The sequence below is a fragment of the Staphylococcus devriesei genome (assembly GCF_002902625.1).
GTDB classification, from domain to species: domain Bacteria; phylum Bacillota; class Bacilli; order Staphylococcales; family Staphylococcaceae; genus Staphylococcus; species Staphylococcus devriesei.
The window spans coordinates 1-57671 of the sequence record NZ_PPRG01000050.1 but is presented as its reverse complement, the minus strand read 5'-3'; the positions used below and the strand labels follow the sequence as shown (position 1 = coordinate 57671).

Genomic DNA, 57671 nt, shown 5'->3' with positions numbered 1-57671 from the left:
TGATAGTGTTGGTTATTTTAGGGGGCGTATATTCAGGCGCAAAGTTAAAACTTGAATTATTACCAGATGTAGAGAATCCTGTAATTTCTGTTCAAACTACAATGCCCGGGGCTACGCCTCAAACGACCCAAGATGAAATTAGTTCGAAAATTGATAATCAAGTCCGTTCTTTAGCCTATGTAGAGAGCGTTAAGACACAATCAATACAAAATGCATCCATCGTCACTGTTGAATATAATAATGATACAGACATGGATAAAGCAGAAGAAGTACTTAAAAAAGAAATTGATAAGTTAGACTTTAAAGATGGAGTAAGTGAACCAGAATTAACGCGTAATTCTATGGATGCTTTTCCAATAGCTGCATATTCATTTACTAATAAAAATGATAATTTAAAAACAACAACGAAGGAAATTAATAGCCAATTAATTCCTAAATTACAAACTATTGATGGCGTCCAAAACGCCCAACTTAACGGACAAACAACACGTCAAGTAACATTGAAATTTAAACAAAGTAAGTTAGATGAAGCGGGATTAACGGCGGACGATGTTGAAAATTACATAAAAACAGCCACTCGTGAAACACCGCTTGGACTATTCCAATTTGGAGAAAATGAAAAATCAATCGTAGTCGATGGGCAATTTAAATCAGTAGACGCACTAAAAGATTTAGAAATCCCTCTAAATATTAGTGGACAAGGTCAATCTGGTGGAGACGATAGTGGTACTGAAAGCATGAGCAGTACTGGTGATGAAGCTTCAACATCTAGTAGCAGTCAGTCTCAAAGAAAGCCAGCTACTCAAACTTCAAGTGGTGAGATACCAAGCGTTCCTTTAAGTGATTTAGCTAAAGTTAGCGTTGGCGACGAACGTGAATCTATTTCTAAAACGAACGGCAAAGATGCGGTAAACGTTCAAATTATGAAAGCGCAAGATGCAAATACAGTACAAGTTGCACGCGACGTTCAAAAGAAAATAGATGAATTTGTTAAAAATAATAGTGATATTAAAGCTACTAAGACAATGGATACAGCGAAACCAATTGAAGACTCACTTTATACAATGGTTGAAAAAGCTGCCTTAGGTACTATTGTAGCTATCATCGTTATACTATTATTCCTAAGAAATATTAGAACGACAGCTATATCAGTGGTTTCAATTCCACTTTCTATATTAATCGCACTTATTGCATTAAAATTAAGCGATGTTTCGTTAAATATTTTAACGTTAGGTGCATTAACCATTGCGATTGGACGTGTGATTGATGACTCGATTGTAGTAGTAGAAAATATATATCGTCGTTTATCTGATCCGCATGAACAACTGAAAGGCGATCCCTTAGTTATAAGTGCTACGAGAGAAGTATTTAAACCTATTTTATCTTCAACTATTGTGACTATTATTGTATTCCTACCACTCGCCTTTGTTTCAGGTTCGGTAGGCGAAATGTTTAGACCATTTGCGTTAGCGATTACCTTTAGTTTATTAGCATCGCTTCTCGTATCTATTACCGTCGTGCCAGCTTTAGCTTCTACCTTTTTTAAAAAAGGAATTAAAACGAAGCAACATGCTAATGACAAGCATGAAAACCACACTGGTAAAGTAAGTAGTGGATATCGTAAAGTATTAGGATGGTCGCTTAACCATAAATGGATTGTGTTAATTATAAGTTTAGTCATATTAATTGGAAGTATTGGATTAGGTGCTACCAAATTAGGTACAAGCTTTATTTCAACAGGTGATGACAAATTCTTAGCACTCACTTATACGCCTAAGCCGGGCGAAACTGAAAAAGCAGTGCTCGATCATGCAGAAAAAGCACAACAATATCTTCAAAGTAAAGGGAAAGTTAAAACAGTCCAATACTCTGTAGGTGGACCATCACCAGCGGACCCAACAGGCAGTACTAATAGCATGGCGATTATGGTGGAATATGATAAAAACACGCCTAACTTTGATGAAGAACCAGATAAAGTTATTTCTCATTTATCTAAGATGAAAGATCCAGGTGAATGGAAGAATCAAAACATGGGCACAGGCATGGGAAATGACTCTATTGAAGTAACGGTTAAAGGACCTTCAACTAAAGATATTAAAGGTACTGTAGCTAAAATAGAAGATAAGATGAAGTCTATTGACGGATTAGCAAATGTGAAATCTGATTTATCACAAACATATGATCAATATGAAATTAAAGTTGATCAAAATAAAGCGACAGATAAAGGTATTTCTGCTAGTCAATTAGCTTTAAATCTTAATGAAAACTTACCTGAAAAAACGATTACCACAGTTAAAGAAAATGGTAATAAAATAGATGTGAAAGTAAAACAAAATAAACAGACTGATTGGTCTCAAGATAAATTAAATAATATTGAATTAAAATCTCCTTCTGGTGAAACAGTGAAATTAAAAGATATAGCGAAACTTGAACGTACTACCACACCAAGTAAGTTAGTTCAAGAAGATGGTGACCACGCTACAACGATTTCAGGCAAGGTCACTGCTTCTGATGTAGGTGGCACGTCAAGAAAGGTAATGAACGAAATAGATAAAATCGATAAGCCTAATAATGTAAAAGTTAAAGTTGGAGGCGCTACAGATGATATTAATCAAGCGATGAATCAATTAGCGTTTGCGATGTTAGTGGCTATCGTGATTGTTTATCTAGTATTAGTCATTACATTTAGAGGTGGCCTAGCGCCATTCACTATTCTATTCTCACTACCATTTACAGTTATTGGGGTAGTCTTTGCATTACTTATTACGGGTGAAACCATTTCTGTTCCTAGCTTAATAGGTATGCTTATGCTGATTGGTCTGGTAGTAACCAATGCCATCGTACTCATCGATAGGGTAATTACAAATGAGCAACAAGGAATGACTATGAAAGAAGCATTGTTAGAAGCGGGTGGTACACGTATTAGACCAATTCTAATGACTGCTATTGCCACGATAGGTGCTTTACTACCATTACTATTTGGACAAGACAGCTCAATCTTAATTTCGAAAGGTATGGCTGCTACTGTAATTGGAGGATTAATATCTTCAACTATTCTTACTCTAATAGTGGTACCAGTGATTTATGAAATATTATTCACGTTAAAAAATAAAATAATGCGTAAGTAATCTTATGTAAATTGAGATATGACTGTGTTTAATTAGCGTAAAGCGGTCATATCTACACTGTTGTGTTAGAAATGAAATTTAATTATGATATAGAAAAGCACCGATTAGAGGGACTTCATCCTTCCAATCGGTGCTTTTATGTTATGAGAATTATTTCTCAATATAATTCGAACTAACTATATAGATAGTTAATACATTACGAAAGTTAAAATAATATAGATAATAAATAATATAATCGATAAGATGTTTAAAATTGAAACACCTTTATAATCATTTTTTAATGATTTAAACGCAGTAACCTCAACGTTACCTACTAAAAGTAATAAAACGATGAAGACCCACCAATTTTCAGCTGGAAATTGTAATGTCGTGATTGCTACTACAAATAGCAGTAAAACTCCCATAATAATTCGTAATATACGAGTGAAAATTGAGTTCATTTTAAAAATACTTATGTAGCTAACAAAAAGATATAATACGGGTAATAATATTAGGTAAAGTTTCACCAGATGACATCCTTTCTACTATGACTAATAATAGCATGTTGTTAGTTTGATGACTAGACAAAGTAACATGCTAGTTCTGACGTAATTTTGAACGAACCTCTGAGGTTTCTTTCTCTATGTTCTCTAGTTGTTGTAATAAAGGATCAATATCTTGATTTAATGATTCACGTTTTTCGAGGTCATTTTGTAGACGTGTATAATCATATTTCAGTTCGGCTAATTGAGATTCTAAGTCCATAGTTAGTCTAACTCCTTTATCTTATATATTAATCACTAGAATTATAGCATGAAACAAGACACTTCTAAAATTTGTAGAAGTTGTGTTACAGTATTTAACTGTAATAATAAAGTAAACGTAAGAAAGAAGGGATATTTGTGACAGAGCAATTCGTAATGATTATCCTCTTAATTGTATTAGGGTACTTCTTAAAACGAATTAACTTTCTAAAAGCAACAGACAGTCAAGTATTATCAACGCTTGTTTTAAATGTCACGTTACCTTCTTTAGTTATCGTTAATTTAAATAGTGCAGAATTAGACTTTTCTTTTTCAATCTTACCTGTAATGATGATTATTTACGGGATCTTTTCAAAGATAATTGTTGTGTGGCTATTTAGAAAATATGATAACCATATTAAAGGTTCAGTAGGAATGATGACAGCGGCACTTAACATTGGCTTGTTTGCTTATCCTTTAGTAGATGCAATTTGGCCGAAAAACGGTATGATATATTTCGGAATGGCTGATATAGGCGGCGCAGTGATTATGTTTGGCGTGACTTATTTTGTAGGAAGTTATTTTAGTGAGGGAGGAGACCAATTTAATTTTAAATTTTTAGGAAAAAAATTAATAACATCTGTTCCTCTAGTTACTTACATTGTGATGTTTATTCTTAACATGTCTAATATTCATCTTCCTAGAGTTTCAATTGATTTCTTCACTATCATTTCTAAGGCTAATATGCCATTGTCCATGATACTTCTTGGTGTCATGTTAAGCTTTAAAATTGAACGTCACTTCTTACCGATTGCAATCAAATATTTAGTTGCCCATTATGGTATAGGACTAATTGCAGGATTGTTAGTTCATTATTTCTTACCAGTTTCGGATGATATGATTAAAACTACATTATTAATTACTTGGTTATTACCTGTAGGGGTAGCTATTATTCCATACTCCATCCAATTTAAATACAAGACATTACCTTTAATAGGTATGGTGACAAATTTATCCATTGTAATTAGTATCGTTATCTTATATGTATATCAAGCAATATTTATCTAATATTAAATGCATATTTATCTTTAGCATGATGACATAATGGAGGACTGAATGATGTAGAAGTTGAGCGTCTATTCATGATAAACATTTATTGCTAAAATAAAGGCTAGAACATTTTCATCTATAAATGTTCTAGCCTATTTTATATATAAATATTGGAATAATTAATGCTTTTTACATAAGATTGAAGCACTAATAACTTATGCTCTAGGAAACCAATATATGATGTCCTAAATCCTCAAACCATTTGTGCCAACCTTTATCCTTTACCACCCATAAATGCCGGATAGTTAGTCATACCACCATCAACATAAATAGTAGTGCCGTGGATATAGCTTGCTAAATCGGAAGCTAAGAATAAAGCTACATTAGAAACATCTTGCGCTTCACCAATTTCTCTAGCAGGGATCATTTCAATTGTCTCATCTCGTGTTTGCGGATCCGAGAATTTTTCTCTTGTGTGTTCAGTAACAATTGCACCTGGTGAGATGTTATTAATGCGAATACCATATTGTGCATATTCCATTGACATAGTTTCCATCATTAATTTTAAGCCACCTTTACTTGCAGCATAATTAACATAGTTTGGCCAAGGAATTTTATCATGCACACTTGAAGTATTAATAATAACGCCTTTTTTATCTTCTTTTAAAAACTGATTCACCGCTTCACGTGAACCGATAAAAGCACCAGTCAAATTAATATCAATGACCTTTTGCCATTCATCTATCGACATTTCATGAGTAGGAATTGGCTTTTCAAAACCAGCATTATTAATCATGATATCTAATGTGCCAAATTCTTTTACAGCAGATTGAACTAAGTTTTTCACATCTGCTTCAACGGCAACATCACCTTGAACAGCAATAGCTTGTCCTCCAGCGTTAGTAATTGTAGTTTTTATTTCATCAATTTCATCTAAATGTTTATCAGAGTGATAGTTTAAAACTACCTTTGACTTAGCTTTTCCAAAGTTTTCGGCAAATGATTTACCTATACCACTACCAGCGCCAGTAATGACGACTACTTTATTTTCTAATTCGGGAAACATTATGACTCCTCCTTAGTGTTATTAGATTATTTTAAATTACCTAAAATAAATGCAGCGACAATAATTAATACAATACCTGACCATATACCAACCATTTGGCGTTTGTCTTTCTTTTCGCCTAATAGGAAGATACCACCAAGTGTTGAGACGATAACAAGTAATTGTGAAAGTGAGAAACTAGTTGCTACACCAACTTTTGGTTGAGAGTAGAACATAAACAAGTTACCAATTGCCCATACCACACCAGGAATCAAGTTTAAAGCAGTAGATTTGATGTTTGTTTCATGTTTCATTGATAGTAAGAAACCACCAATTGCCATGCCGACTGATTGGAAGAATAAAGCGTCTGTACCACTTACACCAAAGATATCCCCGATAACTACATAACCAACATAGCCGACCGTAGAAATAATTAAAATTAACATCGCTTTTTTGAATTCTGGATCATTAGATGTACCTTCATTTTTAGCGCGTAATGAAGTAAGTGCAATACCAGTGACTAAGAGAATCATTGCTATAATACCCATAGTTACTTGCACACCAGTACTCCATTCTCCTAAGAAAATGGCACTAAATAAAGTTGTACCTACTAGTTGCATACCTGTAGAAATAGGCATTGTTTTAGATACACCAATTAAATTAATCGAACGTAACTGGTTACCTTGGCCAAATGCCCATAATGCACCGGAAATTAAACCTACAATAATAACCGTTAAGTTATCAAATTCAGCTCGACCCATTAATAGTAAAACGATACCGACGATAAGTGCCCCTAGTGTCGTACCTCTAATCTGGTTATACGGTCCACCACCTACGAACACATTAATTAAAACAACACTACCCCAAAATAGAGCAGGTAATAACGCTATTAAAATATCTACGAATTGCATTTAATTTCACTCTCCTTATTTAATTACTTAAAGTGCTTTCCTTTCTTCTAACACCCGTGATGTATTTTATCGGAAATAATCATAAGTTAAAACGTAATTGCTCATTACATGTTTATTTTTAATAAAATAAAAGAGTCTAGAGGTTAGGACAACATCTTGCTTTTAGAGCTCTGTTAATTAATCTCTAAAGCATAAATGATGATTGTCTCAAGTCCCTATGACTCTGATTAGCAATATTTAATTAAATTGAGTAAATATTAAAGTCGAGCATGTAGCGCTTCAAACTTATATTTCTTAAATTCCGTTTCGATTTCAAATCCCAGTTCATTGAAGCGTTCCACTAGTGTAGCGTTTTTACTACGAATTTTAAAATAAACCTTATTAAGACTATAATGATTAAATGCAAAATTAATGGCGAAAGATAGCAAATCAAAGGCAATACCCTTTAACCTGTAGTCACTATGAGAACTAAAGTAGCGTATTTCTCCTATTGATTGAGTCGGACTGACTTGTAAATATAAATATCCTTTAAGTAATCCTTCACTTACAAATAGAAATAATCGATTATTATTATCTAACGATTCGACAATTTGACGTGGCGTTAATACATTATGTTTGAAAGTTTGTTCGTGTAGCCTACTAAATGGACGTTGAAAAACAGGTTGATATTCAATAATATTTTGCTCAGATCCTGATTTATTTAAAGTTGAATACGCATTTAAATAATAATCGGTAAAATTATAGTTGGCTCCAAGATGTTTCATAAGCGTTTTAGAATCTTGAGAACATTCGTCGTAAGAGAAGTTAAATATAGTTTCATTAGGTAAGGACTTACGTAAAGCAGTAAATAAATCATCGAAATGCTCTAATTTGAAATTGAAATTTTCACCAACATAGGGTCCAACCACTTTAAATTTGTTGTCGTCATATTTAATAGCGGTCAGTAGACTTTTGATTTCATTATCTTCTAATAGGCAAAATACTCCAGGAAACTTAAGTGTAGAAGTTAATAGAAGCTCAACGTCCTCTTGAGGGATAGATAGTTTATATATATAAGACGCAAATTCATTAGAAGACGTTTGAATAAATGAGACAATTTGATTTAGGTCACTTACTTTAACGATGTTCATAGCGCACCTCCAGTTCAATATCAATCTATTACATTAATTATATTGGTATTTAAATGTAATTGAAAGTTTGGATTATTGTCTATCATGTTACAATTGTTAGTATCGGATGATTGCACGTCTTTAAATATAGTTATTGCGAAAGGAAAGTAGTATGAAAACATTAATTTTAGCTGAAAAAACTTCAGTTGCACGAGACATTGCTGAAGCTTTAAATATAAAAGGTAAACGTAACGGATATATTGAAAATGAGCGTTATATTGTAACTTGGGCGTTAGGTCATTTAGTTACAAACGCTCAACCGGAACATTATGACAAATCATTTAAAGAATGGAAACTTGAAGATTTACCTATTATTCCTAATAAAATGCAAACTATCGTCATTGGAAAAACAAGTAAATAATTCAAAATAGTAAAATCCTTAATTTTAAAAAACGAAGTTAAAGATATCGTAATTGCGACAGATGCAGGTAGGGAAGGGGAACTTGTTGCGCGTCTTATCTTAGACAAAGTTAAGAATAAAAAACCGATTAAGCGATTATGGGTTAGCTCCGTTACTAAGAAAGCAATTCAACAAGGCTTTAAGCAACTAAAAGACGGTCGTGCTTATAATCATTTATATGAAGCCGCATTAGCACGAAGTGAAGCGGATTGGATAGTAGGTATTAATGCTACCCGTGCGCTAACGACAAAATATGATGCACAACTATCATTAGGTAGAGTACAAACACCTACAATACAACTCGTTAATGCTAGACAACAAGAAATTAATCACTTTAAACCTCAAAAATATTATACTTTATCCATAGATATTAAAGGATTAACATTCCAACTCAAAACGGACAAGCGTTATATGACGAAAGATGAAATCGAAAATATCGCTAGTGAAGTTAAAAATGGCAAGGGCATAATTAACTACGTTGATTCTAAGAATAAGAAAAACTATCCAAAGCCTTTATATAATTTAACTGATTTACAACAAGAAGCTTATCAACGTTATAAAATGGGTCCGAAAGAAACGTTGAATACTATTCAAACTTTATACGAACGTCATAAAATTCTAACGTATCCACGAACAGATTCTAATTATTTAACAGATGATATGGTGGATACAATTAAAGAACGATTACAAGCGTTGTTAGCTACCGAATATAAGGAACATGTGCGCCCGTTAATAAGTCAATCATATTCATCTAAGATGCGTATGTTCAATAATAATAAAGTTTCAGATCATCATGCCATTATTCCTACTGAAGTACGTCCAGATATGCAAAATTTAAGTAATAGAGAATTTAAAATCTATCAAATGGTAGCTGAAAGATTTTTAGAAACATTAATGCAGCCATATGAATTTAACGCTATTAAAGTAGATTTGAAAGTAGGTAAATATAGCTTTATTTTAAATGAAAAAATTACACATCATCTAGGATTTAAGGCATTAAAGTCTAAAAAAGATGAAGCGGTAATGGAAATTCATTTTGAAAAAGGGGAAACCTATACCATTCAACATACCAAAGTGAGCGAACACGAAACTACACCACCTGAATATTTTAATGAAGGCTCGTTATTAAAAGCGATGGAGAATCCGCAAAATTATATTTCATTAAAAGATAAGAAACACGCGTATACCTTAAAACAAACAGGTGGTATAGGAACGGTAGCTACAAGAGCTGATATTATTGAAAAGCTATTTAACATCAATGCGATAGAGTCTCGAGATGGCAAAATTAAGGTGACCACTAAAGGTAAGCAAATACTAGATTTAGCTCCTCAAGAGTTAACTTCTCCTTTATTGACGGCAGAATGGGAAGAAAAACTACTTCTTATTGAAAAGGGTAAATACAATCGTCAACGTTTCATTAATGAAATGAAAGAATTTACAACTACGATTGTTAATAATATCAAGAATAGTGAACAAAAATATAAACATGATAATTTAACTACTACGGAATGTCCAACTTGTGGCAAATTTATGATTAAAGTTAAAACTAAAAATGGGCAAATGTTAGTATGCCAAGATCCGGCATGTAAAACTAAAAAGAATGTTCAGCGTAAAACTAATGCACGTTGCCCGAACTGTAAAAAGAAAATGACATTGTTCGGAAGAGGCAAGGATGCAGTATATCGTTGTACCTGTGGACATACCGAGACGCAAGAACAAATGGATAAAAGATTTAAAAATAAAACTAGTGGCAAGATTTCTAAAAAAGAAATGAATAAATATATGAAAAATAAAGAAACGCTCGATAATAATCCGTTTAAAGATGCACTTAAAAACTTAAAACTTTAGTTAAAATCGAACTAAATTCCATATTTTTATATAAAAGTTCGTTTTTTACTATTGTATTTTTTTAAAAGTAATATTAAAATATTAAAGTATTTCAAACAAAGGAGTTTAAAGCCGTGAAAAAATACTTTCAATTCGATAAGTATGGTACAAACTATAAGAAAGAGATTATCGGTGGTATCACTACTTTTCTATCAATGGCTTATATTTTAGCTGTTAACCCTCAAGTTTTAAGTTTAGCAGGCGTCAAAGGCGTTTCTGGTGATATGAAAATGGATCAAGGTGCTATATTTGTAGCGACAGCTTTAGCAGCATTTGTAGGCTCTTTATTCATGGGACTTATCGCTAAATACCCTATTGCTTTAGCGCCAGGAATGGGATTAAATGCATTCTTCGCATTTACTGTAGTGTTAACCATGGGGATTCCATGGCAAATTGGCTTAACAGGTGTGCTATTCTCAGGAATATTCTTCGCGATATTAACCGCTACCGGTTTGAGGGAAACCATCATTAATGCAATCCCTTATCAAATGAAGATGGCTGTATCAGCAGGTATAGGTTTGTTCATTACATTCGTAGGATTGCAGAGTGCCGGAATTATCGTTAAGAATGATTCTACTTTAGTTACACTAGGCCATTTGACTGACGGCCCAGTATTATTGGCTATATTTGGTATTGTTATTACAATCATTCTTTATGCACGAAAAGTGCCAGGTTCAATCTTCATCGGTATGATAATTACTGCAATTGTAGGTATGATTACTGGTCTGATTCATACGCCATCAGGTATCGTAGGAAAAATTCCTAGCATTACGCCAACGTTTGGCGCAGCATTTGAAGCATTTAAAGACCCAGCTCAATTATTTACAATACAATTTTTAATTGTTATTTTAACATTCTTCTTTATCGACTTTTTTGATACAGCAGGAACACTAGTAGCAGTAGCTACTCAAGCTGGTATGATGAAAGATAACAAATTACCTAGAGCAGGTAGAGCATTATTTGCAGATTCTCTTGCAACGATTGTAGGTGCTGTATTTGGTACGACAACCACTACTTCTTACATAGAATCAACGTCAGGTGTAGCAGTTGGAGCGCGTACCGGATTTGCTAGTATAGTAACAGGATTCTGTTTCTTACTTGCTTTGTTCTTTAGTCCACTTATCGAGATAGTGACAAGCGCCGTTACTACACCAGCTTTAGTAGTAGTAGGTATATTAATGGCAGCAAACTTTGCAGAAATTGATTGGAAAAAATTCGAAGTAGCTGTACCTTCATTTATTACTATTATTATGATGCCTCTATCATATTCAATTGCTACAGGTATCGCTTGTGGATTTATCTTCTATCCAATTACAATGTTAATTACTAAAAAACATAAAGATGTACATCCTATTATGTATTTCTTAATGGTTTTATTTATCTTGTACTTTGTTTTCGTACACGGCTAAACATAAAAAGAACTGCGTATTCTAAATTTAGAATACGCAGTTCTTTTTTACTTTTTATATAAAACAATGATTAGCGGTGGTAACGGTCTTCATCTTTATATTGTGTATACACCACTTTAGCATCTCTATTAGGAAGATATGTTGGTGCACTTAAGACAATAAACACGAAGAATACCATCAAGAAGAACAATACCCAATGCGTAAACATTCCAACTACAGGAATAAACGCAATAAACGAACCGATTACGCCTATTAATGGAATGACTGCCATAGGTTTAATCGTATTTTGACTATCAACGAGTAAAATAATTCCTACTATTAAATAGAGTAGTGCATTTAGTAATAATGGCTGCCATGCAAAACTTAAGACGACGCTCCCACCTATAAATGGAATACCATAGAAAAATTCTGTAGCTAATAAAAAGAAACTCATAATTGCTAATGTCAATTTGACGCTTTTTTTCAAAATATATTCGCCTCCGAAAGCTTTATTAAAATAAAAAGTCTAACTTGTGTTAATTAATTGTACAAAGTAACTTATCCATACTCAATCTACTATTAAATATATAATAATGGTTTAAATTACTGTTACGACATACTTCTATTATAATAGAAAAATAAAAAAAGGGAAAAAATTTACTTAAAATGGTTGAAGTACCAAAGTATTTCCAGTAAAATACTAAAGTATGTGTTAGACAAGAACAGAAAAAGTTATAGAAAAACCTTGATTTATCAATGTTTTTCATGTAACATATCTAATGTTGGACTTGAAGAAAGCGATGAAGCGAAAGGTTACTGACACACCCGGCCGCTTTGCCATGGCGCTGTGTAAGATAGTTTTCGTGGAGAAGTCTATCACTTAAATGTAGACGAATAAGGAGGGAAAATTATGGCAAAACAAAAAATCAGAATCAGATTAAAAGCTTATGATCACCGTGTAATTGATCAATCAGCAGAGAAAATTGTTGAAACTGCTAAACGTTCTGGTGCAGATGTTTCTGGACCAATTCCGTTACCAACTGAAAAATCAGTTTATACAATTATCCGTGCGGTTCATAAGTACAAAGATTCACGTGAACAATTCGAACAACGTACACATAAACGTTTAATCGATATTGTTAACCCAACACCAAAAACAGTTGATGCTTTAATGGGCTTAAACTTACCATCTGGTGTAGACATCGAAATTAAATTATAATAGAAAATTTTAGGAGGTGGACTTTCGATGACCAAAGGAATCTTAGGAAGAAAAATTGGGATGACACAAGTATTCGGAGAAAACGGTGAATTAATCCCAGTTACAGTAGTAGAAGCAAGTCAAAACGTAGTATTACAAAAGAAAACTGAAGAAGTTGATGGCTATAATGCTATCCAAGTAGGTTTTGATGATAAAAAAGCATATAAAAAAGATGCTAAATCAAATAAATATGCTAACAAACCAGCAGAAGGTCACGCTAAAAAGGCTGGCGCAACACCTAAGCGCTTCATTCGTGAATTCAGAAACGTTAACGTTGATGAATACGAAGTAGGTCAAGAAGTCTCAGTAGATACTTTTGAAGCTGGAGACATCATTGATGTAACAGGAACTTCAAAAGGTAAAGGTTTCCAAGGTGCGATTAAACGTCATGGCCAAGCACGCGGACCAATGGCCCACGGTTCTCATTTCCATAGAGCGCCAGGTTCAGTAGGTATGGCTTCAGATGCTTCTAGAGTATTTAAAGGTCAAAAAATGCCTGGACGTATGGGTGGTAACACAGTTACTGTTCAAAACTTAGAAGTAGTTCAAGTTGATACAGATAACAATGTTATTTTAGTAAAAGGTAATGTACCTGGACCTAAAAAAGGTTTCGTAGAAATCCAAACTTCAATTAAAAAAGGTAATAAATAATAAGTAGCGAAAGGAGGAAAAAGCATAATGGCTAATTATGATGTATTAAAAGTAGACGGATCTAAATCAGGTTCTGTTGAATTAAGCGATTCAGTATTCGCTATTGAACCAAATAACAGTGTTCTTTTTGAAGCAATTAATTTACAACGTGCTTCATTACGCCAAGGAACTCACGCAGTTAAAAATCGTTCAGCTGTACGTGGTGGCGGACGTAAACCATGGAGACAAAAAGGTACAGGACGTGCGCGTCAAGGTACTATCCGTGCTCCACAATGGCGTGGTGGTGGTATCGTATTCGGACCAACACCAAGAAGCTATGCATATAAAATGCCTAAGAAAATGCGTCGTTTAGCATTACGTTCTGCATTATCTTTCAAAGTTCAAGAAAATAGTTTTACAGTTGTTGACGCTTTTGGTTTTGATGCTCCAAAAACAAAAGAATTCAAAAACGTATTAACTACACTTGAACAACCTAAAAAAGTATTAGTAGTTACTGAAAACGAAGATGTAAATGTTGAATTATCAGCACGTAACATCCCTGGTGTACAAGTAAGTACTGCTCAAGGCTTAAATGTGTTAGATATCACTAGCGCTGACAGTGTTATTATTACTGAATCAGCTGCGAAAAAAGTTGAGGAGGTGCTCGGATAATGGAAGCAAGAGATGTTCTTAAGCGCCCCGTAATCACTGAAAAATCTTCTGAAGCTATGGCTGAAGATAAATACACTTTTGACGTAGATACTCGTGCTAATAAAACACAAGTTAAAATTGCGGTTGAAGAAATTTTTGACGTTAAAGTTGAAAATGTTAACATCATCAACTACAAACCTAAGAAAAAACGTATGGGCCGTTACCAAGGCTATACAAACAAAAGAAGAAAAGCGATTGTTAAACTTAAAGAAGGTTCAATCGACTTATTCAACTAAAAAATAAAATAAAATTACCATTAAGGAGGTAAGCGACAATGGCTCTTAAAAAGTATAAGCCAATTACAAATGGTCGTCGTAATATGACTACTTTGGATTTCGCAGAAATTACGAAAACAACGCCTGAAAAGTCATTATTACAACCGCTACCGAAAAAAGCGGGTCGTAACAACCAAGGTAAATTGACTGTTCGTCATCATGGTGGAGGACATAAACGTCAATACCGTGTTATCGATTTCAAACGTAATAAAGATGGAATCACTGCTAAAGTTGATTCAATTCAATATGATCCAAACCGTTCAGCAAACATCGCATTATTAGTATATGCAGACGGTGAAAAACGCTACATTATCGCACCAAAAGGATTACAAGTAGGCCAAACAGTTGAAAGTGGTGTAGATGCAGATATCAAAGTTGGTAACGCATTACCATTACAAAACATTCCAGTTGGTACTGTAATTCACAATATCGAATTAAAACCTGGTAAAGGTGGACAATTAGCTCGTTCAGCGGGTGCAAGTTCACAAGTACTTGGTAAAGAAGGTAAATACGTATTAATCAGATTACGTTCTGGTGAAGTTCGTATGATTTTATCAACTTGCCGTGCTACAATCGGTCAAGTAGGTAACTTACAACATGAATTAGTTAACGTTGGTAAAGCCGGACGTTCTAGATGGAAAGGTATCCGTCCAACAGTTCGTGGTTCTGTAATGAACCCTAACGATCACCCACACGGTGGTGGTGAAGGACGTGCTCCAATCGGTAGACCTTCTCCAATGTCTCCATGGGGTAAACCAACTCTTGGTAAGAAAACACGTCGCGGTAAAAAATCATCAGATAAACTTATCGTTCGTGGACGTAAGAAAAAATAATAATAACTTATTTGGGTGTGCGGCGTAAAAGCTGCACGCACATAATAAGAAGGGAGGCGCCCAAATGGCTCGTAGTATTAAAAAAGGACCTTTCGTCGATGATCATTTAATGAAAAAAGTAGAAGCTCAAGACGGAAGTGAAAAGAAACAAGTAATCAAAACATGGTCACGTCGTTCTACAATTTTCCCAAACTTCATCGGTCATACTTTTGCAGTATACGATGGTCGTAAACATGTACCTGTTTATGTAACTGAGGATATGGTAGGTCACAAATTAGGTGAATTTGCTCCAACTCGTACATTTAAAGGACATGCTGCTGACGATAAAAAAACTAGAAGATAATAAATAGAAGTAGAGGAGGAAATCCTAATGGAAGCAAAAGCGGTTGCTAGAACAATCAGAATCGCACCTCGTAAAGTAAGATTAGTTCTTGACTTAATTAGAGGTAAAAATGCTGGAGAAGCTATTGCTATTTTAAAATTAACTAACAAAGCTTCATCACCAGTAATTGAAAAAGTATTAATGTCCGCTTTAGCAAATGCTGAACATAACTATGACATGAACACTGATGAATTAGTTGTAAAAGAAGCATATGCAAATGAAGGACCAACTTTAAAACGTTTCCGTCCACGTGCACAAGGCCGTGCAAGTGCAATTAACAAACGTACAAGCCACATTACAATCGTCGTAAGTGACGGTAAAGAAGAAGCTAAAGAAGCTTAATAACTACTTAAGGAGGGAATACTGTGGGTCAAAAAATTAATCCAATCGGACTTCGTGTCGGAATTATCCGTGATTGGGAAGCTAAATGGTATGCTGAAAAAGATTTCGCTTCTCTATTACACGAAGATTTAAGAATCCGTAAATTTATTGATAACGAATTAAAAGAAGCATCAGTTTCTCACGTTGATATTGAACGTGCTGCTAACCGTATTAATATTGCTATTCACACTGGTAAACCAGGTATGGTAATTGGTAAAGGCGGATCAGAAATTGAAAAACTTCGTAACAAATTAAACAACTTAACTGATAAAAAAGTACACATTAACGTTGTGGAAATCAAAAAAGTTGATATTGACGCTCGTTTAGTTGCTGAGAATATTGCACGTCAATTAGAAAACCGTGCTTCATTCCGTCGTGTACAAAAACAAGCTATTACAAGAGCTATGAAACTTGGTGCTAAAGGTATCAAAACTCAAGTATCAGGTCGTTTAGGCGGAGCTGACATCGCTCGTGCTGAACAATATTCAGAAGGAACTGTTCCACTTCATACTTTACGTGCAGACATCGACTATGCACATGCTGAAGCTGACACTACTTATGGTAAATTAGGTGTTAAAGTATGGATTTATCGTGGTGAAGTTCTTCCTACTAAGAATACTAGTGAAGGAGGAAAATAAGAATGTTACTACCAAAACGTGTTAAATATCGTCGTCAACATCGTCCTAAAACAACTGGTCGTTCTAAAGGCGGTAACTATGTAACATTTGGTGAGTATGGATTACAAGCAACTACAACTTCTTGGATCACATCTCGTCAAATCGAATCTGCTCGTATTGCTATGACACGTTACATGAAACGTGGCGGGAAAGTTTGGATTAAAATCTTCCCTCATACACCATACACTAAAAAACCTTTAGAAGTACGTATGGGTGCTGGTAAAGGTGCCGTTGAAGGCTGGATCGCAGTTGTGAAACCAGGTAGAATTTTATTCGAAGTTGCTGGTGTATCTGAAGAAGTAGCTCGTGAAGCATTACGTTTAGCAAGTCACAAACTTCCAGTAAAAACTAAGTTTGTAAAACGTGAAGAATTGGGTGGTGAAACAAATGAAAGCTAAGGAAATTAGAGACTTAACCACTTCAGAAATCGAAGAACAAATCAAATCTTCAAAAGAAGAGCTTTTTAACCTACGCTTTCAGTTAGCTACAGGTCAATTAGAGGAAACTGCACGTATTCGTACAGTTAGAAAAACGATTGCACGTCTAAAAACTGTTGCTCGTGAAAGAGAAATCGAACAAAGCAAAGCTAATCAATAATCCATTTGAAAGAGGAGGTTACAAAAGTGAGTGAAAGAAACGATCGTAAAGTTTATGTAGGTAAAGTTGTTTCAGATAAAATGGACAAAACTATTACTGTATTAGTTGAAACTTACAAAACACACAAATTATACGGTAAACGTGTAAAATACTCTAAAAAATACAAAACTCATGATGAAAACAATTCAGCTAAATTAGGAGACACAGTTAAAATTCAAGAAACTCGTCCTTTATCAGCAACAAAACGTTTTCGTTTAGTAGAAATTGTTGAAGAGTCAGTTATTATTTAATACAAGATTAGAGATAAGGGAGGTTTAACTAATGATCCAACAAGAAACTCGTTTAAAAGTAGCGGACAACTCTGGTGCTCGTGAAGTTCTTACAATTAAAGTATTAGGTGGATCTGGACGCAAAACAGCGAACATTGGTGACATCATTGTATGTACTGTTAAAAATGCAACACCAGGTGGCGTTGTTAAAAAAGGCGATGTAGTCAAAGCTGTTGTTGTTAGAACTAAATCAGGCGTTCGCCGTAATGATGGTTCTTATATCAAATTTGATGAAAATGCATGTGTCATTATTCGTGATGACAAAGGCCCACGTGGTACTCGTATCTTTGGTCCTGTTGCTCGTGAATTACGTGATGGTAACTTCATGAAAATCGTATCATTAGCACCAGAAGTACTATAATTTATAAAAACCATATCATTTAAGGAGGTGCCCACATGCATATCAAAAAAGGTGACAACGTAAAAGTTATCGCAGGTAAAGACAAAGGTAAAGAAGGTAAAGTAGTTGCTACTGAACCTAAAAAAGACCGTGTCGTTGTGGAAGGTGTTAACGTTATTAAAAAACACCAAAAACCAACTCAATTAAATCCTGAAGGTGGAATCTTAGAAACAGAGGCAGCAATCCATGTTTCTAACGTACAATTATTAGACCCTAAAACAAATGAACCAACACGTGTTGGATATAAATTTGTAGATGGCAAAAAAGTTCGTATCGCTAAAAAATCAGGCGAAGAAATTAAATCTAATAATTAATAATTAGTCGAAAGGAGGATCCACTTTGAACCGTTTAAAAGAAAGATACAATACTGAAGTTACTGAAAACTTAGTGAAAAAATTTAACTATAGTTCTGTAATGGAAGTTCCAAAAATCGAAAAAATCGTTGTGAATATGGGTGTAGGTGACGCAGTTCAAAACTCTAAAGTATTAGATAATGCTGTAGAAGAATTAGAACTTATCACTGGTCAAAAACCATTAGTAACAAAAGCTAAAAAATCAGTTGCAACATTCCGTTTACGTGAAGGTATGCCAATCGGTGCGAAAGTTACACTTCGCGGAGAAAGAATGTATGAATTCTTAGATAAATTAATCGCAGTTTCATTACCTCGTGTACGTGACTTCCAAGGTGTTTCTAAAAAAGCATTTGATGGTCGCGGTAACTATACTCTAGGAATTAAAGAACAATTAATTTTCCCAGAAATCGATTATGATAAAGTAAGTAAAGTAAGAGGAATGGATATTGTTATCGTAACAACTGCTAACACTGACGAGGAAGCTCGTGAATTGTTAACAAACTTCGGTATGCCATTTCGTAAATAATCTCTAAAAGGAGGCTAATTAAGTGGCTAAAACTTCTATGGTTGCTAAGCAACAGAAAAAACAAAAATATGCAGTACGTGAATATACTCGTTGTGAACGTTGTGGTCGTCCACATTCTGTATATCGTAAATTTAAATTATGCCGTATTTGTTTCCGTGAATTAGCTTACAAAGGCCAAATTCCTGGCGTACGTAAAGCTAGCTGGTAATATATAAGAGTCTGAAAGGAGGCAACAATCAATGACAATGACAGATCCAATCGCAGATATGCTTACTCGTGTAAGAAACGCAAACATGGTGCGTCACGAAAAGTTAGAATTACCTGCGTCTAACATTAAAAAACAAATTGCTGAAATCTTAAAAAATGAAGGTTTCATTAAAAACGTAGAATTCGTTGAAGACGATAAACAAGGTGTTATTCGTTTATTCTTAAAATATGGTCAAAACAATGAACGTGTTATCACAGGATTAAAACGTATCTCTAAACCAGGTTTACGTGTTTATGCTAAAGCAAACGAAGTACCTAAAGTATTAAATGGTTTAGGTATTGCATTAGTTTCAACTTCTGAAGGTGTTATCACTGACAAAGAAGCTAGAAAACGTAACGTTGGCGGAGAAATTATCGCATACGTTTGGTAATAATAAATAAGGAGGTGCCATAACATGAGTCGTGTTGGTAAGAAAATTATTGACATCCCTAGCGACGTTACAGTAACTTTTGATGGTCAAACAGCTACTGTAAAAGGTCCTAAAGGTGAATTAACTAGAACTTTTAATGAAAGAATGACTTTCAAACAAGAAGAAAACACTATCGAAGTTGTAAGACCTACTGATTCTAAAGATGATAGAACAGTTCATGGTACAACTCGTGCTTTATTAAATAATATGGTACAAGGTGTTTCTCAAGGTTTCGAAAAAACTCTTGAACTTGTGGGTGTAGGTTACCGTGCTCAAATGCAAGGTAATGACTTAGTATTAAACGTTGGTTATTCTCATCCTGTTGAAATTAAAGCTGAAGATGGCATTACTTTCGCAGTAGAGAAAAATACAACAGTAAGAGTATCTGGCGTTTCTAAAGAACAAGTTGGAGCTATTGCTTCAAACATTCGTTCAGTAAGACCTCCAGAACCTTATAAAGGAAAAGGTATCCGTTACCAAGGTGAATATGTTCGCCGTAAAGAAGGTAAAACTGGTAAATAATAGATAACTCTCTTAAGAAAGGAGTAATAAAATGATCAGTAAAATTGATAAAAACAAAGTGCGTTTGAAAAGACATGCTCGTGTGCGTACTAAATTATCAGGTACAGCTGAAAAACCACGTTTAAATGTTTATCGTTCAAACAAACATATTTATGCTCAAATCATCGATGATGTTAAAGGCGAAACTTTAGTTCAAGCATCATCTAAAGACAAAGATATCGCTAGCGAATCTACTACAAAAGTTGATTTATCTACAAAAGTTGGCGAAACAATTGCTAAAAAAGCTACTGATAAAGGTATTAAAGAAATCGTATTTGATCGCGGCGGTTACTTATACCACGGTCGTGTTAAAGCATTAGCTGAAGCTGCTAGAGAAAGCGGATTAGAATTTTAATTTAAAGGAGGGACAATTACATGGCTCGTAGAGAAGAAGAAACGAAAGAATTTGAAGAACGCGTTGTTACAATCAATCGTGTTGCGAAAGTTGTTAAAGGTGGACGTCGTTTCCGTTTCACTGCATTAGTAGTAGTTGGAGACAAAAATGGTCGTGTAGGTTTCGGTACTGGTAAAGCACAAGAGGTACCAGAAGCTATCAAAAAAGCTGTTGAAGCAGCTAAAAAAGATTTAGTAGTCGTTCCACGTGTTGAAGGAACTACTCCACACATTATCACTGGTCGTTATGGTTCAGGTAGCGTATTCATGAAACCAGCTGCACCTGGTACAGGAGTTATCGCTGGTGGTCCAGTACGTGCCGTATTAGAATTAGCAGGTATCACTGATATCTTAAGTAAATCATTAGGTTCAAACACACCTATCAACATGGTACGTGCTACACTAAATGGTTTACAAAACCTTAAAAACGCTGAAGAAGTTGCTAAATTACGTGGCAAATCAGTAGAAGAATTATATAATTAAGGAGGGAAAATAAATAATGGCTAAATTACAAATTACCCTCACTCGTAGTGTTATTGGTCGTCCTGAAACACAACGTAAAACTGTTGAAGCTTTAGGTCTTAAAAAGACTAACAGTTCAGTAGTTGTTGAAGATAACCCTGCAATCCGTGGGCAAATCAACAAAGTTAAACATTTATTAACAGTTGAAGAAAAATAATTAAGGAGGTGCCTATAAAATGAAATTACATGAGTTAAAAGCAGCTGAAGGTTCACGTAAAGTACGTAACCGTGTTGGTCGTGGCGCTGGTACTGGTAACGGTAAAACTAGTGGCCGTGGTCAAAAAGGTCAAAAAGCACGTTCAGGTGGTGGCGTAAGACCAGGTTTTGAAGGTGGACAATTACCTTTATTCCGTCGTTTACCAAAACGAGGTTTCACTAACATTAACCGTAAAGAATATGCTATTGTTAACTTAGACCAACTTAATAAATTTGAAGATGGTACTGAAGTAACTCCAGCTTTATTAGTTGAAACTGGTGTAGTTAAGAATGAAAAATCTGGTATTAAAGTACTAGGTAACGGTTCACTTGATAAAAAATTGACAGTGAAAGCTCATAAATTCTCAGCTTCAGCAGTAGAAGCAATTGATGCTAAAGGTGGAGCACACGAGGTGATCTAATGTTTCAAACGCTTGTGAGCTTCTTTAAAACTAAAGAAGTTCGTAACAAGATTTTCTTTACTTTAGCAATGTTAGTAATATTCAAAATAGGGACTTATATTCCGGCTCCTGGTGTAAACCCAGAGCCTTTTGAACAACAAAGTTCTGATCAAGGTGTCGCTGCTCTTCTTAATACGTTTGGTGGCGGAGCCTTAAAGAACTTTTCTATATTTGCAATGGGTATTATGCCTTACATCACTGCATCTATCGTAATGCAATTATTACAGATGGATATTGTTCCGAAATTCTCTGAATGGGCGAAACAAGGTGAAGTAGGTAAAAGAAAACTTAGCAATGTAACACGTTATTTCGCTATCATTTTGGCTTTTATACAGTCAATTGGTATGGCTTTTCAATTCAATAATTATCTAGGTGGTAAATTGATTGTTCATCAATCTATCATGAGTTATTTATTGATAGCCGTTGTTTTAACAGCAGGAACAGCATTTCTAATTTGGCTTGGTGACCAAATCACTCAATTTGGTGTAGGTAATGGTATTTCTATCATTATCTTTGCAGGTATCTTATCTACGTTGCCATCATCTATCGGACAGTTTGTACAACAAGCGTTCGTTGGTAATGATGATACAACGTTAGCATGGCTTAAAGTTATAGGATTAATAGTAGGTTTAATTTTACTAACTGTTGGTGCTATCTACGTACTTGAAGCTAAACGTAAGATTCCTATTCAATATGCGAAGAAACAATCTGCCCAAAGATTAGGCTCACAAGCAACTTATCTACCTTTAAAAGTAAATTCAGCAGGGGTTATTCCAGTAATCTTTGCGATGGCATTCTTCTTATTGCCAAGAACATTAACGTTGTTCTTCCCAAAAGCCGATTGGGCGCAAACAATTTCTGAATATGCTAACCCTTCAAACACTTACGGCATGATAGTTTATGTAATTCTAATTATTGCATTCACATATTTCTATGCCTTTGTTCAAGTTAATCCTGAAAAAATGGCAGACAACTTGAAGAAACAAGGTAGTTATGTACCAGGTATTAGACCTGGAGATCAAACAAAAAAATATATTACTAAAGTACTTTATCGCTTAACTTTTGTAGGCTCTATTTTCTTAGCCGTTATTGCTATATTACCTATATTGGCTACTAAATTTATGAGTTTACCTCAATCAATTCAGATTGGTGGTACTAGCTTATTAATCGTAATTGGTGTAGCAATCGAAACTATGAAATCACTTGAAGCTCAAGTGAGTCAGAAAGAATATAAAGGCTTTGGTGGTAGATAATTTGTAGGAGGGCAATTTATGAATATCATTTTAATGGGTTTACCTGGCGCAGGTAAAGGAACTCAAGCGAGTGAAATTGTTAAGAAATTCCCAATACCACATATATCTACTGGTGACATGTTCAGAAAAGCGATTAAAGATGAAACAGATTTAGGAAAAGAAGCTAAATCTTACATGGATCGTGGAGAATTAGTCCCTGATGAAGTTACTGTAGGTATCGTTAAAGAAAGAATTTCTGAAGACGATGCAAAAAAAGGATTCTTATTAGACGGTTTCCCTAGAACTATCGATCAAGCTGAGGCATTAAACGAAATTATGTCTGAGCTTGAAAGAAACATTGATGCTGTTATCAATATAGAAGTTCCTGAGGAAGAATTAATGAATCGTCTTACAGGTCGTCGTATTTGTGAAAAATGTGGTACGACTTATCATCTTGTATTTAATCCTCCAAAGGTTGATGGTATTTGTGATATCGATGGTGGAAAGCTTTATCAACGTGAAGATGATAATCCAGAAACAGTATCTAACCGTTTAAGTGTAAATGTTAAACAATCTAAGCCAATATTAGAGTATTACGATAATAAAGGCGTATTGAACAACATTGATGGCGCGAAAGATATTGACGAAGTAACCAAAGATGTCATTGATATCTTAAATCATTTAAAATAGATCAACTTTATACGGTCTATGAAGAAGTGAATTTTAACTAGGTTTCTCTGGCAAAAATTAGTTTTCTGAGTGCCGAATGACGATAAATAATTCCCGCATTTTGTTAAACTTATAATAACTAGTCACTATATTAGATTCGTATCGTTGAAGTTGTCTATTGACGATTACCTTACTATTGTAAAAAGGGGGAAGTTAATCAATGGCGAAACAAGATGTAATTGAATTAGAAGGTACAGTATTAGATACTTTACCAAATGCTATGTTTAAAGTAGAATTAGAAAATGGTCATGAAATTTTAGCTCACGTAAGTGGTAAGATCAGAATGAACTATATTCGAATTCTACCTGGCGACAAAGTAACTGTAGAAATGTCTCCGTATGATTTATCACGCGGTAGAATTACTTATCGTTATAAATAATCGTCACTCCATAATATAGGGAGGTATAAAAATGAAAGTAAGACCATCAGTTAAACCAATTTGCGAAAAATGTAAAGTCATTAAACGTAAAGGTAAAGTAATGGTAATTTGTGACAATCCTAAGCACAAACAAAGACAAGGATAATAAAAGAGAGGTGTAAATATATATGGCACGTATTGCAGGAGTGGATATTCCACGTGAAAAACGCGTTGTTATTTCATTAACATACGTATACGGTATCGGTACTTCAACAGCTAAGAAAATCGTTGAAGAAGCTAACGTTGCAGCTGATACTCGTGTAAAAGATTTAACAGATGACGAATTAGGTCGCATCCGTGAAGTTGTTGACAGTTATAAAGTTGAAGGTGACTTACGTCGTGAACAAAACTTAAACATCAAACGTTTAATGGAAATTTCATCATACCGTGGTATCCGTCACCGTCGTGGCTTACCAGTTCGCGGTCAAAAAACTAAAAACAACGCACGTACTCGTAAAGGCCCAGTTAAAACTGTAGCTAACAAGAAAAAATAATAGGTAAAGGAGGCAAAATATAAATGGCTCGTAAACAAGTATCTCGTAAACGTAGAGTTAAAAAGAATATTGAAAATGGTGTAGCTCACATCCGTTCAACATTCAACAATACAATCGTAACTATCACTGATGAATTTGGTAATGCTTTATCTTGGTCATCAGCAGGTGCATTAGGTTTTAAAGGTTCTAAAAAATCAACACCATTCGCAGCGCAAATGGCTTCTGAAACTGCTTCAAAAACAGCAATGGAACATGGATTAAAAACTGTAGAAGTAACAGTTAAAGGACCTGGACCTGGTCGTGAATCAGCTATCCGTGCTTTACAATCAGCTGGTTTAGAAGTAACTGCAATTAGAGACGTTACTCCAGTACCACATAACGGTTGTCGTCCACCAAAACGTCGTCGCGTCTAATTTTTTAAGTTTGTTATTGTTACAGGTCACTGAGCGAAACAGTTTAAAATTAAGTCGACGTAATTAAGGAGGATTTTTGCAAATGATAGAAATTGAAAAACCTAGAATTGAGACAATTGAAATTAGTGAAGATGCTAAATTCGGTAAGTTCGTTGTTGAACCACTTGAGCGTGGCTACGGTACTACACTAGGAAACTCCTTACGTCGTATCCTACTATCTTCATTACCAGGTGCAGCCGTTAAGTACATTGAAATCGAAGGTGTTTTACACGAATTCTCAGCTATAGATAACGTTGTTGAAGATGTTTCTACAATTATTATGAACATCAAAAAATTAGCGCTTAAGATCTATTCTGAAGAAGATAAAATATTAGAAATCGATGTTCGAGATGAAGGCGAAGTAACTGCAAGTGACATTACTCATGATAGTGATGTTGAAGTTCTAAATCCAGAACTTAAAATCGCAACAGTGTCTAAAGGTGGACATTTAAAAATTCGTCTAGTTGCTAATAAGGGTAGAGGTTACGCACTAGCAGAACAAAATAATACTAGTGATTTACCAATTGGTGTAATTCCTGTTGATTCACTATATTCACCTGTAGAACGTGTAAACTATACAGTTGAAAATACACGTGTAGGTCAAAGTAGTGATTTTGATAAATTAACTTTAGATGTTTGGACTAATGGTTCAATAACTCCTCAAGAGTCAGTATCATTAGCGGCTAAGATCATGACTGAACATTTAAATATTTTTGTAGGTCTTACTGATGAAGCACAAAATGCTGAAATCATGATTGAAAAAGAAGAAGACCAAAAAGAAAAAGTACTTGAAATGTCTATTGAAGAATTAGATTTATCAGTACGTTCATACAACTGTTTAAAACGCGCAGGAATCAATTCTGTTCAAGAATTAGCTGACAAATCTGAAGCTGATATGATGAAAGTGCGTAATTTAGGTCGTAAATCTCTTGAAGAAGTTAAATATAAATTAGAAGATTTAGGATTAGGTTTAAGAAAAGAAGATTAATAAGTTAAAGGAGGTCAACTCATGGGTTACAGAAAATTAGGTCGTACTTCTGATCAACGTAAAGCTATGTTACGTGACTTAGCTACTTCACTTATCGTTAGTGAACGCATTGAAACTACAGAAGCTCGTGCGAAAGAAGTTCGTAGTGTTGTTGAGAAATTAATCACTTTAGGTAAAAAAGGAGATTTAGCTTCTCGTCGTAATGCTGCTAAAACATTACGTAACGTTGAAATTTTAAACGAAGACGAAACTACACAAACTGCACTTCAAAAATTATTCGGTGAAATTGCTGAACGTTATACAGAACGTCAAGGTGGTTACACTCGTATTCTTAAAGTAGGTCCTCGTCGCGGAGACGGTGCTGAATCAGTTATCATCGAATTAGTAGATTAATTCAACTTATAAATACACTTACTACTTATATCTAAAGCAAATGAGTGCAACGATAATGTCTGCCACATACAGATATTGTCTAGCTCAGAGTGCCCCATCAATTAAATATTATCAAAAAGCGTGAACTCAACTAAAATATGATGGGGTGCGCGCTTTTTTAGTTTTAAAGTAAGTTACGTGTTTAGTATCTTACTTTAAAATGTATTATAGATTTTAGGAGATAAATCCTAATCCATAGGCGTAGAGAAGATTCAATGCGAATACTCTCTACGCCTCATTTTATATAAATGTTTCATATTATGGCTCCATGTATAACATTAAGTCATCGTTTGAAGCGCAATCTCTTAACACAGATATACAGAATGTTAATTATCATGTAAAATATATAAGTAAATTATTTTAGGAGGGAACATCGTGGAGGCTAATCAATTAACTATTATAGAATTAAAGAATATTGACTTTCAGTACCAAGAAGACGCAGCCTTCACTCTTGAAGATGTTTCTTTTAAAATACCTAAAAATCAATGGATCTCTATTGTTGGTCACAATGGTTCAGGCAAATCTACTATTGCGAAACTCATCGTAGGGATTGAGACGGCTACTAAAGGACAAATATTTTTTGACAACATGCCAATTACACCTGACAATCTTAAAAAAATACGTAACCATATAGGTATTGTTTTTCAAAATCCGGAAAATCAATTTGTGGGTTCCATCGTTAAATATGATGTGGCGTTTGGTCTAGAAAATCATTTAGTCCCATATGAAGAGATGCAGGAAATTGTGGCTCAGTCCTTAAAAGACGTAGGAATGACTGATTATGCTGAATATGAGCCACAGTCGCTCTCAGGTGGTCAGAAACAACGTGTAGCGATTGCAGGTGTCTTAGCGCTTAGTCCTACTGTAATCATCTTAGATGAAGCAACATCGATGCTTGACCCTCAAGCTAAGCAATCACTACTTGAATTAATACGTAAAGTAAAGAAGCATAAAGACGTTACGATTATTTCTATCACACATGACCTAACTGAAGCTATGGAAGGCGACCACATCATAGTGATGAACCAAGGGAAAGTCTTTAAAGAAGGTAAACCTGAAACGATTTTTAAAGATATTGATAGTTTGAACAATATTGGGTTAGACTTACCTTTCTCTATGAAAATGAACCAACTCTTAGGTTTTGATGATCAATACACTACCTATGAAAGGTTGGTAGATAAATTATGACTATTACTTTTAACGATGTTTCTTATACCTATCAAAAAGGCACGCCCTATGAATATGAAGCTTTAAAACATATCAACCTTACAATAGAACAAGGAAAATATTATGCGATTGTTGGACAGACTGGTAGTGGAAAGTCTACGTTAATACAACATCTCAATGGACTACTAAAACCCACACAAGGTAGTATTGAGCATGATGATATAACTATCGTAGCCAAAACAAAAGATAAGTATATACGTGCTCTCCGTCAAAATGTAGGTTTAGTATTTCAATTTCCAGAGTCTCAATTATTTGAAGATAATATTGAAAGAGAAATTGAATTTGGACCTAAGAACTTTGGTATGGATGTTGAGAAAGTAAAAGCACGTGCATTGGACTTGTTTATTGAACTAGGCTTCCCTAATAATATTATGGACTTATCACCATTTCAAATGTCTGGTGGGCAAATGCGTAAAATAGCTATTGTCTCAATACTTGCAATGGACCCAGATGTAATCATTCTAGATGAACCTACTGCAGGTCTAGATCCCAAAAGTCGTCAACAAGTAATGAAATTATTTAAAAAAGTTCAAAAAGAACATCATAAAACCATTATCCTAGTTTCACATGATATGAACGATGTCGCTAATTATGCTGAAGAAATTATTGTTATGAAAGAGGGAAGCGTTTTAGAACAAGTTTCCCCTAAACAATTATTTAAACAAGCTAGTCGACTCGAAGAATGGCATATTACTTTACCAGACATCGTTCAATTACAACGTGATTTTGAAGATAAATATCATACTAAATTAAAAGATGTAGCATTAACTGAAGAGGAATTTGTAACAATGTATCGGGAGTGGCAACATCATGAAGAATAAACTCATTATTGGTCGTTATTTGCCTAATGATTCAGTCATACACAATTTAGATCCTCGTGGCAAAGTGATATTTGTATTTCTATTTATTATTCTTATATTCTTTGCTCACTCATTTGCAACATTCGGTTGGATTCTATTACTTATTCTGTCATTCATGATGCTAGCCAAAATTAAATTTTGGTTTCTAATTAAAGGATTAACGCCAATCTTTATCTTTCTAATCTTTACCTTTTTAATGCATGTATTTTTTACTCATGGTGGTACGAGATTAGTAGATTTCGGTTTTATTAAAATAGATAGTATTGGTATATTAGAAGGCATCTTTATTTCATTGAGATTAATTACAATAGTAATGATAGCTACGATTATGACGCTCTCAACGAGTCCTATAGATTTAACTGATGCATTTGAGAAACTTATGACCCCACTTAAATGGGTTAAAGTACCTGTTCATCAATTAAGTATGATTATGTCGATAGCTTTAAGATTTATCCCAACGTTAATGGATGAACTAGATAAAATTATCTTAGCTCAAAAATCACGTGGCTCTGAAATTAGTTCAGGAAGTTTAATGACACGTATTAAAGCATTTCTACCTCTTATGATTCCATTGTTTATTTCTGCTTTTCAGAGAGCAGAGGAATTAGCAATTGCGATGGAAGTAAGGGGTTATGATGCGGATACTCAAAGAACAAGTTATAGAAAGCTAGAATGGCGTTTAAATGACACAATGTGCTTATTAAGCATCATACCTATAGCTATTGTGCTATTTGTACTAAAATATATTGGAGTGTAATAGAGTGCGTATACTAGTTAATATCTCATATCAAGGTAATCAATTCCTTGGTTTTCAAATTCAACAACAAGGACGTACTGTACAACAACAATTCGAGAAAATTTTAAAGCGTATGCATCGTCGTCATGTTCGCATTCATCCATCAAGTCGTACAGATCGGGGTGTTCATGCTTATGAACAGTATTTTCACTTTGATACTGACTTGAACATTGCGCCGAAGCAATGGAAGTATGCAATGAATAGTGCGTTACCTGATGACATCTATGTTAACGATGTGGAAGAAGTTAGTGATGATTTTCATTGTCGCTATGACTGTGTAGGTAAAACATACCGTTACAAAGTTTATCAATCTGAACATCGGAATCCTTTTGAAAGTGGTTTAAAGACATTTATTAAGGAAGATTTAGATTTAGATCGAATGAATCAAGCAGCGCAATACTTTATTGGCACACATGATTTTACTGGATTCTGTTCTCAGAAGACAGAAGTGGAAAGTAAGGAACGTACATTGTATCAAAGTGAGATTATTAGAACGGAAGAAGGCTTTGATTACATCGTTACAGGTTCCGGATTTTTATATAATATGGTCCGCGTACTTGTAGCATTTTTAATTGAAGTTGGAAAAGGGAAGCGTCAACCAGAGGAAGTACAGCAACTTCTAGTAGAGAAGAATCGAGACAACGTTCCCTTTACAGCACCGGCAGAAGGTCTTTATTTAGAAAAGATTTATTTAGACCCAGAAGCTTTAGTTCAAGACTTTGGAAGCGATATAAAAATTCATCGTAAAAAATCATTACAAAATGACTGATTTGCATTGACAAAACCCTTGATAAAATATAACATAGTTAACGGTATTGTTTTATATCACCCCATGATAAGCCCCGGAAACTTATTATGTTACAAGATATATAAGCAGATTATACAGGAATAAAATAAATGAACATTTACGCTTTGAAATCGTAACAGAAATACCGGATTGTAGATTTCATCTGTAGGTTCGACTGCAATGAACATCTACAATCTAAGACGAAGCATTTATTTTTAGGAGGACAATTATTATGCGTCAAACATTTATGGCAAATGAATCAAACATTGAGCGCAAATGGTATGTTATTGATGCTGAAGGCCAAACATTAGGTCGTTTATCATCAGAAGTAGCATCTATCTTACGCGGTAAAAATAAAGTAACTTATACACCACACGTTGACACTGGTGACTATGTAATCATCATCAACGCTTCAAAAATCGAATTAACTGGTAAAAAAGAATCAGATAAAATTTACTATCGTCACTCAAATCACCCAGGCGGTATCAAATCAGTAACTGCTGGTGAATTAAAACGTAATAACCCAGAACGTTTACTTGAAACTTCTATCAAAGGAATGTTACCAAGCTCACGTTTAGGTGAAAAACAAGGTAAAAAATTATTTGTATACGGTGGCGCTGAACATCCACACGCTGCACAACAACCAGAAAACTACGAGTTACGTGGTTAATTAGAAGGAGGAAATTACATTGGCACAAGTTGAATATAGAGGCACAGGCCGTCGTAAAAACTCAGTAGCACGTGTACGTTTAGTACCAGGTGAAGGTAATATCACTGTTAACGAACGTGACGTACGTGACTACTTACCATTTGAATCATTAATCTTAGACTTAAACCAACCATTCGATGTTACAGAAACTAAAGGTAACTACGATGTATTAGTAAATGTACACGGTGGCGGTTTCACTGGACAAGCTCAAGCTATCCGTCATGGTATCGCTCGTGCATTATTAGAGGCTGATCCTGAATACAGAGGTTCTTTAAAACGCGCAGGTCTATTAACTCGTGACCCACGTATGAAAGAACGTAAAAAACCAGGTCTTAAAAAAGCACGTCGTTCACCACAATTCTCAAAACGTTAGGTTGCAGCTGTTGCAAGTTTACTTGCTTACAGATGGAGTCCGCAAATTGCGTCAGCAATTTGTGTTCAACTAAATATACGTTTACAACACTTCTTGGAATCTTTCAAGGAGTGTTTTTTTATCACACAAAAATAAGCTAGTGGCTTCATCACCACTAGCTATTGATCTTTATTAATTTTTAAAGACTTCTTGAACTACATCCGTCATGTCTTCATTAATGACTAAGCTTGCATCTCTATCGTAAGGAGTACTATCGCGATTGATGATAACTAAGTTATCGCCTGTAAAGTTTGAGATAAATCCTGCTGCAGGTTGTACTACTAATGATGAGCCTAAGACAATCACTGTATCTGCTTTTTGAATTTTATCAAGCGCTCTAAACACGGTAGGTTGGTCTAACATTTCTCCATATAAGACAATATCAGGTCGAATGACGTCACCACATTTTTCGCAATATCTTAACTCATGTTTCATCACATATGATTTAGAATACTGCTCGTTACAGCTAATACAATAGAAACGATTAAGCGTACCATGAATTTCATCAACATTCTCACTACCTGCATCTTCATGTAAGCCATCAATATTTTGAGTAATGACGCCTAATGATTTGCCTTCTTTTTCTAATGTAGCAATCCATTCATGTACAACATTTGGTTTTTTATCTGCCACGAGTAAACGTTTATGATAGAAATCGATAAAACTTTCTTTGTCATCATTCAAATGATCAATACTTAATAAATATTCTGGTGAATAACCATCCTTAGAGATTTCATCAAAAAGGCCACCCATAGAACGGAAATCCGGAATACCACTGGCCACAGAAACACCTGCTCCTGTAAAGAAGACAATGCGATTTGATTTGTCTACAATTTCTTTTAATTGTTCAATTTTATTTTCCAAAATTAACACCTCGTTAGAACGATTTAAATCCATAATTTAATAAACTGTATCTATGTTATACGTATATTTCTATTACAACATACATTTAAGCATATTTACTAGATTTTCATATTAAATACATTTATTTAAATCTCTCTTTATGTCGATATAGTAATAAATTATTAGAGTTCAGTCGTTTAATAGTATAAAATTGATTTGTGCGTAAAAATTTAGGAACTAAGACATTGAAGTTTCGAAAACATTTTCAACAAATAAATTAATCATTATAGATGAGGGGAGTGACAATTAAAGTGAATAAATATGATCGTTTAGATGAAATCATCAAGCTTGTAAACCAAAAAGGAACAGTAAGAACAAATCAAATCGTTGAAGAATTAAATGTGTCGGATATGACTGTACGACGTGATTTAGCAGAGTTAGAAGAAAAAGGTTTACTTACTAAGATACATGGAGGAGCTAGAAGTAACTCAGTATTTCAATTTAAAGAGAAATCACATCAGGAAAAACACACCCATAATATTGAAGAAAAACGACTTGTTGCACGTAAAGCAGTAAATCTTATTGAAGAAGGAGATACTCTCTTTCTAGGCCCGGGTACAACAATTGAATGTTTAGCAGAATTGATAGACCATAAATCGCTAACAATTATTACCAACTGTTTCCCAGTATTTAAGATATTATTTGAGAAAAGATCGCTAGACTTTAAAGTATATCTATTAGGCGGAGAAATGAGAGAACTCACAGAATCGTTTGTCGGGGAAATGACAAATACACTACTTAAAACGAAAAATTTTAGTAAGATGTTCTTTAGTTGTAATGGAGTCAAAGAGGCTAATGTATTAACTTCAACAATTGATGAAGCATATACGCAACAACTGGCATTAGAACGTTCTGTTGAAACTTATTTATTAATAGATGATTCAAAAATTGGTAAAGAGGACTTCACCGAGCTTTGTAAATTAGATGATTTAACTGCGGTTATTATCGACAATAATGAAAAAGACAATATGCAAAAATTAAAATTACATACAGAAGTAATATATTAAAATTATAGATAAATCTCGAGATTGTTTGAAACTAAACAATTTCGAGATTTTTTAGTTTATAAAAGTTTATTTAAACATAATCTTTTATTATTTTGTTTAAAACAACTAATTATCAAACAACTTTAGAACATTTAATGTTGATTATTTGTTTATTTATGTTTATAATTTAAGCGTAAAGATTTGAAAGCGCTTTTCCATATAAAAGAAATATATGTGAAAATCGTTCAACTAAAAAGGAGAATGACTATGACAATTATTATTGGTTCAGATGAAGCTGGCAAACGACTCAAAGATGTTGTTAAAGCCTTTTTAAAAGAAAGTAATCACGATGTACTAGATGTAACTGAAGGTAAAGAATTAGATTTTGTTGATTCAACTTTAGCTGTCGTTAATGAAGTGCAAAAAAATGATGAGAACTTAGGTATCGCCATTGATGCGTATGGTGCTGGTAGTTTCATGGTTGCTACAAAAGTAAAAGGTATGATTGCTGCTGAAGTTTCAGATGAACGCTCAGCATACATGACACGTGGTCATAATAATGCACGCATGATTACTATGGGTTCAGAAATTGTAGGAGATACATTAGCTAAAAATGTAACAAAAGAATTTGTGAATGGTCATTACGATGGTGGACGCCACCAAATTCGCGTAGATATGTTAAATAAAATGTGTTAATTGGAGGAATAAATAATGAAAATTGCAATTGGTTGTGACCATATTGTTACTGACGTAAAAATGGAACTTTCTAAACATTTAAAAGAAGAAGGATACGAAGTAATAGACGTAGGAACTTACGACTTTACACGTACCCACTATCCTATTTTTGGTAAAAAAGTAGGCGAAACAGTTACTAGTGGCAAAGCAGACTTAGGTGTTTGTATTTGTGGTACAGGCGTAGGTATTAGTAACGCTGCTAATAAAGTGCCTGGTGTTAGAACAGCTTTAGTAAGAGATATGACTTCCGCGTTATATTCTAAAGAAGAATTAAATGCGAATGTGGTTAGCTTTGGCGGGGCAACTATCGGTAAGTTATTACTCTTCGATATTGTTGACGCGTTTATTAAAGCTGAATACAAACCAACTGAAGAAAATAAAAAGTTAATTGCTAAAATCGAACATTTAGAAGCACATGATGATAAACAAGCAGATCCACATTTCTTTGATGAATTTTTAGAAAAATGGAACAAAGGTGAATATCACGACTAAGGGTGGGTCAACAATGATTCTAACATTAACTTTAAATCCTTCAATAGACATTTCTTATCAGTTAGATAATCTCAAACTTGATACTGTTAATAGAGTAACCAATACGAGTAAAACTGCAGGTGGTAAAGGTTTAAACGTTACACGTGTGCTAGCAGAATTTGGCGAAGAAGTGGTAGCTAGTGGTTTCTTAGGTGGAAAATTAGGTGAATTTATTGAGCAACAGCTAAATAACAATAATATCCATCATTCATTCTTCAAAATTGAAGGTGAAACAAGAAACTGTATAGCCGTACTACACCAAGGTCAACAAACTGAAATATTGGAACAAGGTCCAACGATTTCAGAAGATGAAGCATATAACTTTGAAATTCATTTAAACAAGTTATTTAAAGACGTACAAGCCATCGCCATGTCAGGTAGTTTACCTAAAGGATTAAACTCAGACTATTATGCAAAGATTATTCAATTAGCGAATGATAAACACATACCAACAGTGTTAGATAGTTCTGGTCAATCGCTTATGGATGTCTTGTTAAGTGAAACAAAACCGACTGTTATTAAACCTAATATCGACGAACTTTCTCAATTACTTCAAACGAAAGTAACACCTGAAATTGAAAGTTTAAAAGAAGCGGTTAATCAACCTATTTTTGAAGGGATAGAATGGATTATCGTTTCATTGGGTGGCGATGGTGCGTTCGCTAAACATAATGAGACATATTATAAAGTAAACATTCCTACTATTGAAGTAGTTAATCCGGTAGGCTCTGGAGATTCAACAGTGGCAGGTATTACATCGGGATTAGTTCATCATGATTCTGATAAGGATTTACTTAGAAAAGCTAATACGTTTGGCATGCTAAATGCAATGGAGAGCCAAACTGGTCATATTAATTTAAATAAATTTGACGAAATTTTCCAAAAAATTGAAGTTATAGAGGTGTAAAACATGACAAGATCACAACAAAAAGTAGCGTCAATAAATCAATTAAGCAATAAAGACGGTATTATTTCAGCATTAGCATTCGACCAACGTGGCGCGTTAAAAAGAATGATGGCTGAACATCAAGCAGAAGAGCCAACTGTAGAGCAAATTGAAAAATTAAAAGTATTAGTTTCTGAGGAACTAACTCAATATGCTTCTTCAATATTATTAGATCCTGAATATGGTTTACCTGCTTCTGACGCACGTAATAAAGATTGTGGGTTATTACTTGCCTATGAAAAAACAGGCTATGACGTAAATACAAAAGGACGTTTACCAGATTGTTTAGTTGAGTGGTCTGCTAAACGTTTAAAAGAACAAGGTGCAAATGCGGTTAAATTCTTACTTTACTACGATGTTGATGACGCCGAAGAAATCAATGTTCAAAAACAAGCGTACATTGAGAGAATTGGTTCTGAATGTGTCGCAGAAGATATTCCATTCTTCTTAGAAGTTTTAACATACGATGATAATATTCCGGATAATAAGAGTGCTGAATTTGCGAAAGTAAAACCTCATAAAGTGAATGAAGCGATGAAATTGTTCTCAGAAGAAAGATTTAATGTCGACGTACTTAAAGTAGAAGTACCAGTTAACATGAATTATGTAGAAGGCTTTACAGATGGAGAAATTGTTTACAGTAAAGAAGAAGCGGCACAACACTTCCGTGATCAAGATGCTGCAACGCATTTACCATATATCTACCTAAGTGCTGGTGTAACAGCAAAATTATTCCAAGAAACTTTAAAATTTGCTCATGAGGCTGGAGCTAAATTTAACGGTGTACTTTGTGGCCGTGCAACATGGTCTGGTGCGGTAAAAGTTTATATTGAACAAGGTGAAGAAGCAGCACGTGATTGGTTACATCAAGAAGGATTTAAAAATATCGATGAATTAAACAAAGTGCTTACAACTACTGCTACTTCTTTGCAGTCTAGATAAATTATAAGAGGAGGGATCTGTTATGAATAGAGAAGAAGTCCAATTACTTGGGTTTGAAATTGTAGCTTATGCAGGGGACGCACGTTCTAAATTATTAGAAGCGTTAACTGCTGCTAAAGATGGTGAGTTAGATAAAGCAGAACAACTTACTGAAGAGGCAAATGAATGTATTGCTAACGCGCATAGAGCACAAACAAGCTTATTAGCAAAAGAAGCACAAGGCGATGATATTGCATACAGCGTAACAATGATGCATGGTCAAGACCATTTAATGACAACATTATTATTAAAAGATTTAATGAAACACTTAATAGAATTATATAGAAGAGGAAGTTGACACCTATGAATAAGTTAATTGAATGGATTGAAAAAGGAAAGCCGTTCTTCGAAAAGATATCGCGTAATATTTATTTAAGAGCAATTCGTGATGGATTTATTGCAGCAATTCCAATCATCTTGTTCTCAAGTATATTTATTTTAATTACTTATGTACCAAACGTTTTCGGATTTACATGGAGTAAAACTATGGAAGGTATATTGATGAAACCATACAATTACACAATGGGAATTGTTGGTTTGATTGTTGCCGGTACTACAGCCAAGTCATTGACCGATTCATTCAATCGGAAGTTAGACAAAACGAACCAAATTAACTTTATTTCAACAATGATGGCTGCAATGGCTGGGTTCTTATTCTTAGCTGCTGACCCAGTTAAAGATGGAGGATTTTTAAGTGCCTTCCTAGGAACTAAAGGCTTATTAACAGCATTCTTATCTGCATTTGTGACTGTAATCGTTTATAACTTCTTTATTAAACGTAATATTACAATCAAAATGCCTAAAGAAGTTCCACCAAATATTTCTCAAGTATTTAAAGATATTTTCCCGTTATCTGCAGCAATTTTAATTTTATATGGATTAGACTTGCTTTCTCATGCTTTAGTAAATACAAATGTTGCTAATGCAGTATTAAAATTATTTGAACCATTATTTACTGCAGCAGACGGTTGGGTTGGTATAACAATTATCTTTGGTGCCTATGCGTTCTTCTGGTTCGTAGGTATCCATGGTCCATCCATCGTAGAACCAGCTATCGCAGCGATTTCTTATGCTAACTTAGAAACAAACTTACACTTAATCCAAGCAGGTGAACATGCTGATAAAGTTATCACTCCAGGTACTCAAATGTTCATTGTTACTATGGGTGGTACAGGTGCAACATTAGTCGTACCGTTTATGTTCATGTGGTTAACTAAATCGAAACGTAATAAAGCAATCGGTAGAGCATCAGTTGTACCAACATTCTTTGGTGTAAACGAGCCAATTTTATTCGGTGCACCATTAGTCTTAAACCCAGTGTTCTTTATTCCATTTATTTTAGCGCCAATCGTTAACGTATGGATTTTTAAATTCTTCGTAGACGTACTTGGTATGAATAGCTTTAATATCTTTTTACCATGGACAACTCCAGGTCCATTAGGTATCGTGATGGGTACTGGACTCGCATTTTGGTCATTTGTATTAGCGATTATATTGATTGTCGTCGATGTTATTATTTACTATCCATTCGTGAAAGTATATGACGAACAAATTTTAGAAGAAGAATTAGGTAACAAAGAAGCTAACACTGAATTACAAGATAAAGTATCAGCTAACTTCAATACACAAAAAGCAGATGCTATCTTAGCTTCTGCGGGCGCTAAAGAAGCACCTCACGACACTGTATCAGATGATACTAAACAACAAGAACAAGCATCAAACAACCATATTACTGAAGAAACAAATGTCTTAGTACTTTGTGCTGGTGGTGGTACAAGTGGATTACTAGCAAATGCACTTAATAAAGCTGCAACAGAATACGATGTACCAGTTAAAGCAGCCGCAGGTGGATATGGTGCACATATGGATATTATGAAAGATTATCACTTAATTATTTTAGCGCCACAAGTAGCTTCAAACTACGAAGATATTAAGCAAGATACAGATCGTTTAGGTATTAAATTAGCTAAAACCCAAGGTGTTGAATATATAAACTTAACACGTGATGGCAAAGCAGCATTAGACTTTGTTCAACAACAATTTGAAAAATAATTTAGGAGAGAAAAGTATAATGAAAAAATTACCAGAAGATTTTATTTTCGGTGGTGCGACAGCAGCGTATCAAGCGGAAGGTGCGACTCAAAAAGATGGAAAAGGTCGCGTAGCTTGGGACACTTATCTAGAAGAAAATTATTGGTATACAGCTGAACCAGCGAGTGATTTCTACAATCGATATCCTGTAGACTTAAAACTAAGTGAAGAATATGGAGTTAATGGTATTCGTATCTCAATTGCTTGGTCTAGAATATTTCCAAATGGTTTTGGTGAAGTGAATCCAAAAGGTGTGGAATTTTATCATAATCTTTTCAAAGAGTGTCATAAACGTCACGTTGAACCTTTTGTTACATTACATCACTTCGATACGCCAGAAAATCTGCATAGCAATGGCGATTTCTTAAATCGTAAAACAATTGATCACTTTGTAGATTATGCAAGCTTCTGTTTCGAAGAATTCTCAGAGGTTAATTATTGGACGACATTTAATGAAATTGGCCCGATTGGAGATGGACAATACTTAGTAGGTAAGTTCCCTCCTGGAATAAAATATGATTTCGCTAAAGTGTTCCAGTCTCATCATAATATGATGGTAGCACATGCTAAAGCTGTAAAATTATTTAAAGATAATGGATATAGTGGAGAAATCGGTGTAGTACATGCATTACCGACTAAATACCCATATGATCCTTCTAATCCAGAAGATGTTAGAGCGGCAGAACTTGAAGATATTATTCACAATAAATTTATTTTAGATGCTACGTACCTTGGTAAATATTCTCGCGAAACAATGGAAGGCGTTCAACACATTTTATCTGTTAACGGTGGAAAATTAGATATTTCAGAAGAGGATTATACTATTTTAAATGCTGCTAAAGATTTAAATGATTTCTTAGGGATTAATTATTATATGAGTGACTGGATGAGAGGCTATGAAGGCGAATCTGAAATTACTCATAATGCCACTGGTGATAAAGGTGGTTCTAAGTATCAACTTAAAGGCGTAGGTCAACGTGAATTTGATGTAGATGTACCACGTACTGATTGGGACTGGATGATCTACCCTCAAGGTTTATACGATCAAATTATGCGTGTAGTAAAAGAGTATCCTAATTATCATAAGATTTATGTTACTGAAAATGGTCTTGGTTATAAAGATGAATTTGACGAAGAACGTAAAACAGTAGATGATGACGCACGTATTGATTATGTTAAAAAACATCTTGAAGTAATTTCAGATGCTATTCGTGATGGTGCCAATGTTAAAGGTTACTTTATTTGGTCATTAATGGATGTATTCTCATGGTCTAATGGTTATGAAAAACGTTACGGTCTATTCTATGTCGATTTTGATACGCAAGAACGTTATCCTAAGAAAAGTGCACAATGGTACAAAGAATTAGCAAAATCTAAAGAAATTAAATAATATATTTTATCAAGACCTAGGACATTTATAATAAGTGTTCTAGGTTTTTTGTGTAATAGTAAAATCTGGATGGAATATAGTGACAAAATATAATCGCTTGTATGGTTCAATTATAAATTATTAATTAATACTACGTATTGTTTGGCTCGCTTTCTTAGGGGGACTGGCTAAGCCACGGTCTTAGCCTAGCCCTCTTCCCTTAAGAGTCTCGCCAACAATACTACGTTGGTTTTTCGCAATTTTACATTTTGATATTTAAACTAATAAGATATCTTAATGTGATTTTTATAAAAGCGAAGAAATAACAATTTTTGTTTTATTTCACTAGAAATTACTAATTTTTCTTTAGTTCAAAATGTTTATTTCCAAACAGCTTTTGGTTTTTCTAGTAATCATATAATACAGATTTATCATTACATATTTTTTATGTTGGTCATATTAATTTTGGTTTATAATGAGAGAAAACTTAATTAATGGGGTACCGAATTATGGATATTAAGAAATTATGTGGGCTAGTTACGATTGTATGTAACATTGACAGGATGTCAAAGTGCACCCAATACTACAAAATCTCAGACAACAAATGAGAATGATAGAATAGCTACATTATTTATGCATGGGTATGGAGGTACGGAAAACTCTGAAAAATTTATAGTAAATCAAGCGAAGAAAAAAGGTGTTACAGATACAATCGTGACTGCCAAAGTATCTTCACTTGGCAAGGTTAGTTTTAAAGGAGACATACCTCAAAATGCGACGCAGCCAATTGTAAAAATTATATTTGAAGATAATAAAAATGGGAATATTGATCAAAATTCGACTAATATTCGAAATGTATTATTGCAGCTAAAAACAAAATACAATATTTCAAAGTATAATTTCGTAGCGCATTCAATGGGCAATCTTTCATTTGCTTATTTTATGAAAAATTTTGGGAATAATAAACAATTGCCTCAACTTCAAAAAGAAGTAAATATAGCCGGTACATACAATGGCATTCTTAATCTCAATGAAAAGGTAAATGAAATTAGCGTTGATAAAAATGGTAAGCCAAGCAAAATGAATGATAACTACAAAGAATTATTAGAATTAAAGGATGTCTATAAAGACAAACATATCGATGTGTTAAACATTTATGGGGATCTACAAGATGGTACTCATTCTGATGGCAGAGTTTCAATGAGTTCAGCGCGTTCGCTTAAATATTTACTAGGAAATAGTCCAGCTTCATATAAAGAATCAAAGTATACTGGAAAGTCAGCTCAACACAGTCAACTACATGAAAATAAAGAAGTGGCAAATGAAATAATCAACTTCTTATGGGATAAATAGACTACCTTTTTAAATTTATAAAAGAGTAGAACGTTAAAGAATTTATGTTGCAAAAAATGATTTATTTCCTCTGTAATCAGAATCTTTAGTAGAAAATATGACGAATTAACAAAATTCAAATGAGCGAAGACAAAATTTTTGGAAGGCCAATTATTTCGTCTTCGCTCTTTTTTAATGGATAGCATTAGCGACCAACTTAACTAAATTCAAACGGTTTTCTTCTCCGAATACGTGAGGTAATATCATAATTTCATCAACATCATAATCATTTTGTAAATCAGATAATTGTTGAGCAACTTCATCTGGAAGACCGCTAATAATACGTTTTTTATCTTTTGCGATTTTCTCTAATTCTCTTTGGCTATAAGTACGTTGTTGTGCCGTTTCAATGGAAGGATAACTTGGTGGTTGCTTTAAGTAATTAATACGCATTAACCACAAATGTAGAGCATCCATTAGATTATCAATCATTTCTTCATGGTCTGCAGTCACTACAAATGCAGCTATAATGACATATGGCTGTTGAGTAGCATTAGATGGATGATACTCCTCAAAACGATGACGATAGTGTTGTATAACTTTATTAAGTTGAGCGGGTGCTTGTCCCATACGTGCTACTACAAAAGGTAGACCCTTTTGTGCAGCTAACTCGGCGCTACGATCGCTCATTCCTAAAATATACATTAAGGGAGCACTCTCAATAAAAGGTGTTGCAGTCAATGACATAAAGCGATGTGGTTCTTGAGTATCATCTGCAAAGTATTTGTTTAAATCGTCAATTTGTTGAGTTAAATCGGGTTGATGTGTTTTAAATTCATTGAGTGCTTCGTTTACATTTTTAAAGCTAGGCGAACGACCTATTGCCATATCTACGCGATGAGGGTGACGTGCTTCCATAATTTTAAATTGTTCAGCCACTTTGTATGCGCTATAGTGCGGTAACATAACGCCACCGCTTCCAATACGTATAGACGAAGTTTGTTCTAACAACATCATCATTACCATTTCGGGTGCACTTGAAGCGACAGAAGGAACATGATGGTGTTCAGCTACCCAATAACGCTCGTAACCTAATTGTTCTGCAGTTTGAGCAAGTTCTACACTATGATTGAAGGCTTCTTGTGCAGAACGTCCTTCAAAGATAGGAACGTAATCAAGAAGACTTAACTTCATCGTAAATGACCTCCTTAAGAAATGAATATGTAGTATCTGATTAATTGTAATTATAGGTGGAAAGCAGGTTGATTGCGATTAAATTGTTTCGGGTACTATACTTGTAGTAAATATTGAAAGGGGTTTTTATAATGAACAATGAACAAGTGTTACTTACGCAATATCCGGAAGGTATGCCCGAAGATGATACTTTTCAATATGAAGAAACAGAATTAAAAGAACCTCAAGATAAAGAAGTCCAAGTAGAGTCTATTTATATTTCAGTAGACCCATACATGCGTGGAAGAATGTCTCAAGCAGATTCGTATGTCGAACCATTTGAAGTAGGTAAGCCAATAGAAAGTCATATTGTTGGTAAAATCATTCAATCAAAATCATCTCAATTTCAAGAAGGAGATATTGTCTTAGGAAACCTACCGTGGAAACGAATTAACACAGTGAATGAAGAAGACGTTGATAAAGTAGCGGACACAGATGTACCATTACATCTTTATTTAGGCACGTTAGGTTTAACAGGACAAACGGCCTACCATGGTTTACTTGATATTGGCCGTCCTCAAGAAGGAGAAACAGTAGTAGTATCTGCTGCTTCTGGTGCAGTCGGTGCAGTTGTAGGTCAAATTGCTAAACTTAAAGGTGCAAATGTGGTTGGTATCGCTGGTGGAGATAAGAAAGTAAATTATCTTACTGATGAATTAGGCTTTGATGTTGGCGTTGATTATAAGAAAGGGAATTTTGCCGAAGCACTTGCGGAAGCGGTGTCTAATGGTGTAGATGTTTATTATGAAAATGTAGGTGGCGAAATTGGTGATGAAGTATTTAAACACTTAAATCGTCATGCGCGTATTCCGGTTTGTGGCACAATCTCAAATTATAACAATCCAGAAGATGACCAAGGACCACGCATTCAAAGCACTTTAATTAAGAAGCAAGCTATGATGCGAGGATTCCTCGTCGCTGAGTTTGCTGATGATTTTGAAAATGCCGGCAAAGACCTTGCACAATGGGTTAAAGAAGGTAAAATAAAAACAAAAGTATCAATCGAAGAAGGTTTCGATAAATTACCACAAGCATTCCGTAACTTGTTTACTGGAGATAATTTTGGTAAGCAAGTCGTTAAAGTTTCAGAGGACTAAGATAATAATTTAATGGTAGCAGTTTTATTATTATAGTAAGGTAAGGTTGGCTAGAAGTTAGTAGATGACTTAAGAACATCTATTGTGTCCAACGCTTGCCTAATTTTCAAAAGTAAGAGTTAAGGTGGTCATAGACTATGAAAGCAATTGGATTTGAAAAAACCTTTAAATTAGAAGAAGGCAATCTTTTTCAAACATATGACTTAGAACTTGGAGAACCTACAAAGCGAGAATTGTTGATTAACGTTCAAAGTATTAGTGTTAACCCTGTAGATACAAAACAACGAGTTACTGTGGTTGATAATGCTCCCAGAGTGTTAGGATTTGACAGTGTCGGCAAAGTTGAAGCGGTTGGTCCAGAGGTTGAAATGTTCAAAGAAGGAGATATCGTATTTTATTCCGGCTCTCCTAATCAATATGGCTCAAATGCGACGTCTCAACTTATTGATGAACGCCTCGTAGCAAAAGCGCCGTCTAATTTGAAAGCTGAACAAGCTGCAAGTCTCCCATTAACAGGTTTAACCGCTTCAGAAACATTGTTTGATGTCTTTGGCATTTCAAGTCGACCTGAAGATAATGAAGGCAAAACATTACTCATTATTAACGGCGCTGGTGGTGTAGGTAGTATCGCTACTCAAATTGCTAAAGCATATGGATTAACGGTAATCACTACTGCTTCACGTTCAGAAACAGTAGACTGGTCTAAACAGATGGGTGCCGATATCGTGCTAAACCATAAAGAAGATTTAAAACAACAATTTGAAGCGCATAACCTTGAAGGAGTTGACTATGTTTTTTGTACATTCAATACGGATATGTATTACGACACGATGATTGAACTAGTGAAACCTCGTGGCCATATTGCAACGATTGTAGCTTTTCAAGAGGCTCAAGATTTAAACGCTTTGAAATCGAAGAGTATTAGCTTTACACACGAGTTCATGTTTACAAGACCATTACATCAGACTCGTGATATGGTTAAGCATCATGAATATTTAAAAGATATTTCTGAAAAGGTAGAGCAAGGTATCTATCAACCTACCACTACTAAAATCGTTAATGGTTTAACACCGGAGAGTCTATTTGAGGCACATCAATTACTAGAATCAAATACGATGATTGGTAAATTGGTCATTAACTTGAACTGATAAAAAATTAATTAGCATCTAAATAAAGTTAACTTATTTATAAAATGGCGTTTATTATTACTCAAATAGGTAATAATATAAACGTCATTTTTTCGTAATTAGGGGATTGGCAATAAAACACAACATAGATAAGGAGAATTAGATGCGAAATAAATCTATTAGTGCAGTGTTTTGGACAGCGTTGACAATTTGTACTTTATTCGTGCTATATGGCGCTATATTTCCGAAACAATTAGAAACTGTTACTCAAAACATTACTTCATTTATAGCTATGAATTTCTCATGGTACTATTTGTTACTTGTATTACTTATATTCTTTGTATGTGTATATCTATTATTTTCAAGATATGCATCAATTACGCTTGGTGAAGAAGGAGAAGATCCTGAGTTTTCTTTACCATCATGGTTTGCGATGTTATTTAGCGCTGGAATGGGAATTGGTTTAGTCTTTTGGACAACAGCTGAACCAGTTAGTCATGCGTTTACATTAACACCTATACATAAAGCTGGAACACAATCAGCTATTAATGATGCATTTCAATTTGCATTTTTCCACTGGGGCGTACATGCTTGGGCGGTATATGGAATTGTAGCGTTAGTGTTCGCTTATTTCAGTTTCCATAAAAAATATCCAGGTTTAGTAAGTGCCACATTAGTTCCTATTTTTGGTGAAAAATCTATGAAAGGTCCTATAGGCGGGGCAATAGACGTTTTAGCTGTTATCGCAACGGTTACAGGGGTAGCTGCTACTTTAGGATTTGGAGCATTACAAATTAATGAAGGGCTCAATTTCTTGTTTAACGTACCGAATAATTTTGGAACACAAGTCATTCTAATAGCGATTGCTACGGCATTGTTTACGTGGTCAGCATGGTCTGGCATTGATAAAGGAATTAAGACATTAAGTAATATTAATATGTTATTAGCATTCATTGTATTATTAGGATTATTTATTGTAGGTCCAACATTATATATTTTAAATACCTTTACAAACGGTTTAGGTAACTATATTTTTAATTTCTTTAACATGAGTTTACGTATTCCAATGAACGGTGGCGAGAAGTTTAAATGGCTACAGAATTGGACTATCTTCTATTGGGCATGGTGGGTATCTTGGGCACCATTCGTCGGAATCTTTATTGCCCGTGTATCAAGAGGGAGAACGATTAAAGAATTTATCTTAGGTGTATTATTTGTACCAGCACTTGTATGCTTCTTCTTCTTTGCAGTGTTTGGTGCGTCTGCAGTGTATTTACAAGATAACGGTATTGCAAATATAGCGAAAGAAGCAACAGAGACAGCAACGTTTGCGACTTTAGAACATTTTCCATTAGGATTTGTCTTAAGTTTAATAACACTTGTTGTAATCATGATTTTCTTTGTTACCTCAGCTGATTCAGCGACGTACGTGCTAGGTATGTTAAGTTGCCGTGGCGATATCAATCCTGCTTCGTTTGTAAAAGTAAGTTGGGGAATTATACTTGCACTATTTGCTATCATTATGATTTATACAGGTGGTACACAAGCCATTCAAAACTTACTCATAATAGCTGCCTTGCCATTTTCAATTGTGATTATTATGATGATTTGGTCGTTATTTAAATCATTAGCGATAGATCATCCTAAACATTTAAATAAGCTTACATTAGGTAAAAATGTATTACAATATAAAAGTTCAAAAGATAAAGTAGAAGAAAAATAATAATAAAATTTATGTTTCTATTGTGCTAAATTTGGGAATATTTATTTTAGAAAGTAAACTTTAATGATTTTTTAGAAATTTAATTAAATAACTTTAAATTAATGTTTTGGAAAACGTTAAAAGGGTACTTATTTGTGTAATTGTAATAATTCAACAATACCTAAGGAGGTGCATGACAAAGTGAAAAGGTTAAAAAACTTTGTCCTCGGCTTATTAATAGTTGCTATTGTTGGGTTCCTGTTGTTTATGTACATAAAGGATAGTCGAATTTCTAAATATCAAGACTACTTCTTACAATTCAACTGGTTCCAACCACTATTAATTGGTTTGGCTGCTCTACTTATATTAATCGGTTTAATATTTATATTCAGCATCTTTAAACCAACATATAGAAAACCAGGTTTATATAAAGATTATGATGATGGTCATATTTATGTATCACGTAAAGCAATTGAAAAATCAGCTTATGACACGCTAACTAAATATGATCAAGTAAGACAACCAAATGTGGTTACTAAGCTTTTCAATAAGAAGAATAAGTCTTATATTGATATTAAAGCTGATTTCTTAGTACCAAATGATATTCAAGTTAAATCTTTAACTGAAAGTGTTAGAGCAGATCTTAAACATAACGTAGAGCACTTTACTGAAATTCCAGTAAGAAAACTTGAAGTTAATGTGAGAGATCAAAAAACTTCTGGACAACGTGTCCTATAAGGGAGGGATAACATGGCTGATAATAATAATCAAAATGGACAAGATGCTAGTCAACAAATTATTGATTTCATTAAGTCTTATAAATGGCGTATCATTGGTTTCTTCGCGTTCTTAATTATAGCAATTTTATTCCTAACTTTAGGATTCTGGAAAACAATTTTAATTATTGTATTGTGTTTAATTGGAATTGGTGTCGGGTATATTAAAGACCGTACACAAGACTTTATGAATTTCTTAAATAGATGGAGTTAGATTAGAATATTTGAGACTTAAAATTAAATTTTAAAATTATAATTTATATATAAAGGAGACTTTATCATGACAGTAGATAACAATAAAGCTAAACACGCATATAACAATCAAACTGGAGTTAACGAAAAAGAAAGAGAAGAACAACAAAAACAACATGAACAATACAGAGAAGAAAGAGAAGAACAACAATTCGAAAACAAATTAACTTTCTCTGATGAAGTTGTAGAAAAAATTGCTGGTATTGCGGCTCGCGAAGTAAAAGGTATCTTAGACATGAAAGGCGGTTTCGCTGATAGTTTCACTAACGCTTTCTCAAGCAACAATAACAACGTAACACAAGGTGTTTCTGTTGAAGTTGGAGAAAAACAAGCTGCTGTAGACTTAAAAGTAATCTTAGAATACGGTGAATCAGCTCCAAAAATCTTCCGTAAAGTAACTGAATTAGTTAAAGAACAAGTTAAATACATTACTGGTTTACAAGTTGTAGAAGTTAATATGCAAGTTGACGATGTAATGACTAAGAAAGAATGGCAACAAAAAAACGAAAGAAACAACAATAATAATAATAACAATGCTGAAAGATCAGGTTTACAATAATAAGCATATTGTTATTTTAAGAGGCTGAGCCATTTATAAAAAAATGGTTCAGCCTTTAGTTATGGCAGTAGTTGTCTGAAATAAAGATGCGTTCGAGCCTCACTTTCTTCATTTCTAGTCAATCTTGCCGAGGTGGGACGACGAAATCTTTGAAATTACATTAGATTTCTGTCCCACTCCTTTTTTTGTAATTTTAAAGTAAAACTTGAACTGATGAGAAATCACCAGTTCAAGTTTTATATAGAGTGCTATTTATGAAGCGGGTTATCTACTTTAATGTAACTATAGTGATGAGCTTCATCTTCTAAGCGCATCGTCGTTACACATTTATAGTCAATGTCTGGAGCAAATAGAATAGATTGTATATGCAATGCTCTCGTTGTATTAACATTAGTTAGATTGTTAAGAATATCTTTGATAATATCACTAATATTTTGCCAAACTAGGTCCTCAAAATTGTCGTCATTAACGTAGTTAGCTATCGTTAAAATTAATTCACCTAAATGATTTTGTACAGTAGAATAAAAGACTTTATTAAATACTGTGGTTTGAGAATCGGTTAAAATACGTGATTTTTCATGAAAATTCTCAGTACTATAGCCACAAGAATTAAGTTGTTGTTCATCAATGCGTAGACCTTCAAAATCACGAATATATATCTTATTTAGAGAACCATCGTTATTAAACGTGGCGATTGAATTCTGTAGATGTGCTTCTAACGCTATACCATATTTGACGTATAGGGGGATAACGATACCTAGTAAGTGTGTAGCATAAGTCGTAATCCATTCTCGTGCCACTATATTGAATGATTCGTCATTTTTTGTATTTAGTTGATAAAGTTTGATAAGACTTATAATTGGTGCTTCCTCATTATATTTGTATGTTGCAACTAAACTTGAAGGAATCATAGGTATGGTTTGTGGGGCAATAAGCGTATAAATATTTTCTCTGAAAAGGGTGCCCACTTGTTCACTACGATCAGTTTGAATTGCTTCAATATCTTGAGCATTATAAAAGTGGCTACCTGCCAATTCTTCCATAATACCTATTTTATATGCTTTAAAATCAATATCGTTAGTTAATATATTATTTAAAATACGAGTTACTAAAGGACCATTATGCGTCGTTTGCTCAGAGAGTGTTCTAATTTCTCCAGTAATATGTACGTTGGTAGATAATTTTATATGTGGAGATAAAGATGGATATTTTGGCATTAAAGTTCTAAACGACAGTCCTGCATAATAGGATAGTTCGACTTTTAATGGAATGATTAATTGTGATTCAATTTCTTTCTTATATTGAGTCAATAAGATGTTCTCATATTGCCAAGGGTGAATAATCATTAAATGATAATCATCTAAATTGGTATCCTCAGCCAGTTCATCTTGAATTTTCTTGTATAACATAGGAAATTGTTTTTCTAAGTCTTCGTTATAATTATTATGTAATGACTGCGTACGTGCTACACTATGATGAGTCAAAACACATTTCAATTTAATTTCTTTACCATATTCAGAACTATAATGAATATTGTCCTGAGCACTAAGACCTTTACGTAGTTTAGCTCCAGGATGAAGTGGATGTCCTTCAATAACTGCTTGTTCTGATCGTAAATAACTATCTGTATTCTTACTTATAATCTCCCACAAGGTTTCAGTAGTATCTCTCATGGTATATGCCTGATGTGTCAATGCTAATGTCATATTGACAACACTATTTTCTAAATCATCTTTGAATTGTTGGCTAGCATCATTATCTAAATTTGGAGCTTCTATTAGTATTAACGCTAACACCTCATTAGGATGCATAATTCTAATATACTCTTTGTTATCTTTAGACGTAGAATAGAAGAAAGGTCCCACGACATCTAAACGACTAAACGCATGAAATCCTTCGATCTGCGCATATAAGTATCTCTTTGCCTTTGGAAAATGAATACATAACACATGGGCATGTTTGTCCGCAAAGATATTTCCGAGTTCGGAAGATTTAAGTATTTTACTATTATCTTTCGCATTAACTAAATTCTCACGATATAAAGAAGTGATTAATCTTTGAGAAATTTTATCGCGTCCTTGTAGTAAGTTTTCTTCAAAAGTAGTTACTAAGTGTGGATGTTCTTGATGTAAAAAAGAATATGCGTCGTATTCTTCTTGGTTAAATTCTATATTTAAATGATCTACAATGATTGATTTATCCATAAAACACCTCAAAATTATTTTACAAAAATCTAAATGATTTGTATAATCCATAATATCGATAATGATATTCATTATCAATAAATAAGGAGTAGGTGAGCTACAGTGGCAAAATTTTTCTTCTCCAGTTCCTTTTTGCTGTTCTTAGGGAATTGGATAGGACAAATTGGTTTGAACTGGTATGTACTTACAAGTTATCATAACGCAGTTTACTTAGGATTAGTAAATTTTTGCCGACTTGTACCGATTTTGCTACTAAGTGTGTGGGCTGGTTCAATTGCAGACAAATACGATAGGGGTAAATTACTTAGAATTACAATTTCTTCTTCGTTTTTAGTTACAACTCTATTATGTATCTGTACGTATACTATCACTCATGTTTCTATAATAGTGATATTAATTTATGCTACTTTAAGAGGAATGCTAAATGCTATTGAAACACCAGTTAGACAAGCGCTATTACCTGACTTATCGAAACGATTAAGTACTAGCCAAGCTGTCTCTTATCATTCGTTTATTATCAATATATGTAGATCAATCGGGCCAGCTATTGCTGGTGTCATCTTAGCAACATATCATGCGCCAACAACATTTTTAGCACAAAGCATATGTTATTTTGTAGCTGTTCTGTTTTGTTTACCGCTTCATTTTAAAAATGATAATGGAGAAAATACTAATAAAAAAGAGCTGTCTTTAAAATTTGTTTGGAGTTACTTTAAAAACAATACGCAAGCATCGAAAATATTTATAACTTCATTAATCATTATGGCAACAGGGTTCTCTTACACTACGCTTATACCTGTATTAGTTCACCATGTCTTTCCAGGTCAATCTGAAATTTTCGGAATGTCTATGACCTTTTGTGCAATAGGTGGTATTATTGCGACGATACTACTGCCTATGATTTTAAATAAAATAAGTACAGTGTATATGTATTACTTGAGCTCAGGTCTTTTCGGTATAGCGTTATTAGGCGTAGTTATACATAACATAGTTTTAATGTTTATTAGTATGTTATTAGTGGGATTATTTAGCCAATGGGCCCGTACATCTAATCGTATTTATTTCCAAGAACATGTTTCTCCTGAAAATAGAGGGAAATTATTAAGTGTCATTATGATGGATAGAGGTATGATTCCATTAGGAAGTCTACTTATGACAGTATTAGCGCAACTCATAGGCGTGTTAGATACATTTTTAGTAATGGGATTATTTACAACATTAGTGGCTTTAACAGTATTCTTAATGCAACGAACTAGTAAAGTGGAGGAGTAAAAAATGAGTCAAAATGATTGGCAATTAGCAGATAAAAATATGCAGTATCGAGTTTTAAACGCCTTAACTAAGGAAAAAGTTTGGTCTGAGAATACAAAAATTACTTCGCAAGATCATACACTTGAAATTCAGTTGCATGGATGTCTACTTATCACTCGCTTTAAACGTTCAAGTATGATGAGTAGGTATGAATTTGAAGGGCCTATTATATATAGCTGTGGTAAACATAAAACTGAAATAACATCACTAGAAAACTTGATTGACATTTTAGTTCAACATTTTGAAATAGAAATCAGTGCTCAATTAAATAAAGAATTATTACATAGTCGTGATAGTTTTGTAGAAATATATAAATTGTTTAGTAGCCGTAAACATAATATTCAAGCTAGTATGCAATTTTCAAGGATGCCAATGACGTTAAATTTTTTTGCATGGTTACAACATATTAGTGACGCAGAGGAAATTAATGATTTACTATATTCAGAAAGCTTAGTTATTGAAGGGCATCCTACACATCCACTGACTAAGACTAAATTGCCGTTAACTATGGATGAGGTAAAGGCATATTCTCCTGAATTTGAGAGAATCATCCCCCTTAAAATTATGTTATTACACAAAAAACACGCTAGGGTAACTACTATCGATGGTGATACACAATTTATTTTACATAAGGTTATACCAGAATATCGTGCTAGAATAAGAAAATTTACCCAGTCGTTGGGCTTATCATTAGAAGATTATCAAGTGCTACTTGTTCATCCTTGGCAATATGAAAATATAATTTCTGCTAAGTTTGAACAGTGGGTTGAACATCAAATGCTTATTACAACACCTTTTGAAGTTAAATCAAAAGCAACACTATCATTTAGAACTATGTCTCTTATCGGTCGCCCATATCACGTTAAATTACCTGTTAATGTGCAAGCAACTAGCGCAGTTAGAACAGTTTCTAGCGTTACTACTGTAGACGGACCTAAATTAAGTTTATCGTTGCAAAATGTGCTTAATCAGTATCCGCAATTAAGCGTTGCAATTGAACCATACGGTATCTATGCTGATACAGGAAATGATGATGCTCGTCAATTAGCGTGTATTATTCGAGAAGCACCTTATATCGCTAATAATGGAGCGACTGTAGTTACAGGCGCTTTAGTAAATCGAAATCCTATAGATGACAACGTAACAGTTGATAGTTATATTGAATGGGTTAAAGGTGAGGTGGATAAGGAAAGTATCCATTTATTTATTCAGACGTATACACGTCAACTTGTTAAGCCTATAATAACATTAATTCAAGACTATGGAATTGCCTTAGAAGCTCATATGCAAAATACCATCGTAAACTTAGGACCCCATTATCAAATGCAATTTGTAGTTAGAGATCTTGGAGGCTCGCGTATTGATTTGAATACGCTATCACAATCATTGAAAGATATTGAGGTAACTAATGACAGTTTGTTAGCTAATTCAATTGAAGAAGTCATCGCTAAATTCCAACATGCAGTTATTCAAAATCAACTGGCTGAATTGATCTTTCACTTTTCCAAATATGAAAATATCGAGGAAAAAGAATTGTTTGATATTGTTCAAATGGAGGTTGAGCATGCTATTAATGATAGTAAACCCCACGCAGCAGTTCTTAGAAAGGTGTTATTCGGGCCAAAAATCACGGTCAAAGCGTTATTGCGTATGCGCATAGAAAATAAAGTTAAAAAGTATGTGAACATAGATTTAGATAATCCGATAAATACAGGGGTGAATTAAATGGCACATATTGATATAAATTTATCTAAAATTGCATATAATGCTGAAATGCTACGTAGTTTATTAGAAGAACAAGATATTCAATTAACGCCTGTGATTAAATGTGTAGCCGGAGATACTCAAATTATTGAAACATTGATTCAATTAGGATTTAATCATTTTGCTGACTCGAGATTGGAAAATATTACTACAACTACAAGTGAAAAAATTAATTATTTATTATTGAGACCAACTGCTAAAAACCAATATGAAGAATTAATAAAGACGGTTAAAATAAGTATGCAAACTGAAATTGAAACGATTCGCCAATTAAATGAGATGGCTGCACGTTTGAATGATAAGCACCAAGTCATGTTAATGATTGATTGGAAAGATGGACGTGAAGGTATCTTAACGTATAACGTCCTTGAATATATACGAGAAATTATTGCGATGAAGCATATTCAATTAGTGGGCATTGCATTTAATTTCATGTGCTTTAAATCCATGGCACCAACTGAAGACGATATTTATGCAATGAACCAGTTCGTCGGTGCTATTGAAAATGAATTGGGTTTTAGGTTAAAAATAATTTCTGGTGGTAATTCTAGTATGCTTCCTCAACTAATGTATAACGACTTAGGATGTATCAATGAACTCAGAATAGGGGAAACGTTGTTTAGAGGTATTGATACAACGACTTTTCAACCTATGCCACGACTTTATCAAGATGCTATAACTTTGGAAGCGGAAATTATTGAAATAAAACCTAGAGTAATAAGTACAAATCAATGCTATTTACAGGCTATCTTAGACATTGGTTATATAGATACTTACATAGAGAAAATTATTCCAATCAATGACAAGGTGAAGATAATTGGTGCGACAAGTGATCATCTCATGGTGGATTTAGATAATCAAGATTTCTATCAAGTGGGAGATACTATGCAATTTAGTTTGGAATATGAAGCATTATCCCAAGTAATGTATCAACAACGTTTAACTAAACGCTATAAAAAGGATAAGATGATTGAATCTTTGATTAAACATATCGACGCATCTACGCTTGTACCACATAAAGCTTAATATTATACTTTGCACAACTGAAAACATTCAGAGACTTTAAAAGCCATTAATTTAGATTTAAATTTAGATTAATGGTTTTTTTATTTATCCTGGGTGTGTTTTATCCTGAATATAAATTAAGTTAACGAAGTTTTTATAAAAAAATTAAAAAATTATACAAATTATATTGACATTGATAATTGTTATCAATAAACTATGAAGTGTAAACCTATACATATTAAGGAGTGGAAGTCATGAAAGGCTTTAAGATTTTAGGAGTTATAGCATTATTAGCTGTTTTAGTATTCGTGTCTGCGTGTGGTAATGTAAGCAATAATGGCTCACAAGATTCTAAGAGTAAGTCATCCTCAAAAGACACAATTGAAGTTAAGCATGAATTAGGCACTACAAAAGTTCCTAAAGATGCTAAACGTGTAGTTGCATTAGAATTTTCATTCGTAGATGCCTTAGCAGCATTAAATATTAAACCAGTAGGTATCGCTGATGATAATAAAAAAGGACGTATTATTAAACCTTTAAGAGATAAAATAGGGGACTATACATCAGTAGGGGCACGTAAACAACCTAACTTAGAAGAAATCAGTAAATTGAAACCTGATTTAATTATTGCTGATAGTAACAGACATAAAAATATTTATAAAGAATTAAGTAAGATTGCTCCAACTATTGAATTAAAAAGTTTCGATGGCGACTATAAACAAAATATTGAAGCATTCAAAGTTGTAGCTAAAGCGTTAAATAAAGAAGATGAAGGTAAAAAACGCTTAGATGAACATGAGAAAAAAATCGCAGAATACAAAGATCAAATTCAATTTGATAAGAGCGAGAAAGTTTTACCAGCTGTTGCATCTAAATCTGGTTTACTAGCTCATCCAAAAGAATCATATGTTGGGCAATTACTAAGTGAACTTGGTTTCGAAGAAGCATTAACTCAAGATGTAACTAAAGGTCTAAGCAAATATTTAAAAGGCCCTTATTTACAACTTAATGCTGAGACATTATCTGATGTTAATCCAGGTAGAATGTTCATTATGACAAATGGTGCTAGTTCAGATGAACCATCATATCAAGAATTGAAAAAAGCCCCGGTATGGAAAAAACTAAATGCTGTTAAAAATAATAAAGTAGAAGTTGTAGACCGTGATACTTGGGCGCGCGCACGTGGATTAATTTCATCAGAAGAAATGGCTAAAGAAATTGTTGAACTTTCTAAAAAAGATTCAAGTAAGTAAGGTGGATGCTCAATGGCTATGAAGTTAAACAATAGTCAATCAGAAATTGAAAGAGCAAATAAGAGACGCACTACATTCACGTTTATTGTGAGTGTGTGCTTTCTTTTTATTTTTGCATATTTTAATTTAGCGATTGGTTCTTCAGAAATTCATACTCATGATATCTTTAAATATTTTTTTACTTCTACTGAAACAAAACAGACATTTTTAATTCATAATGTAAGAATGCCAAGAATGATTGGCGGACTTATTATAGGTGGTTCGTTAGCGCTAGCAGGATTATTAATGCAAGCTATTACAAGAAATCCGTTAGCGTCACCACAAATTTTTGGCGTTAATGCAGGAGCGTCTTTTGTAATTGTATTAGTGACAGTCTTAATTCCAACGCTTGGAAATTATGCGACATATCTTGCGTTTATTGGGGCGTTTGTGGGTGGACTGACGGTTTATATATTGTCAGGGTCGACTCAAAAAATTACCCCTGTCAAATTAGCCTTAGCCGGTATGGCTATCCACTTATTTTTCAGTAGCTTAACTCAAGGTATCATTCTTTTAAATGAAGATTCTAATACAACGGTAATGTTTTGGTTAGTAGGATCGTTAAATGGGCTGAAATGGGAAGCAGTGTTAACGATTATGCCATGGCTTATACTAGCAGTGATAATTACATTATTATTGGGACGACAGTTAACTATCATGGAACTAGGTGACGACATAGCTAAGGGATTAGGTCAAAAAACGCAATTGCTAAGTATTATCATTGGTTTATTAGTTATTGTGTTAGCAGGCGCCTCCGTATCGATAGTAGGTCCAATTGGATTTATAGGTTTAATTGTTCCTCATATAGTTAGACGTTATGTTAGCAAAGATTACTTTATTATGGTGCCATTAACTTTTCTAATTGGTTCAGATTTATTATTACTATCTGATACACTTAGTCGGCTAATTACATTCCCATATGAATCGCCTGTAGGTATAGTTACTTCATTTGTAGGAGCAATTTATTTCCTAATGATTACGCTTAAAGGAGTGAAACGAATATGACTAAACGTAAACTATCGATTCGTTACTCCATAGTTATTTTATGCTTAATTATAAGTATTTTTATTAGTTTGTGTGTGGGGTCTACGATGTTTAATCCTCTACACGCTCTTAAAAGTGTTATTAAATTAGATGACTTTATTATTAATGAATATCGTATCCCTAGAACTTTATTAGGTTTAATAGTTGGAAGTAGTTTAGCTATAGCCGGAGCAGTTATACAGGGAGTTGTAAGAAATCCATTAGCCTCACCAGATGTTATAGGGATTACAAAAGGTGCTAGTCTAGCAGCAGTCATTGTCATTATGGTCTTTCCTACTGCACCTCTAATTGTACTACCTATCGGTTCATTTATAGGTGCACTTATTATTAGTTTAATTTTATCCTTTTTAATTTCGAAATTTAATGTTAAGGGTTCAACTTTAGCATTAATAGGATTAGCAATAGGAGCAATTTGTAGTGCCATTGTTCAATTTCTATTAATACGTAATCCAATGGATGCTAATAATGCGTTAGTATGGTTAACAGGTAGTTTATATGGTCACACGATTGAGAATTTTTATTCAATCTTACCTTGGTTTATTATTACGTTGCCATTAGTGATAGCTTTAAGTTACCAACTAGATATCTTAAATTTAGGTGATAGTATAGCCATAGCACTAGGTGCTAAAGTACAACGACTTAAAATGATTCTGTTAGTCTTATCAGTAATGTTAGCTGGAGCATCAATTTCAGTTGTTGGTGGTATTAGTTTCTTAGGTCTTATTGCTCCTCATATTGCGCGCACTATAGTTGGACAACGTTACATTCATGTGGTCATCATGTCTGGGTTAATTGGCTCAATATTAATATTAGTAAGTGATGGATTAGCTAGAGGTCTACATCCTCCTTTAGATGTGCCTGTAGGAGTCATTATAGCAATCATCGGTGTGCCTTACTTCTTATTCTTAATACGTAGAATATAATAACGTTTAAAGCTAATTTCTCATATTTATTCATTGGGAAATTAGCTTTTTGTATATTGCACACCTTTTGAAAATAAGATATAGTAATATACCTGTCTCTTATACACATCT

At 34.0% G+C, this 57671-nt stretch carries 68 protein-coding genes and 1 pseudogene (1 of these 69 running past the window's edge); 60 read left to right on the top strand and 9 right to left on the bottom strand.

What is annotated here, in order from left to right; genetic code table 11:
* Positions 1-3128, top strand: the 3' portion of a protein-coding gene (locus CD147_RS08380) for an efflux RND transporter permease subunit (protein WP_103166947.1). It extends 55 nt beyond the left edge of the window; the window shows 3128 of its 3183 coding nt (coding positions 56-3183); the start codon falls outside the window, past its left edge; it ends in the stop codon at positions 3126-3128.
* Between the two features lie 188 nt (positions 3129-3316).
* Here CD147_RS08380 and mspA read toward each other — a convergent pair whose 3' ends face one another.
* Entirely contained in the window at positions 3317-3634 is a 318-nt protein-coding gene (gene mspA, locus CD147_RS08375) for a membrane stabilizing protein MspA (protein WP_103166946.1), read from the bottom strand.
* A gap of 70 nt (positions 3635-3704) precedes the next feature.
* Positions 3705-3872 (bottom strand): SE1832 family protein, encoded by a 168-nt coding sequence (locus tag CD147_RS08370; RefSeq protein WP_103166945.1) that lies wholly within the window; start codon positions 3870-3872, stop codon positions 3705-3707.
* A gap of 137 nt (positions 3873-4009) precedes the next feature.
* Here CD147_RS08370 and CD147_RS08365 point away from each other — a divergent pair, with 137 nt between their 5' ends.
* Positions 4010-4918, top strand: a complete 909-nt coding sequence (locus CD147_RS08365; RefSeq protein ID WP_103166944.1) for an AEC family transporter — start codon at positions 4010-4012, stop codon at positions 4916-4918.
* 256 nt (positions 4919-5174) lie between these two features.
* Here the strand turns inward: CD147_RS08365 and CD147_RS08360 are convergent, their stop codons facing one another.
* From CD147_RS08360 to CD147_RS08350, 3 genes are all read right to left on the bottom strand, one after another.
* Positions 5175-5966, bottom strand: coding sequence for a glucose 1-dehydrogenase (locus tag CD147_RS08360; RefSeq protein ID WP_103166943.1), 792 nt, complete (start codon positions 5964-5966; stop codon positions 5175-5177).
* Between the two features lie 26 nt (positions 5967-5992).
* Complete coding sequence (locus tag CD147_RS08355; RefSeq protein WP_103166942.1) at positions 5993-6856, bottom strand: GRP family sugar transporter; 864 nt, start codon at positions 6854-6856, stop codon at positions 5993-5995.
* 257 nt (positions 6857-7113) lie between these two features.
* The gene (locus CD147_RS08350) at positions 7114-7986 is read right to left on the bottom strand and encodes a GNAT family N-acetyltransferase (protein WP_103166941.1); all 873 of its coding nucleotides are present in this window, start codon (positions 7984-7986) and stop codon (positions 7114-7116) included.
* Positions 7987-8137: 151 nt separating this feature from the next.
* Between CD147_RS08350 and CD147_RS08345 the strand changes: the two are divergent.
* A pseudogene (locus CD147_RS08345) lies at positions 8138-10273 on the top strand (DNA topoisomerase III).
* 113 nt (positions 10274-10386) lie between these two features.
* Positions 10387-11721, top strand: a complete 1335-nt coding sequence (locus tag CD147_RS08340) for an NCS2 family permease (RefSeq protein ID WP_103166940.1) — start codon at positions 10387-10389, stop codon at positions 11719-11721.
* Between the two features lie 70 nt (positions 11722-11791).
* Here CD147_RS08340 and CD147_RS08335 read toward each other — a convergent pair whose 3' ends face one another.
* Complete coding sequence (locus CD147_RS08335) at positions 11792-12187, bottom strand: hypothetical protein (RefSeq protein WP_103166939.1); 396 nt, start codon at positions 12185-12187, stop codon at positions 11792-11794.
* A gap of 423 nt (positions 12188-12610) precedes the next feature.
* Between CD147_RS08335 and rpsJ the strand changes: the two genes are divergently transcribed.
* The 35 genes from rpsJ (at position 12611) to rpsI (ending at position 31358) form a co-directional block, all read left to right on the top strand.
* Positions 12611-12919, top strand: a complete 309-nt coding sequence (rpsJ, locus tag CD147_RS08330) for a 30S ribosomal protein S10 (RefSeq protein ID WP_001118667.1) — start codon at positions 12611-12613, stop codon at positions 12917-12919.
* A 27-nt stretch (positions 12920-12946) separates the two neighbouring features.
* On the top strand, positions 12947-13609 hold the full coding sequence (gene rplC / locus CD147_RS08325) for a 50S ribosomal protein L3 (RefSeq protein WP_103166938.1): 663 nt from the start codon (positions 12947-12949) through the stop codon (positions 13607-13609).
* Between the two features lie 27 nt (positions 13610-13636).
* Positions 13637-14260, top strand: coding sequence for a 50S ribosomal protein L4 (rplD, locus tag CD147_RS08320; protein WP_103166937.1), 624 nt, complete (start codon positions 13637-13639; stop codon positions 14258-14260).
* The gene (rplW, locus tag CD147_RS08315; RefSeq protein ID WP_103166936.1) at positions 14260-14535 is read left to right on the top strand and encodes a 50S ribosomal protein L23; all 276 of its coding nucleotides are present in this window, start codon (positions 14260-14262) and stop codon (positions 14533-14535) included. The genes rplD and rplW overlap by 1 nt, the downstream gene beginning before the upstream one ends.
* A gap of 38 nt (positions 14536-14573) precedes the next feature.
* Positions 14574-15407, top strand: a complete 834-nt coding sequence (rplB, locus tag CD147_RS08310; RefSeq protein ID WP_103166935.1) for a 50S ribosomal protein L2 — start codon at positions 14574-14576, stop codon at positions 15405-15407.
* 64 nt (positions 15408-15471) lie between these two features.
* The gene (gene rpsS, locus CD147_RS08305; RefSeq protein ID WP_001829710.1) at positions 15472-15750 is read left to right on the top strand and encodes a 30S ribosomal protein S19; all 279 of its coding nucleotides are present in this window, start codon (positions 15472-15474) and stop codon (positions 15748-15750) included.
* Between the two features lie 27 nt (positions 15751-15777).
* Entirely contained in the window at positions 15778-16131 is a 354-nt protein-coding gene (gene rplV / locus CD147_RS08300) for a 50S ribosomal protein L22 (RefSeq protein ID WP_001829734.1), read from the top strand.
* A gap of 23 nt (positions 16132-16154) precedes the next feature.
* Positions 16155-16808: a 30S ribosomal protein S3 gene (rpsC, locus tag CD147_RS08295; RefSeq protein WP_103166934.1), complete on the top strand. Its 654-nt coding sequence runs from the start codon at positions 16155-16157 to the stop codon at positions 16806-16808.
* A gap of 2 nt (positions 16809-16810) precedes the next feature.
* On the top strand, positions 16811-17245 hold the full coding sequence (gene rplP / locus CD147_RS08290) for a 50S ribosomal protein L16 (RefSeq protein ID WP_002432945.1): 435 nt from the start codon (positions 16811-16813) through the stop codon (positions 17243-17245).
* Positions 17235-17444, top strand: coding sequence for a 50S ribosomal protein L29 (rpmC, locus tag CD147_RS08285; RefSeq protein ID WP_000644737.1), 210 nt, complete (start codon positions 17235-17237; stop codon positions 17442-17444). The genes rplP and rpmC overlap by 11 nt, the downstream gene beginning before the upstream one ends.
* 26 nt (positions 17445-17470) lie before the next feature.
* Entirely contained in the window at positions 17471-17734 is a 264-nt protein-coding gene (rpsQ, locus tag CD147_RS08280) for a 30S ribosomal protein S17 (protein WP_103166933.1), read from the top strand.
* A gap of 31 nt (positions 17735-17765) precedes the next feature.
* Complete coding sequence (rplN, locus tag CD147_RS08275) at positions 17766-18134, top strand: 50S ribosomal protein L14 (RefSeq protein WP_103166932.1); 369 nt, start codon at positions 17766-17768, stop codon at positions 18132-18134.
* Positions 18135-18169: 35 nt separating this feature from the next.
* A complete protein-coding gene (gene rplX / locus CD147_RS08270; RefSeq protein WP_103166931.1) occupies positions 18170-18487 on the top strand; it encodes a 50S ribosomal protein L24 in 318 nt (105 codons plus the stop codon).
* A gap of 25 nt (positions 18488-18512) precedes the next feature.
* Positions 18513-19052 (top strand): 50S ribosomal protein L5, encoded by a 540-nt coding sequence (rplE, locus tag CD147_RS08265; protein ID WP_103166930.1) that lies wholly within the window; start codon positions 18513-18515, stop codon positions 19050-19052.
* A gap of 22 nt (positions 19053-19074) precedes the next feature.
* Positions 19075-19260 carry a type Z 30S ribosomal protein S14 gene (locus tag CD147_RS08260; RefSeq protein ID WP_001140799.1) on the top strand — a complete coding sequence of 62 codons (186 nt, stop codon included), beginning with the start codon at positions 19075-19077 and terminating at the stop codon, positions 19258-19260.
* 31 nt (positions 19261-19291) lie between these two features.
* Entirely contained in the window at positions 19292-19690 is a 399-nt protein-coding gene (gene rpsH, locus CD147_RS08255; protein ID WP_103166929.1) for a 30S ribosomal protein S8, read from the top strand.
* Positions 19691-19714: 24 nt separating this feature from the next.
* Positions 19715-20251 carry a 50S ribosomal protein L6 gene (gene rplF / locus CD147_RS08250; protein ID WP_103166928.1) on the top strand — a complete coding sequence of 179 codons (537 nt, stop codon included), beginning with the start codon at positions 19715-19717 and terminating at the stop codon, positions 20249-20251.
* A 31-nt stretch (positions 20252-20282) separates the two neighbouring features.
* Entirely contained in the window at positions 20283-20645 is a 363-nt protein-coding gene (gene rplR, locus CD147_RS08245; RefSeq protein WP_103166927.1) for a 50S ribosomal protein L18, read from the top strand.
* Positions 20646-20665: 20 nt separating this feature from the next.
* The gene (gene rpsE, locus CD147_RS08240; protein WP_103166926.1) at positions 20666-21166 is read left to right on the top strand and encodes a 30S ribosomal protein S5; all 501 of its coding nucleotides are present in this window, start codon (positions 20666-20668) and stop codon (positions 21164-21166) included.
* Between the two features lie 16 nt (positions 21167-21182).
* Complete coding sequence (rpmD, locus tag CD147_RS08235; RefSeq protein WP_001096576.1) at positions 21183-21362, top strand: 50S ribosomal protein L30; 180 nt, start codon at positions 21183-21185, stop codon at positions 21360-21362.
* Positions 21363-21381: 19 nt separating this feature from the next.
* A complete protein-coding gene (gene rplO, locus CD147_RS08230) occupies positions 21382-21822 on the top strand; it encodes a 50S ribosomal protein L15 (RefSeq protein ID WP_103166925.1) in 441 nt (146 codons plus the stop codon).
* Entirely contained in the window at positions 21822-23114 is a 1293-nt protein-coding gene (secY, locus tag CD147_RS08225) for a preprotein translocase subunit SecY (RefSeq protein WP_103166924.1), read from the top strand. Before rplO ends, secY begins: the two co-directional genes overlap by 1 nt.
* A gap of 18 nt (positions 23115-23132) precedes the next feature.
* Positions 23133-23783 (top strand): adenylate kinase, encoded by a 651-nt coding sequence (locus CD147_RS08220; protein ID WP_103166923.1) that lies wholly within the window; start codon positions 23133-23135, stop codon positions 23781-23783.
* 199 nt (positions 23784-23982) lie between these two features.
* Positions 23983-24201 (top strand): translation initiation factor IF-1, encoded by a 219-nt coding sequence (infA, locus tag CD147_RS08215; RefSeq protein WP_001829792.1) that lies wholly within the window; start codon positions 23983-23985, stop codon positions 24199-24201.
* 31 nt (positions 24202-24232) lie between these two features.
* Positions 24233-24346 (top strand): 50S ribosomal protein L36, encoded by a 114-nt coding sequence (rpmJ, locus tag CD147_RS08210; protein WP_001829709.1) that lies wholly within the window; start codon positions 24233-24235, stop codon positions 24344-24346.
* A 22-nt stretch (positions 24347-24368) separates the two neighbouring features.
* A complete protein-coding gene (gene rpsM / locus CD147_RS08205; RefSeq protein ID WP_103166922.1) occupies positions 24369-24734 on the top strand; it encodes a 30S ribosomal protein S13 in 366 nt (121 codons plus the stop codon).
* 23 nt (positions 24735-24757) lie between these two features.
* Positions 24758-25147 carry a 30S ribosomal protein S11 gene (gene rpsK / locus CD147_RS08200; protein WP_001829725.1) on the top strand — a complete coding sequence of 130 codons (390 nt, stop codon included), beginning with the start codon at positions 24758-24760 and terminating at the stop codon, positions 25145-25147.
* Between the two features lie 82 nt (positions 25148-25229).
* Positions 25230-26174 (top strand): DNA-directed RNA polymerase subunit alpha, encoded by a 945-nt coding sequence (locus CD147_RS08195; protein ID WP_103166921.1) that lies wholly within the window; start codon positions 25230-25232, stop codon positions 26172-26174.
* 21 nt (positions 26175-26195) lie between these two features.
* On the top strand, positions 26196-26567 hold the full coding sequence (rplQ, locus tag CD147_RS08190; protein ID WP_011275144.1) for a 50S ribosomal protein L17: 372 nt from the start codon (positions 26196-26198) through the stop codon (positions 26565-26567).
* 414 nt (positions 26568-26981) lie between these two features.
* Positions 26982-27794, top strand: a complete 813-nt coding sequence (locus CD147_RS08185; protein WP_103166920.1) for an energy-coupling factor transporter ATPase — start codon at positions 26982-26984, stop codon at positions 27792-27794.
* On the top strand, positions 27791-28654 hold the full coding sequence (locus CD147_RS08180) for an energy-coupling factor transporter ATPase (RefSeq protein WP_103166919.1): 864 nt from the start codon (positions 27791-27793) through the stop codon (positions 28652-28654). Before CD147_RS08185 ends, CD147_RS08180 begins: the two co-directional genes overlap by 4 nt.
* Positions 28644-29450 carry an energy-coupling factor transporter transmembrane component T family protein gene (locus tag CD147_RS08175; RefSeq protein ID WP_103166918.1) on the top strand — a complete coding sequence of 269 codons (807 nt, stop codon included), beginning with the start codon at positions 28644-28646 and terminating at the stop codon, positions 29448-29450. Before CD147_RS08180 ends, CD147_RS08175 begins: the two co-directional genes overlap by 11 nt.
* A 4-nt stretch (positions 29451-29454) precedes the next feature.
* A complete protein-coding gene (gene truA / locus CD147_RS08170; RefSeq protein WP_103166917.1) occupies positions 29455-30258 on the top strand; it encodes a tRNA pseudouridine(38-40) synthase TruA in 804 nt (267 codons plus the stop codon).
* A gap of 250 nt (positions 30259-30508) precedes the next feature.
* Positions 30509-30946, top strand: a complete 438-nt coding sequence (gene rplM, locus CD147_RS08165; protein WP_070442762.1) for a 50S ribosomal protein L13 — start codon at positions 30509-30511, stop codon at positions 30944-30946.
* Between the two features lie 19 nt (positions 30947-30965).
* The gene (gene rpsI, locus CD147_RS08160) at positions 30966-31358 is read left to right on the top strand and encodes a 30S ribosomal protein S9 (protein WP_216081180.1); all 393 of its coding nucleotides are present in this window, start codon (positions 30966-30968) and stop codon (positions 31356-31358) included.
* 171 nt (positions 31359-31529) lie between these two features.
* On the opposite strand, the gene CD147_RS08155 is transcribed toward rpsI, so the two are convergent.
* Positions 31530-32294, bottom strand: a complete 765-nt coding sequence (locus CD147_RS08155; protein ID WP_267919628.1) for an NAD-dependent protein deacylase — start codon at positions 32292-32294, stop codon at positions 31530-31532.
* Between the two features lie 257 nt (positions 32295-32551).
* Between CD147_RS08155 and CD147_RS08150 the strand changes: the two genes are divergently transcribed.
* From CD147_RS08150 to CD147_RS08110, 9 genes are all read left to right on the top strand, one after another.
* Positions 32552-33307, top strand: a complete 756-nt coding sequence (locus CD147_RS08150) for a DeoR/GlpR family DNA-binding transcription regulator (protein WP_103166915.1) — start codon at positions 32552-32554, stop codon at positions 33305-33307.
* Between the two features lie 246 nt (positions 33308-33553).
* Positions 33554-33982 (top strand): galactose-6-phosphate isomerase subunit LacA, encoded by a 429-nt coding sequence (gene lacA / locus CD147_RS08145; protein ID WP_103166914.1) that lies wholly within the window; start codon positions 33554-33556, stop codon positions 33980-33982.
* Positions 33983-33997: 15 nt separating this feature from the next.
* Positions 33998-34513: a galactose-6-phosphate isomerase subunit LacB gene (lacB, locus tag CD147_RS08140; protein ID WP_103166913.1), complete on the top strand. Its 516-nt coding sequence runs from the start codon at positions 33998-34000 to the stop codon at positions 34511-34513.
* A gap of 13 nt (positions 34514-34526) precedes the next feature.
* A complete protein-coding gene (locus CD147_RS08135) occupies positions 34527-35459 on the top strand; it encodes a tagatose-6-phosphate kinase (RefSeq protein WP_103166912.1) in 933 nt (310 codons plus the stop codon).
* Positions 35460-35462: 3 nt separating this feature from the next.
* Complete coding sequence (lacD, locus tag CD147_RS08130; RefSeq protein ID WP_103166911.1) at positions 35463-36440, top strand: tagatose-bisphosphate aldolase; 978 nt, start codon at positions 35463-35465, stop codon at positions 36438-36440.
* Positions 36441-36462: 22 nt separating this feature from the next.
* Positions 36463-36777 (top strand): PTS lactose/cellobiose transporter subunit IIA, encoded by a 315-nt coding sequence (locus CD147_RS08125; protein ID WP_103166910.1) that lies wholly within the window; start codon positions 36463-36465, stop codon positions 36775-36777.
* A gap of 5 nt (positions 36778-36782) precedes the next feature.
* Positions 36783-38531, top strand: a complete 1749-nt coding sequence (locus CD147_RS08120; RefSeq protein ID WP_103166954.1) for a lactose-specific PTS transporter subunit EIIC — start codon at positions 36783-36785, stop codon at positions 38529-38531.
* A 16-nt stretch (positions 38532-38547) separates the two neighbouring features.
* Positions 38548-39960, top strand: a complete 1413-nt coding sequence (gene lacG / locus CD147_RS08115) for a 6-phospho-beta-galactosidase (RefSeq protein ID WP_103166953.1) — start codon at positions 38548-38550, stop codon at positions 39958-39960.
* A 534-nt stretch (positions 39961-40494) separates the two neighbouring features.
* Positions 40495-41292 carry an alpha/beta hydrolase gene (locus tag CD147_RS08110; RefSeq protein ID WP_233649282.1) on the top strand — a complete coding sequence of 266 codons (798 nt, stop codon included), beginning with the start codon at positions 40495-40497 and terminating at the stop codon, positions 41290-41292.
* A 171-nt stretch (positions 41293-41463) separates the two neighbouring features.
* Here CD147_RS08110 and CD147_RS08105 read toward each other — a convergent pair whose 3' ends face one another.
* Positions 41464-42465 carry an LLM class flavin-dependent oxidoreductase gene (locus CD147_RS08105; RefSeq protein WP_103166908.1) on the bottom strand — a complete coding sequence of 334 codons (1002 nt, stop codon included), beginning with the start codon at positions 42463-42465 and terminating at the stop codon, positions 41464-41466.
* Positions 42466-42596: 131 nt separating this feature from the next.
* On the opposite strand from CD147_RS08105, the gene CD147_RS08100 reads away from it, so the two are divergent.
* The 6 genes from CD147_RS08100 to CD147_RS08075 all read left to right on the top strand — a co-directional run bounded on the left by CD147_RS08100 (position 42597) and on the right by CD147_RS08075 (position 48017).
* Positions 42597-43601, top strand: a complete 1005-nt coding sequence (locus tag CD147_RS08100; RefSeq protein WP_103166907.1) for an NADP-dependent oxidoreductase — start codon at positions 42597-42599, stop codon at positions 43599-43601.
* 137 nt (positions 43602-43738) lie between these two features.
* A complete protein-coding gene (locus CD147_RS08095) occupies positions 43739-44749 on the top strand; it encodes a zinc-binding alcohol dehydrogenase family protein (RefSeq protein ID WP_103166906.1) in 1011 nt (336 codons plus the stop codon).
* A gap of 142 nt (positions 44750-44891) precedes the next feature.
* The gene (locus tag CD147_RS08090; protein WP_103166905.1) at positions 44892-46451 is read left to right on the top strand and encodes a BCCT family transporter; all 1560 of its coding nucleotides are present in this window, start codon (positions 44892-44894) and stop codon (positions 46449-46451) included.
* A gap of 180 nt (positions 46452-46631) precedes the next feature.
* Entirely contained in the window at positions 46632-47168 is a 537-nt protein-coding gene (amaP, locus tag CD147_RS08085) for an alkaline shock response membrane anchor protein AmaP (protein WP_103166904.1), read from the top strand.
* Positions 47169-47180: 12 nt separating this feature from the next.
* The gene (locus CD147_RS08080; protein ID WP_103166903.1) at positions 47181-47420 is read left to right on the top strand and encodes a DUF2273 domain-containing protein; all 240 of its coding nucleotides are present in this window, start codon (positions 47181-47183) and stop codon (positions 47418-47420) included.
* A gap of 66 nt (positions 47421-47486) precedes the next feature.
* Positions 47487-48017, top strand: a complete 531-nt coding sequence (locus CD147_RS08075; protein ID WP_103166902.1) for an Asp23/Gls24 family envelope stress response protein — start codon at positions 47487-47489, stop codon at positions 48015-48017.
* 248 nt (positions 48018-48265) lie between these two features.
* On the opposite strand, the gene CD147_RS08070 is transcribed toward CD147_RS08075, so the two are convergent.
* Positions 48266-50221, bottom strand: coding sequence for an IucA/IucC family protein (locus CD147_RS08070; RefSeq protein ID WP_103166901.1), 1956 nt, complete (start codon positions 50219-50221; stop codon positions 48266-48268).
* A gap of 102 nt (positions 50222-50323) precedes the next feature.
* Between CD147_RS08070 and CD147_RS08065 the strand changes: the two genes are divergently transcribed.
* The 6 genes from CD147_RS08065 to CD147_RS08040 all read left to right on the top strand — a co-directional run bounded on the left by CD147_RS08065 (position 50324) and on the right by CD147_RS08040 (position 57560).
* The gene (locus CD147_RS08065) at positions 50324-51493 is read left to right on the top strand and encodes an MFS transporter (RefSeq protein WP_103166900.1); all 1170 of its coding nucleotides are present in this window, start codon (positions 50324-50326) and stop codon (positions 51491-51493) included.
* Between the two features lie 3 nt (positions 51494-51496).
* Positions 51497-53257 carry an IucA/IucC family protein gene (locus CD147_RS08060; RefSeq protein ID WP_103166899.1) on the top strand — a complete coding sequence of 587 codons (1761 nt, stop codon included), beginning with the start codon at positions 51497-51499 and terminating at the stop codon, positions 53255-53257.
* Complete coding sequence (locus CD147_RS08055; protein WP_103166898.1) at positions 53258-54322, top strand: alanine racemase; 1065 nt, start codon at positions 53258-53260, stop codon at positions 54320-54322.
* A gap of 233 nt (positions 54323-54555) precedes the next feature.
* Positions 54556-55554 (top strand): ABC transporter substrate-binding protein, encoded by a 999-nt coding sequence (locus CD147_RS08050; RefSeq protein WP_103166897.1) that lies wholly within the window; start codon positions 54556-54558, stop codon positions 55552-55554.
* 12 nt (positions 55555-55566) lie between these two features.
* Entirely contained in the window at positions 55567-56598 is a 1032-nt protein-coding gene (locus CD147_RS08045; RefSeq protein ID WP_103166896.1) for a FecCD family ABC transporter permease, read from the top strand.
* Positions 56595-57560 carry a FecCD family ABC transporter permease gene (locus tag CD147_RS08040; RefSeq protein WP_103166895.1) on the top strand — a complete coding sequence of 322 codons (966 nt, stop codon included), beginning with the start codon at positions 56595-56597 and terminating at the stop codon, positions 57558-57560. Before CD147_RS08045 ends, CD147_RS08040 begins: the two co-directional genes overlap by 4 nt.
* Positions 57561-57671 lie beyond the last annotated feature (111 nt).

Coding starts and splice junctions, on each gene's coding strand:
- CD147_RS08370 (WP_103166945.1), bottom strand. CDS start 3,872: ATGGACTTAGAATCTCAATTAGCCGAACTGAAATATGATTATACACGT.
- CD147_RS08360 (WP_103166943.1), bottom strand. CDS start 5,966: ATGTTTCCCGAATTAGAAAATAAAGTAGTCGTCATTACTGGCGCTGGT.
- CD147_RS08355 (WP_103166942.1), bottom strand. CDS start 6,856: ATGCAATTCGTAGATATTTTAATAGCGTTATTACCTGCTCTATTTTGG.
- CD147_RS08350 (WP_103166941.1), bottom strand. CDS start 7,986: ATGAACATCGTTAAAGTAAGTGACCTAAATCAAATTGTCTCATTTATT.
- rpsJ (WP_001118667.1), top strand. CDS start 12,611: ATGGCAAAACAAAAAATCAGAATCAGATTAAAAGCTTATGATCACCGT.
- rplC (WP_103166938.1), top strand. CDS start 12,947: ATGACCAAAGGAATCTTAGGAAGAAAAATTGGGATGACACAAGTATTC.
- rplD (WP_103166937.1), top strand. CDS start 13,637: ATGGCTAATTATGATGTATTAAAAGTAGACGGATCTAAATCAGGTTCT.
- rplW (WP_103166936.1), top strand. CDS start 14,260: ATGGAAGCAAGAGATGTTCTTAAGCGCCCCGTAATCACTGAAAAATCT.
- rplB (WP_103166935.1), top strand. CDS start 14,574: ATGGCTCTTAAAAAGTATAAGCCAATTACAAATGGTCGTCGTAATATG.
- rpsS (WP_001829710.1), top strand. CDS start 15,472: ATGGCTCGTAGTATTAAAAAAGGACCTTTCGTCGATGATCATTTAATG.
- rplV (WP_001829734.1), top strand. CDS start 15,778: ATGGAAGCAAAAGCGGTTGCTAGAACAATCAGAATCGCACCTCGTAAA.
- rplP (WP_002432945.1), top strand. CDS start 16,811: ATGTTACTACCAAAACGTGTTAAATATCGTCGTCAACATCGTCCTAAA.
- rpmC (WP_000644737.1), top strand. CDS start 17,235: ATGAAAGCTAAGGAAATTAGAGACTTAACCACTTCAGAAATCGAAGAA.
- rplN (WP_103166932.1), top strand. CDS start 17,766: ATGATCCAACAAGAAACTCGTTTAAAAGTAGCGGACAACTCTGGTGCT.
- rplX (WP_103166931.1), top strand. CDS start 18,170: ATGCATATCAAAAAAGGTGACAACGTAAAAGTTATCGCAGGTAAAGAC.
- rpsH (WP_103166929.1), top strand. CDS start 19,292: ATGACAATGACAGATCCAATCGCAGATATGCTTACTCGTGTAAGAAAC.
- rplF (WP_103166928.1), top strand. CDS start 19,715: ATGAGTCGTGTTGGTAAGAAAATTATTGACATCCCTAGCGACGTTACA.
- rplR (WP_103166927.1), top strand. CDS start 20,283: ATGATCAGTAAAATTGATAAAAACAAAGTGCGTTTGAAAAGACATGCT.
- rpsE (WP_103166926.1), top strand. CDS start 20,666: ATGGCTCGTAGAGAAGAAGAAACGAAAGAATTTGAAGAACGCGTTGTT.
- rpmD (WP_001096576.1), top strand. CDS start 21,183: ATGGCTAAATTACAAATTACCCTCACTCGTAGTGTTATTGGTCGTCCT.
- rplO (WP_103166925.1), top strand. CDS start 21,382: ATGAAATTACATGAGTTAAAAGCAGCTGAAGGTTCACGTAAAGTACGT.
- secY (WP_103166924.1), top strand. CDS start 21,822: ATGTTTCAAACGCTTGTGAGCTTCTTTAAAACTAAAGAAGTTCGTAAC.
- CD147_RS08220 (WP_103166923.1), top strand. CDS start 23,133: ATGAATATCATTTTAATGGGTTTACCTGGCGCAGGTAAAGGAACTCAA.
- infA (WP_001829792.1), top strand. CDS start 23,983: ATGGCGAAACAAGATGTAATTGAATTAGAAGGTACAGTATTAGATACT.
- rpmJ (WP_001829709.1), top strand. CDS start 24,233: ATGAAAGTAAGACCATCAGTTAAACCAATTTGCGAAAAATGTAAAGTC.
- rpsM (WP_103166922.1), top strand. CDS start 24,369: ATGGCACGTATTGCAGGAGTGGATATTCCACGTGAAAAACGCGTTGTT.
- rpsK (WP_001829725.1), top strand. CDS start 24,758: ATGGCTCGTAAACAAGTATCTCGTAAACGTAGAGTTAAAAAGAATATT.
- CD147_RS08195 (WP_103166921.1), top strand. CDS start 25,230: ATGATAGAAATTGAAAAACCTAGAATTGAGACAATTGAAATTAGTGAA.
- rplQ (WP_011275144.1), top strand. CDS start 26,196: ATGGGTTACAGAAAATTAGGTCGTACTTCTGATCAACGTAAAGCTATG.
- CD147_RS08180 (WP_103166919.1), top strand. CDS start 27,791: ATGACTATTACTTTTAACGATGTTTCTTATACCTATCAAAAAGGCACG.
- CD147_RS08175 (WP_103166918.1), top strand. CDS start 28,644: ATGAAGAATAAACTCATTATTGGTCGTTATTTGCCTAATGATTCAGTC.
- rplM (WP_070442762.1), top strand. CDS start 30,509: ATGCGTCAAACATTTATGGCAAATGAATCAAACATTGAGCGCAAATGG.
- CD147_RS08155 (WP_267919628.1), bottom strand. CDS start 32,294: ATGGATTTAAATCGTTCTAACGAGGTGTTAATTTTGGAAAATAAAATT.
- lacA (WP_103166914.1), top strand. CDS start 33,554: ATGACAATTATTATTGGTTCAGATGAAGCTGGCAAACGACTCAAAGAT.
- lacB (WP_103166913.1), top strand. CDS start 33,998: ATGAAAATTGCAATTGGTTGTGACCATATTGTTACTGACGTAAAAATG.
- CD147_RS08135 (WP_103166912.1), top strand. CDS start 34,527: ATGATTCTAACATTAACTTTAAATCCTTCAATAGACATTTCTTATCAG.
- lacD (WP_103166911.1), top strand. CDS start 35,463: ATGACAAGATCACAACAAAAAGTAGCGTCAATAAATCAATTAAGCAAT.
- CD147_RS08125 (WP_103166910.1), top strand. CDS start 36,463: ATGAATAGAGAAGAAGTCCAATTACTTGGGTTTGAAATTGTAGCTTAT.
- CD147_RS08120 (WP_103166954.1), top strand. CDS start 36,783: ATGAATAAGTTAATTGAATGGATTGAAAAAGGAAAGCCGTTCTTCGAA.
- CD147_RS08105 (WP_103166908.1), bottom strand. CDS start 42,465: ATGAAGTTAAGTCTTCTTGATTACGTTCCTATCTTTGAAGGACGTTCT.
- CD147_RS08100 (WP_103166907.1), top strand. CDS start 42,597: ATGAACAATGAACAAGTGTTACTTACGCAATATCCGGAAGGTATGCCC.
- CD147_RS08095 (WP_103166906.1), top strand. CDS start 43,739: ATGAAAGCAATTGGATTTGAAAAAACCTTTAAATTAGAAGAAGGCAAT.
- CD147_RS08090 (WP_103166905.1), top strand. CDS start 44,892: ATGCGAAATAAATCTATTAGTGCAGTGTTTTGGACAGCGTTGACAATT.
- CD147_RS08080 (WP_103166903.1), top strand. CDS start 47,181: ATGGCTGATAATAATAATCAAAATGGACAAGATGCTAGTCAACAAATT.
- CD147_RS08075 (WP_103166902.1), top strand. CDS start 47,487: ATGACAGTAGATAACAATAAAGCTAAACACGCATATAACAATCAAACT.
- CD147_RS08070 (WP_103166901.1), bottom strand. CDS start 50,221: ATGGATAAATCAATCATTGTAGATCATTTAAATATAGAATTTAACCAA.
- CD147_RS08060 (WP_103166899.1), top strand. CDS start 51,497: ATGAGTCAAAATGATTGGCAATTAGCAGATAAAAATATGCAGTATCGA.
- CD147_RS08055 (WP_103166898.1), top strand. CDS start 53,258: ATGGCACATATTGATATAAATTTATCTAAAATTGCATATAATGCTGAA.
- CD147_RS08050 (WP_103166897.1), top strand. CDS start 54,556: ATGAAAGGCTTTAAGATTTTAGGAGTTATAGCATTATTAGCTGTTTTA.
- CD147_RS08045 (WP_103166896.1), top strand. CDS start 55,567: ATGGCTATGAAGTTAAACAATAGTCAATCAGAAATTGAAAGAGCAAAT.
- CD147_RS08040 (WP_103166895.1), top strand. CDS start 56,595: ATGACTAAACGTAAACTATCGATTCGTTACTCCATAGTTATTTTATGC.